Annotated in this window: 50 protein-coding genes and 3 pseudogenes (1 of these 53 cut by a window edge); 25 read left to right on the forward strand and 28 right to left on the reverse strand. The window is 66.4% G+C overall.

Annotated elements, in window-relative coordinates; translation table 11 throughout:
- From U4Y91_RS34770 to U4Y91_RS36855, 3 genes and pseudogenes are all read right to left on the reverse strand, one after another.
- On the reverse strand, window positions 1-1,032 hold a 1,032-nt coding region (locus U4Y91_RS34770; protein ID WP_321808877.1), incomplete at its 3' end, for a methyl-accepting chemotaxis protein.
- Window positions 1,033-1,569: 537 nt separating this feature from the next.
- Window positions 1,570-1,851 (reverse strand): annotated as a pseudogene (locus U4Y91_RS34775) (IS6 family transposase); the annotation flags it as partial.
- 138 nt (window positions 1,852-1,989) lie between these two features.
- A pseudogene (locus U4Y91_RS36855) lies at window positions 1,990-2,250 on the reverse strand (hypothetical protein); the annotation flags it as partial.
- Between the two features lie 496 nt (window positions 2,251-2,746).
- Between U4Y91_RS36855 and U4Y91_RS34785 the strand changes: the two are divergent.
- Together U4Y91_RS34785 and U4Y91_RS34790 are read left to right on the forward strand one after the other, a co-directional pair.
- Window positions 2,747-3,364, forward strand: coding sequence for a LysE family translocator (locus U4Y91_RS34785; RefSeq protein WP_044847535.1), 618 nt, complete (start codon window positions 2,747-2,749; stop codon window positions 3,362-3,364).
- Between the two features lie 108 nt (window positions 3,365-3,472).
- Window positions 3,473-3,721, forward strand: coding sequence for a hypothetical protein (locus tag U4Y91_RS34790; RefSeq protein WP_044847536.1), 249 nt, complete (start codon window positions 3,473-3,475; stop codon window positions 3,719-3,721).
- 132 nt (window positions 3,722-3,853) lie between these two features.
- On the opposite strand, the gene U4Y91_RS34795 is transcribed toward U4Y91_RS34790, so the two are convergent.
- The 7 genes from U4Y91_RS34795 to pobA form a co-directional block, all read right to left on the reverse strand.
- A complete protein-coding gene (locus tag U4Y91_RS34795; protein WP_321808878.1) occupies window positions 3,854-5,212 on the reverse strand; it encodes an MFS transporter in 1,359 nt (452 codons plus the stop codon).
- 163 nt (window positions 5,213-5,375) lie between these two features.
- Entirely contained in the window at window positions 5,376-5,762 is a 387-nt protein-coding gene (pcaC, locus tag U4Y91_RS34800) for a 4-carboxymuconolactone decarboxylase (protein WP_006749282.1), read from the reverse strand.
- Window positions 5,763-5,772: 10 nt separating this feature from the next.
- A complete protein-coding gene (gene pcaD / locus U4Y91_RS34805) occupies window positions 5,773-6,558 on the reverse strand; it encodes a 3-oxoadipate enol-lactonase (RefSeq protein ID WP_124489020.1) in 786 nt (261 codons plus the stop codon).
- On the reverse strand, window positions 6,558-7,931 hold the full coding sequence (locus U4Y91_RS34810) for a 3-carboxy-cis,cis-muconate cycloisomerase (protein ID WP_321808879.1): 1,374 nt from the start codon (window positions 7,929-7,931) through the stop codon (window positions 6,558-6,560). The genes pcaD and U4Y91_RS34810 overlap by 1 nt, the downstream gene beginning before the upstream one ends.
- Before the next feature lie 88 nt (window positions 7,932-8,019).
- A complete protein-coding gene (locus U4Y91_RS34815) occupies window positions 8,020-8,676 on the reverse strand; it encodes a CoA transferase subunit B (protein WP_012365076.1) in 657 nt (218 codons plus the stop codon).
- Between the two features lie 68 nt (window positions 8,677-8,744).
- Window positions 8,745-9,458: a 3-oxoacid CoA-transferase subunit A gene (locus U4Y91_RS34820; protein ID WP_321808880.1), complete on the reverse strand. Its 714-nt coding sequence runs from the start codon at window positions 9,456-9,458 to the stop codon at window positions 8,745-8,747.
- A 145-nt stretch (window positions 9,459-9,603) separates the two neighbouring features.
- Entirely contained in the window at window positions 9,604-10,836 is a 1,233-nt protein-coding gene (pobA, locus tag U4Y91_RS34825) for a 4-hydroxybenzoate 3-monooxygenase (RefSeq protein WP_321808881.1), read from the reverse strand.
- Between the two features lie 166 nt (window positions 10,837-11,002).
- Between pobA and U4Y91_RS34830 the strand changes: the two genes are divergently transcribed.
- From U4Y91_RS34830 to U4Y91_RS34840, 3 genes are all read left to right on the forward strand, one after another.
- Complete coding sequence (locus U4Y91_RS34830; protein WP_321808882.1) at window positions 11,003-11,929, forward strand: LysR family transcriptional regulator; 927 nt, start codon at window positions 11,003-11,005, stop codon at window positions 11,927-11,929.
- A gap of 145 nt (window positions 11,930-12,074) precedes the next feature.
- Window positions 12,075-12,704 (forward strand): GTP cyclohydrolase I FolE, encoded by a 630-nt coding sequence (folE, locus tag U4Y91_RS34835; protein WP_257775495.1) that lies wholly within the window; start codon window positions 12,075-12,077, stop codon window positions 12,702-12,704.
- Window positions 12,704-13,507, forward strand: a complete 804-nt coding sequence (locus tag U4Y91_RS34840; protein WP_321808883.1) for an SDR family oxidoreductase — start codon at window positions 12,704-12,706, stop codon at window positions 13,505-13,507. Before folE ends, U4Y91_RS34840 begins: the two co-directional genes overlap by 1 nt.
- 133 nt (window positions 13,508-13,640) lie before the next feature.
- Here the strand turns inward: U4Y91_RS34840 and epsC are convergent, their stop codons facing one another.
- Window positions 13,641-14,561 carry a serine O-acetyltransferase EpsC gene (epsC, locus tag U4Y91_RS34845; RefSeq protein ID WP_321808884.1) on the reverse strand — a complete coding sequence of 307 codons (921 nt, stop codon included), beginning with the start codon at window positions 14,559-14,561 and terminating at the stop codon, window positions 13,641-13,643.
- Window positions 14,562-14,698: 137 nt separating this feature from the next.
- Window positions 14,699-14,932, reverse strand: a complete 234-nt coding sequence (locus tag U4Y91_RS34850) for a hypothetical protein (protein WP_044846464.1) — start codon at window positions 14,930-14,932, stop codon at window positions 14,699-14,701.
- Window positions 14,933-15,211: 279 nt separating this feature from the next.
- Between U4Y91_RS34850 and U4Y91_RS34855 the strand changes: the two genes are divergently transcribed.
- The 3 genes from U4Y91_RS34855 to fnr all read left to right on the forward strand — a co-directional run bounded on the left by U4Y91_RS34855 (window position 15,212) and on the right by fnr (window position 17,380).
- Window positions 15,212-15,622 carry a DUF3005 domain-containing protein gene (locus U4Y91_RS34855; protein ID WP_321808885.1) on the forward strand — a complete coding sequence of 137 codons (411 nt, stop codon included), beginning with the start codon at window positions 15,212-15,214 and terminating at the stop codon, window positions 15,620-15,622.
- 368 nt (window positions 15,623-15,990) lie between these two features.
- A complete protein-coding gene (locus U4Y91_RS34860) occupies window positions 15,991-16,458 on the forward strand; it encodes a universal stress protein (protein WP_124489012.1) in 468 nt (155 codons plus the stop codon).
- Window positions 16,459-16,633: 175 nt separating this feature from the next.
- Window positions 16,634-17,380 carry a fumarate/nitrate reduction transcriptional regulator Fnr gene (gene fnr / locus U4Y91_RS34865; RefSeq protein ID WP_321808886.1) on the forward strand — a complete coding sequence of 249 codons (747 nt, stop codon included), beginning with the start codon at window positions 16,634-16,636 and terminating at the stop codon, window positions 17,378-17,380.
- Window positions 17,381-17,440: 60 nt separating this feature from the next.
- Here the strand turns inward: fnr and U4Y91_RS34870 are convergent, their stop codons facing one another.
- Window positions 17,441-18,334, reverse strand: a complete 894-nt coding sequence (locus tag U4Y91_RS34870) for a LysR family transcriptional regulator ArgP (protein ID WP_124617455.1) — start codon at window positions 18,332-18,334, stop codon at window positions 17,441-17,443.
- Between the two features lie 106 nt (window positions 18,335-18,440).
- Here U4Y91_RS34870 and U4Y91_RS34875 point away from each other — a divergent pair, with 106 nt between their 5' ends.
- The 4 genes and pseudogenes from U4Y91_RS34875 to U4Y91_RS34890 all read left to right on the forward strand — a co-directional run bounded on the left by U4Y91_RS34875 (window position 18,441) and on the right by U4Y91_RS34890 (window position 23,697).
- Entirely contained in the window at window positions 18,441-19,061 is a 621-nt protein-coding gene (locus U4Y91_RS34875; protein ID WP_321808887.1) for a LysE/ArgO family amino acid transporter, read from the forward strand.
- A 359-nt stretch (window positions 19,062-19,420) separates the two neighbouring features.
- Window positions 19,421-20,368 carry an aldo/keto reductase gene (locus U4Y91_RS34880; protein ID WP_321808888.1) on the forward strand — a complete coding sequence of 316 codons (948 nt, stop codon included), beginning with the start codon at window positions 19,421-19,423 and terminating at the stop codon, window positions 20,366-20,368.
- Window positions 20,369-20,950: 582 nt separating this feature from the next.
- Window positions 20,951-21,919 carry a helix-turn-helix domain-containing protein gene (locus U4Y91_RS34885; RefSeq protein ID WP_321808889.1) on the forward strand — a complete coding sequence of 323 codons (969 nt, stop codon included), beginning with the start codon at window positions 20,951-20,953 and terminating at the stop codon, window positions 21,917-21,919.
- A gap of 187 nt (window positions 21,920-22,106) precedes the next feature.
- A pseudogene (locus tag U4Y91_RS34890) lies at window positions 22,107-23,697 on the forward strand (GMC family oxidoreductase).
- Between the two features lie 92 nt (window positions 23,698-23,789).
- Here the strand turns inward: U4Y91_RS34890 and U4Y91_RS34895 are convergent.
- The gene (locus tag U4Y91_RS34895; protein WP_321808890.1) at window positions 23,790-24,752 is read right to left on the reverse strand and encodes a helix-turn-helix domain-containing protein; all 963 of its coding nucleotides are present in this window, start codon (window positions 24,750-24,752) and stop codon (window positions 23,790-23,792) included.
- A gap of 190 nt (window positions 24,753-24,942) precedes the next feature.
- On the opposite strand from U4Y91_RS34895, the gene U4Y91_RS34900 reads away from it, so the two are divergent.
- From U4Y91_RS34900 to U4Y91_RS34920, 5 genes are all read left to right on the forward strand, one after another.
- Entirely contained in the window at window positions 24,943-25,476 is a 534-nt protein-coding gene (locus U4Y91_RS34900; protein WP_044846474.1) for a 2,4'-dihydroxyacetophenone dioxygenase family protein, read from the forward strand.
- A gap of 18 nt (window positions 25,477-25,494) precedes the next feature.
- The gene (locus U4Y91_RS34905) at window positions 25,495-26,805 is read left to right on the forward strand and encodes an MFS transporter (RefSeq protein WP_321808891.1); all 1,311 of its coding nucleotides are present in this window, start codon (window positions 25,495-25,497) and stop codon (window positions 26,803-26,805) included.
- 1 nt (window position 26,806) lies between these two features.
- A complete protein-coding gene (locus U4Y91_RS34910) occupies window positions 26,807-27,928 on the forward strand; it encodes a 2,3-butanediol dehydrogenase (protein WP_321808892.1) in 1,122 nt (373 codons plus the stop codon).
- A complete protein-coding gene (locus U4Y91_RS34915; protein ID WP_321808893.1) occupies window positions 27,906-28,628 on the forward strand; it encodes an SDR family NAD(P)-dependent oxidoreductase in 723 nt (240 codons plus the stop codon). Before U4Y91_RS34910 ends, U4Y91_RS34915 begins: the two co-directional genes overlap by 23 nt.
- Before the next feature lie 208 nt (window positions 28,629-28,836).
- Entirely contained in the window at window positions 28,837-29,928 is a 1,092-nt protein-coding gene (locus U4Y91_RS34920) for a porin (RefSeq protein ID WP_321803696.1), read from the forward strand.
- Between the two features lie 71 nt (window positions 29,929-29,999).
- Here U4Y91_RS34920 and U4Y91_RS34925 read toward each other — a convergent pair whose 3' ends face one another.
- Window positions 30,000-31,487 carry an NAD-dependent phenylacetaldehyde dehydrogenase gene (locus tag U4Y91_RS34925; RefSeq protein ID WP_321808894.1) on the reverse strand — a complete coding sequence of 496 codons (1,488 nt, stop codon included), beginning with the start codon at window positions 31,485-31,487 and terminating at the stop codon, window positions 30,000-30,002.
- Window positions 31,488-31,751: 264 nt separating this feature from the next.
- Between U4Y91_RS34925 and U4Y91_RS34930 the strand changes: the two genes are divergently transcribed.
- Entirely contained in the window at window positions 31,752-32,702 is a 951-nt protein-coding gene (locus tag U4Y91_RS34930) for a helix-turn-helix domain-containing protein (RefSeq protein WP_321808895.1), read from the forward strand.
- 501 nt (window positions 32,703-33,203) lie between these two features.
- Window positions 33,204-35,135 carry an ATP-binding protein gene (locus U4Y91_RS34935; RefSeq protein ID WP_321808896.1) on the forward strand — a complete coding sequence of 644 codons (1,932 nt, stop codon included), beginning with the start codon at window positions 33,204-33,206 and terminating at the stop codon, window positions 35,133-35,135.
- A gap of 126 nt (window positions 35,136-35,261) precedes the next feature.
- On the opposite strand, the gene U4Y91_RS34940 is transcribed toward U4Y91_RS34935, so the two are convergent.
- Window positions 35,262-36,173 (reverse strand): LysR family transcriptional regulator, encoded by a 912-nt coding sequence (locus tag U4Y91_RS34940; protein ID WP_321808912.1) that lies wholly within the window; start codon window positions 36,171-36,173, stop codon window positions 35,262-35,264.
- Between the two features lie 101 nt (window positions 36,174-36,274).
- On the opposite strand from U4Y91_RS34940, the gene mdlC reads away from it, so the two are divergent.
- The 5 genes from mdlC (at window position 36,275) to U4Y91_RS34965 (ending at window position 43,032) form a co-directional block, all read left to right on the forward strand.
- Window positions 36,275-37,900, forward strand: a complete 1,626-nt coding sequence (gene mdlC, locus U4Y91_RS34945; protein WP_321808897.1) for a benzoylformate decarboxylase — start codon at window positions 36,275-36,277, stop codon at window positions 37,898-37,900.
- Between the two features lie 37 nt (window positions 37,901-37,937).
- Window positions 37,938-39,389 carry an aldehyde dehydrogenase gene (locus U4Y91_RS34950; RefSeq protein ID WP_321808898.1) on the forward strand — a complete coding sequence of 484 codons (1,452 nt, stop codon included), beginning with the start codon at window positions 37,938-37,940 and terminating at the stop codon, window positions 39,387-39,389.
- Between the two features lie 10 nt (window positions 39,390-39,399).
- Window positions 39,400-40,347 carry a 2-dehydropantoate 2-reductase gene (locus U4Y91_RS34955; protein WP_321808899.1) on the forward strand — a complete coding sequence of 316 codons (948 nt, stop codon included), beginning with the start codon at window positions 39,400-39,402 and terminating at the stop codon, window positions 40,345-40,347.
- Between the two features lie 140 nt (window positions 40,348-40,487).
- On the forward strand, window positions 40,488-41,888 hold the full coding sequence (locus tag U4Y91_RS34960) for an MFS transporter (protein ID WP_321808900.1): 1,401 nt from the start codon (window positions 40,488-40,490) through the stop codon (window positions 41,886-41,888).
- 139 nt (window positions 41,889-42,027) lie between these two features.
- Window positions 42,028-43,032, forward strand: coding sequence for a helix-turn-helix domain-containing protein (locus U4Y91_RS34965; RefSeq protein WP_321808901.1), 1,005 nt, complete (start codon window positions 42,028-42,030; stop codon window positions 43,030-43,032).
- Here the strand turns inward: U4Y91_RS34965 and U4Y91_RS34970 are convergent.
- The 12 genes from U4Y91_RS34970 to U4Y91_RS35030 form a co-directional block, all read right to left on the reverse strand.
- Complete coding sequence (locus U4Y91_RS34970; protein ID WP_321808902.1) at window positions 43,014-44,060, reverse strand: carbon-nitrogen hydrolase family protein; 1,047 nt, start codon at window positions 44,058-44,060, stop codon at window positions 43,014-43,016. The two genes, U4Y91_RS34965 and U4Y91_RS34970, sit on opposite strands and share 19 nt — an antisense overlap.
- 35 nt (window positions 44,061-44,095) lie before the next feature.
- The gene (locus U4Y91_RS34975; RefSeq protein WP_321808903.1) at window positions 44,096-45,154 is read right to left on the reverse strand and encodes a porin; all 1,059 of its coding nucleotides are present in this window, start codon (window positions 45,152-45,154) and stop codon (window positions 44,096-44,098) included.
- Window positions 45,155-45,174: 20 nt separating this feature from the next.
- Window positions 45,175-46,434, reverse strand: a complete 1,260-nt coding sequence (locus U4Y91_RS34980; RefSeq protein ID WP_321808904.1) for an MFS transporter — start codon at window positions 46,432-46,434, stop codon at window positions 45,175-45,177.
- Window positions 46,435-46,790: 356 nt separating this feature from the next.
- Window positions 46,791-48,899 carry a methylmalonyl-CoA mutase gene (gene scpA / locus U4Y91_RS34985; protein ID WP_321808905.1) on the reverse strand — a complete coding sequence of 703 codons (2,109 nt, stop codon included), beginning with the start codon at window positions 48,897-48,899 and terminating at the stop codon, window positions 46,791-46,793.
- Window positions 48,896-49,729 (reverse strand): Pnap_2097 family protein, encoded by an 834-nt coding sequence (locus U4Y91_RS34990; protein ID WP_321808906.1) that lies wholly within the window; start codon window positions 49,727-49,729, stop codon window positions 48,896-48,898. The genes scpA and U4Y91_RS34990 overlap by 4 nt, the downstream gene beginning before the upstream one ends.
- A gap of 5 nt (window positions 49,730-49,734) precedes the next feature.
- Window positions 49,735-51,036 carry an MSMEG_0569 family flavin-dependent oxidoreductase gene (locus U4Y91_RS34995; RefSeq protein WP_321808907.1) on the reverse strand — a complete coding sequence of 434 codons (1,302 nt, stop codon included), beginning with the start codon at window positions 51,034-51,036 and terminating at the stop codon, window positions 49,735-49,737.
- 56 nt (window positions 51,037-51,092) lie between these two features.
- Window positions 51,093-51,377, reverse strand: a complete 285-nt coding sequence (locus U4Y91_RS35000) for an MSMEG_0570 family nitrogen starvation response protein (RefSeq protein ID WP_321808908.1) — start codon at window positions 51,375-51,377, stop codon at window positions 51,093-51,095.
- A gap of 145 nt (window positions 51,378-51,522) precedes the next feature.
- Entirely contained in the window at window positions 51,523-52,506 is a 984-nt protein-coding gene (locus U4Y91_RS35010) for a sll0787 family AIR synthase-like protein (RefSeq protein ID WP_321808909.1), read from the reverse strand.
- A complete protein-coding gene (locus tag U4Y91_RS35015) occupies window positions 52,503-53,063 on the reverse strand; it encodes an MSMEG_0567/Sll0786 family nitrogen starvation N-acetyltransferase (protein WP_321808913.1) in 561 nt (186 codons plus the stop codon). The genes U4Y91_RS35010 and U4Y91_RS35015 overlap by 4 nt, the downstream gene beginning before the upstream one ends.
- Window positions 53,064-53,065: 2 nt before the next feature.
- A complete protein-coding gene (locus U4Y91_RS35020; RefSeq protein ID WP_321808914.1) occupies window positions 53,066-54,136 on the reverse strand; it encodes an MSMEG_0568 family radical SAM protein in 1,071 nt (356 codons plus the stop codon).
- Window positions 54,129-55,151 (reverse strand): Nit6803 family nitrilase, encoded by a 1,023-nt coding sequence (locus U4Y91_RS35025; protein WP_321808910.1) that lies wholly within the window; start codon window positions 55,149-55,151, stop codon window positions 54,129-54,131. Before U4Y91_RS35025 ends, U4Y91_RS35020 begins: the two co-directional genes overlap by 8 nt.
- A 19-nt stretch (window positions 55,152-55,170) precedes the next feature.
- Window positions 55,171-55,653: an MSMEG_0572/Sll0783 family nitrogen starvation response protein gene (locus tag U4Y91_RS35030; protein ID WP_006405208.1), complete on the reverse strand. Its 483-nt coding sequence runs from the start codon at window positions 55,651-55,653 to the stop codon at window positions 55,171-55,173.
- A 381-nt stretch (window positions 55,654-56,034) separates the two neighbouring features.
- Here U4Y91_RS35030 and U4Y91_RS35035 point away from each other — a divergent pair, with 381 nt between their 5' ends.
- Window positions 56,035-57,175, forward strand: the 5' portion of a protein-coding gene (locus U4Y91_RS35035; protein ID WP_321808915.1) for a PLP-dependent aminotransferase family protein. Its footprint extends 251 nt past the window's final position; 1,141 of the gene's 1,392 nt are visible here — the first part of the coding sequence; it begins with the start codon at window positions 56,035-56,037; its stop codon lies off the right edge, out of view.

Raw genomic sequence — 57,175 nt, forward strand, 5'->3', positions numbered from 1 at the left:
TGACTGCTCGGCCACGCCGTTCACCTCGTTCATCGTGCGCAGCAGGTCACGCGACGTCGCGAAAATTTCGCGCGACGTCGCGCCGATCTCGGTCGTCGTCGCCGCGGTTTCATTGGCGGTCGCCTGCTGCTCGCGCGATGTCGCCGCGATTTCGGCGACCGACGTCGTCACCTGCAGCGACGACTGCTGCGCCTGCGACACGAGGCTCGCGAGCTGTTCGGCCATCCGGTTGAAGCCGTCCTGCAGCGTGCCGAATTCGTCGCTGCGGCGCAGGTCGAGCCGCTGCGCGAGGTTGCCGGTGCGCATTGCGTCGTGCACCTCGACGAGCCGCGCCATCGGCCCCGTGATCGCGCGGAACAGCGCATAGCCGGCCGCGAGCGCGACCAGCAGCACGACGCTCAGCGCGGTCGCGAGCGTCGCTTCCGCCGTGTTGACCGACGTGCGGATCTGCCGTGCCGAATCGTCTGCCTGGCTGCGGTTTTCGTCGACCAGCGCGTCCGCGACACGGACTACGTTCTCCCACGCCGTCGTCACGTGCGCGAAGTTGGCCTGCGCAGCCGCGCGGTCGCTCGCCGCCGCATGCGCTGCGTCGTTCAACAGCGGCAGGTACTGGTCGTATGCGGCCCGGAGCGCGGCGAAGCGCGCCTTGTCGTCGTCGCGGAACAGCGTCGCCTCGTATTGCGTCGACGCCTGATCGAAACGCCGCAGCGCTTCCGGAATCCGGTCGAGATCGCGCTTCGTGCCGTCTGCATCGCCGTCGCTGAAGATCGCGCGTTCGACCACCGTATAGCTTTGATTGGTCGCGGCGCGCAGCGACGTCGACAGGTACAGGCCCGGCACCGAATCCCGCTGGAGGCTGTCGGCAGCGGCGTCGATCGCCGTCAATCGGGTGTATGAAATCGCGGCCATGACCAGCATCAGCACGAAGATCGCGCCGAAGCTGAGCACGATGCGCGTGCCGAGCGTGAAGCGTCCGCCGCGCAGCAGGGCTGGCAAAGGGGGCGTGCCGGCGCGGGGCGTCGCAGTGGCCATGTCTATCTCCCGTAGGGCTTGGGTCGTCTGGATTCGGCGGCGCGAAGTGCAGAGAAAACGATTCGGTCGCGGGTCGGCGCGATCAATCGAATCGTTCCGGATGGGTTCCGATTGCCGACGCCCCGCATGCTGTCATGCGGCGCGTCTGATCGCAATCGAATTTTTTACGCATTGAGCCATGCTTTTTTCATCCCATTAAAGATAGGTCAATACGCAGACGTTTGCGGAAATTTGAAAGAGAGCAGGGGTAGGTTGCTGCCGGTATTTCGGCTGGCCGGCCGACGACGAGGCATCGGCGGCCTGAAATGCGGAACAATGACCGATGATCGAATCGTCTGAAATCTAATTGAAATGTTTCCGATATGGGGATGTGAGCATGATTATCGATTTTCGTGCCGCCCAACTCGTGAAAGCCACGCAAAGACTCTGTAAGTTGGTGAAGAGGCGGCGGGAGAATGAAGCGATGAAGAAGACAAAATAGCTATATCAAGTTGATGAGTGCATGCCACGTGTCTTCCTCAAGAGTCGCTATCCTTATCAGATAACTTCGTTGGCTGTGGGAGAGTCAGTCGAACCATGCCATGTGGCGAGGCGTTCTTTGAGTATGGCGCGATGACATACCGCGTTCATCTGATGTCTCGGCAACGCGAAGTGCTGCTGGATCGGGCCGACGCATGAGAGAAATGCCAGTGTGCGTCGCGCATCGCGAAATCCGCACATCTGGCGTTCGCGCCTGCGGGTCGGCTGATGGCTATTCTCGGCCCGGTTGCTCATGCGTGCAGCCGCTTTGACGAAAACGTGCTTTACCTGAGCGACCTTGTCGGTCGCGCGAAACCGCGGAGCCGCCTGCCGTGCCGGTTGAAGCCGATTCAGCGCCTTCTCCTTCAGGGCGAGATCGGCTTCCATGTAGATGTGCGTCGTGTCGAGATGCTCATGGCCGAGCCAAAGCGCGATCACGCTCATGTCGCCACCCGACTGCAATAGATGCATGGCCGTCGTGTGCCGGATGACATGGGGCGAGACGTGTTTCGCGCACGACGAGGTGAGGCATTGCCCCGTCCAGATGCACATCCGAGACCTCGAGGCGCAGTGCTTCGCCGATGCGCAACCCGGCACTCGCCAGCGGGCCCAACACCGTGACATAGGCATTTGCACGCAACCCGCCGCGCGGCCGCGCGTTTGCCGCCGCCTCCAGAATCGATCGCAGTTGCTCCGCATTCCAAATGAAGGGAGGCGTTCGAATCGGGGATCGCAGGAGGTGGTCGTCGGGGACAGCAGTCGCAGGATCGGCGACCTGCACGAAGCGCAGAAATCCGCGTACCGTACTGAGAACAGCGAACTGTGTCTGCGGCGCGCGGGGAACCCGCATGATCCATGAGAGCACGTGATCGACCCGGACGGGCTCGCCAGGATGTTCGATGGCGTAATCCCGCGCGAATTGCGTCAGCACGCCGTGGTGGGTTTGCCGGTAGCGCAGCGACTCGCGATGATCAAGGTATTGGGCGAGCTGATTCTCCAGTTCCTCGGGCTTCATGCTTGCTCTCCCGGCCATGGCATGGCGATACGCGAGAGCGCCGGCAGGGAGGAGCAGATCACCATCCCCCGCCCCCAAACCCCGTACCGGCAACCACCAGGCAAACTGTACCGGTACTGTACAGAAAACCGTCGCTACACTGACTCCATCCCAGTCCCGAACACGAATGGAGAATCCGCGATGGACTTCCTCACCCTCAGCGCATTGCCCGCCGGCATGCTGTTCGCGCTCGTCACGTCGATCACGCCCGGCCCGAACAACACGATGCTGCTCGCGTCCGGCGTCAATTTCGGTTTCCGCCGCACGATGCCGCACCTGTTCGGCATCAGCATCGGCGTCGCGATCCTGATGCTGTGCGTCGGCTTCGGTCTCGGCGAAGCATTCCGCCGCGTGCCGGTCCTGTACACGATCCTCGAAGTCGCGAGCGTCGCGTACCTGCTGTACCTCGCCTGGCGCATCGGCACGTCCGGCGAAGTGAAGGCGCAAGGCGCCAAGCCGCGGCCGATGACGTTCCTCGAAGCCGCCGCGTTCCAGTGGGTCAATCCGAAGGCGTGGATGATGGTGCTGACCGCCGCGACGACGATCCGCCTGTCCGCCGACTACGGGATGAACGCCGCGTGGATGGCCGTCGTGTTCATCCTGATCGGCTTTCCGTGCATCAGCCTGTGGGCCGCGTTCGGCCAGGGCCTGCGCCGCTTCCTGTCGAACCGCCGCGCACTGCGCATCTTCAACGTGACGATGGCCGTGCTGCTGATCCTGTCGCTATATCCGCTCGTCGCGCATCTGCTGCCGCAGTAAGTGCTCACAAGCACACCCGTTGAGCTTCACGCCGTGCAGGCGTACCCTTTTGGTACGGGCGCGCGCAATCGCTACGGCGGTTGCGCCGCATCTGCATGGAGGTGGCCGATGAAGCCAATGCTGAAGACCGGCGAGCACATCGAGGGCATGCACTGGATCGCCGAGTACCACCCGCTCACGCACGAGATCCGCGTGCTGCGCGAAAACATCGAAGTGGGTACGTACTGCGCGCCGCCCACGCTGTTCGGCGACGAGGAAGCGCTGGGCGCTGCGAACCTTGCCGATCATCGCAGCCAGGAGGCCGCGCTGCGCGCGTATCTGCGCAACTTCGTCAAGGAACACGACGCGGAGGAGTAGCGGCGCGGCGGCCGGAAAGGCGACGGGCCGCCGAAGCGGCCCGGTCTGTCGTTGCGTGTGAGTTGTCTTACGACCCACCGCAGCATCCCGAACACACGCAGGGCCAGCGCATCGCTCCGGCCCCGAATCCGTTCAATGCCCGAGCGACTCGATCTTGCCGGACGGCTGCGTGACGCCGTGCGGCCGCGCCGCCTGCTTGATCAGCAACGCGAGGCACGCGAGCAAGCCCGCGACCGCGATCGTCGCGAACACGCCCGCGAACGAGAAGTGCCGGCGCGTCAGTTCGGCGACGAGGAACGACCCGGCGATCCCGCCAAAGCGGCCGACGCCCAGCATCCATGCCACGCCCGTACCGCGCCCTTCGGTCGGATAGAACGCAGCGGCAAGCGCCGGCATCGACGATTGCGCGGTGTTCATCAGCACGCCGGCGATGAACACGACCAGCACGAGCATCCCTACATTGCCTGCCGCCTGCCCGATCGCATACACGCTGATCGCGGTCAGCGCATAGCACACGGCAATCACGCGGTTCGCGTTGAAACGGTCCATCAGCACGCCGCACAGCACTGCGCCGACGCCGCCGAGCGGGAACAGCGCGGAGATCAGCGTCGCGCTCTTCGGCGTCAGACCGGCATCCTTCAGCAGGATCGGCATCCAGTTGATCGACGCGTAGAAGATCACGAGGCCCATGAAATACGCGATCCACAGCATCACCGAGCCGACGATGTACGAGCGCGACACCACGACGCCGATCCCCTTGCCGCCCGTCTGCGGCGCGGCTTCGGTCATCGCGAACGAGCCGGCGTTCAGCGCGTCGCGCGAGATCCGTGCGAGCGTCGCGCGGATCCGGTCGACGCCCTGACCTTGCGCGACCATGAAGCGCACCGATTCCGGCATCTTCAGCAGCAACAGCACGCCGAGCAGCAGCGGCGTCACGCCGCCGAGCATCAGCACGCTGCGCCAGCCGAAATGCGGGATCATCCACGCGGCGAGAAAGCCGCCGAACGCGGCGCCGAGCGGGAAGCCGCAGAACATCAGGTTGATCACGGTCGCGCGGCGCTTGTCCGGGCAGAACTCGCCCATCATCGTGACCGCGTTCGGCATCGCGGCGCCCAACCCGACGCCGGTAATGAAACGCAGGATCGTCAGGTGTCCGATGGTGTTCGAAAACGCGGACACGAAGCACGCGACGCCGAACAGGAACACCGAGCCGAGCAGCAGCGAGCGGCGCCCGAGGCGGTCGGACAGCGGGCCCGACACGAGTGCGCCGCACGCGAGGCCGAACAGCGCGGCGCTCAGCACGGGGGCGAGATCGGGTTTGGTGAGGTTCCATTCGCCCAGCAGCGAAGGTGCGATGAAGCCGATCGCGGCCGTATCGAAGCCGTCGAGCAGCACGATCACGAAACACATCAGGAACACGAGCCACTGGAAGCCGCCGAACGGCTGCTCGTTGATGAAGGTCTGGACATCGACCACGGGTGCGCGATTCATCGCGTGTCTCCTATGTAAGCAACGCGGCCTGATGGCCGCGCCTTTCCTGGTTCGCGCGCCGATTCGTCGCCGGCGCGTCATGCATCGTCGACACCGGCCGGCAGCGGCAGGTGTCGCGATCGGGTCACGTCCGGCGCGAGCCGGCCGTGTGATTCAGCTGCGCCTAGGCGGCCCCATCCTGTTCCTTGAAGATCTTGTCCGCGAGATGGAACGCGGAATTCGCGGCCGGCACGCCGCAGTAGATCGCGGTCTGCAGCAGCACTTCCTTGATCTCGTCGCGCGTCACGCCGTTGTTGCGCGCGGCGCGCAGGTGCAGCGCGAGTTCCTCGCCGCGGTTCAGCGCGACCATCATCGCGATGGTCAGCAGGCTGCGCGTATGGCGCGGCAGGCCGTCGCGCGTCCAGATTTCGCCCCACGCATAGCGCGTGATCAGGTTCTGGAATTCGTCGGTCACTTCGGTGCGGTTCTCGATCGAACGGTCGACGTGCGCGTCGCCGAGCACCGCGCGACGCACCTTCATCCCTGCTTCATAACGTTGCTGGTCGTCCATCGTCGGTGCCTCACGCGGTCAGGAAGTCGAGCAGCGCGCGGTTGAAGCCGTCGGTGCACTCGATGTTCGAAATGTGCGCGGCGTCGAATTCGACGTGACGCGCGCCCGGAATTGCAGCAGCCAGCGCACGGCCCTGGTCGGGCGGCGTCGACATGTCTTTCGCACCGGTCACGACGAGCACCGGCAGCGCGATGCCCTTCACTTCCTCGCGCAGGTCGGCCGCGTTCAGCGCGTCGCAGTTCGCCGCGTAACCGTCCTTGTCGGTATGCACGAAGGTGTCGCGGATCGCGTCGAACAGGCGCGGCTCGCGTTCGACGAACGCGTCGGTGAACCAGCGCGGCAGCACGGCGTCGGCCAGCGCGGCCATTCCTTCGGCACGCGCCTTCTGCGCACGCGGCGCCCATACTTCCGGCGAGCCGATCTTCGCGGCGGTGTTCGACAGCACGGCGCGCACGATGCGCGACGGGAAGCGCGCGGCGAGCGCGGCGCCGGTCAGGCCGCCCATCGAGATCCCGCAGAAGTGCGCGCGCTCGATGCCGACGTGGTCGAGCAGGCCGATCACGTCGCCCGCGAGCTGGTCGACCGTGTACGAGCCGGCCGGCGCTTCGGAATGGCCGTGGCCGCGCGTGTCGTAGCGCAGGATGTTGAAGTGCTGCGTGAGCGGGCGGATCTGCGGCGCCCACATCTGCAGGTCGGCGCCGAGCGAGTTCGAGAAGACGAGCCACGGCGCGTCGTCGCGCGCGGCACGGTCGATCCGGTAATGCAGTTTCACGCCGTTGACAGTGGCGAAAGGCATCAGTGTTCTCCTGGTTGTGTCGTGCCCGCGTGCAGCGCGAGCACGGCGTCGACGTAGGCCTGCGCCTCGCCGACGTAATGTGCGGGATCGAGCAGCCGCGCGAGCGCGTCGCGCGACAGATGGGCCGATACGGTCGCATCGGCGGCGAGCACGTCGAACAGCGTCGCGCCGGTGCGCACGGCTTGCTTCGATGCATGCTCGACGACATGATGCGCATCGAGCCGGCCGATCCGGTCGCCAAGTGCGAGCATCACGGCTTCGCCGAGGATCAGCCCGTGCGTCAGGTCGAGGTTCGCGGCAAGGCGCTCGGTATTCACGTCGAGGCCCGCGACGATCTGTGCGATCTGCGCGAGCGCGCCGCCGGTCAGGCGCGCGAGGTCGGGCAGCGCATCCCATTCGGCCTGCCAGCCGCCGAGCGCGCGCTCGTGCTCCTGGACCATCCCCGCGAACACGGTCGCGACGAGATTCGGCGCGCGCACCGCGGCGGTCAGCACGGCCGCGCAGCCGACCGGGTTGCGCTTGTGCGGCATCGTCGACGAGCCGCCCTTGCCGGCGGCCGCCGGTTCGCCGAGCTCGCCGACTTCGGTCTGCATCTGCAGCGACACGTCGCGCGCGATCTTGCCGAGCGTGCCGGTCAGCATCCCGAAGCACGACGCGGCTTCCGCGATACGGTCGCGCTGCGTATGCCACGGCACGGCCGGCAGCGCGAGCTGCAGGTCGGCCGCGAGCGCGGCGCTCACGCCGGCCGCGTGCTCGCGCAGGCTCGCCAGCGTGCCGGCGGCGCCGCCGAACTGCAGCACCAGTGCGCGCGCACGCAATTCGGCGAAGCGCGCGCGATGGCGCAGCAGCGCGTCGAGCCATTGCGCGAATTTCAGGCCGAGCGTGATCGGCAGCGCCTGCTGCAGCCACGTGCGGCCGATCATCGGGGTCGCGCGATGTGCGCGCGCGAGCGCCGCGAGCGACGCGCACGCTTCGTCGAGCAGCGGCTCGAGCACGTCGAGCGTGTCGCGCAGCTGCAGCACGGTTGCGGTGTCGATGATGTCCTGGCTCGTCGCGCCCCAGTGCACGAACTTCGCGGCCTCCGGGTCGTCGGCCTTCACTTGCGCTGTGAGCTGCTTGACGAGCGGGATCGCGAGATTGCCGCCGAGCGCCGCGCCGTGCGCGAGCGCGTCGGCGTCGAGCCGGCCGGCGTCACACGCGCGTTCGATCGGCGCGACCGCGGTGGCGGGAATCACCTGCTGCGCGGCGAGCGCGCGCGCGAGCGCGGCTTCGACGTCGAGCATCCGCTGGATCGTCGCGCGGGGCGACCAGATCCGGTTGAGCGGCTCGGTGCCGCAGATGAGGGAGGTCAGGCGGGCGCTGTCTTCGAGCATGGCATCAGAGTGGGGAAACGGCGTGCGCCTATTGTCTACCCAAGCGTGCCGGCGTGCGCGCGATCGCGCGCGCCGGCACGCTTGCCGTTCAGGCCGCGGCCTTGCGCGTCGCGTCGATCAGCGGCACGCCGGTCAGCTTCTGCAGTTCGTCGAACGACAGGTCGGTGAATATCTCGCTCACCGCGAGGCCGTCGGCCGTCACGTCGAGCACCGCGAGATCGGTGTAGATGCGGCTCACGCATTGCACGCCGGTGACCGGATACGAGCACTGCGCGACGATCTTGCTCTCGCCCTGCTTCGTCAGGTGTTCCATCATCACGAATACCTGCTTCGCGCCGATCGCGAGGTCCATCGCGCCGCCGACGGCCGGAATCGCATCGGGCGCGCCCGTATGCCAGTTCGCGAGGTCGCCGTTCGCCGACACCTGGAACGCGCCGAGCACGCAGTAGTCGAGGTGGCCGCCGCGCATCATCGCGAACGAATCCGAGTGGTGGAAATACGCGCCGCCGGTGAGCAGCGTCACGTGCTGCTTGCCGGCGTTGATCAGCTCGTCGTCTTCCTCGCCGGGCGCGGGCGCCGGGCCCATGCCGAGCAGGCCGTTCTCGCTGTGCAGGAAGATTTCCTTGCTCGGGTCGAGGTGGTTCGCCACCAGCGTCGGCACGCCGATGCCGAGGTTCACGTACGCGCCTTCGGGGATGTCCTGGGCGACGCGCTTGGCCATTTCATCGCGGGTCAATCGTTTCATTTCGGGTCTCCTGTCGACCGGAGTTGGCGCTTCAGCGCTTACTCCGGTCCCATACAAAGTTCGGGCGGTCAGGCGGCTTGCGATGCACGTTCGGCGGCCAGCTCGGCCGCATGCGCGGCCTGCGGCACTTCGACGACGCGCTGCACGAAAATGCCCGGCGTCACGATGTGTTCCGGGTTCAGTCCGCCGAGCGGCACGACTTCCGACACCTGCACGATCGCGACCTTCGCGGCGCTCGCCATGATCGGCCCGAAGTTGCGCGCGGTCTTGCGATAGACGAGGTTGCCCCAGCGATCGCCCTTGTACGCCTTCACCAGCGCGAAATCGGCGTGGATCGGCGTCTCGAACACGTACGACTTGCCGTCGATCACGCGCGTTTCCTTGCCTTCCGCGAGCTTCGTGCCGAAGCCGGTCGGCGTGAAGAAGCCGCCGATGCCGGCGCCCGCCGCGCGGATCCGCTCCGCGAGGTTGCCCTGCGGCACGAGCTCCAGCTCGAGCTCGCCCGCGCGGTACAGTGCGTCGAACACCTGCGAGTCGCTCTGGCGCGGGAACGAGCAGATGATCTTGCGCACCCGCTTCGCCTTGAGCAGCGCCGCGAGGCCGGTCTCGCCGTTGCCCGCGTTGTTGTTCACGATCGTCAGGCCGCGCGCGCCCTGCTCGATCAGCGCGTCGATCAGCTCGGACGGCATGCCTGCCGTGCCGAACCCGCCGATCATGATGGTCGCGCCGTCGTGGACGTCCGCGACCGCCGATTGAAGCGATTCGAAAATCTTGTTGACCATGTCTCTTCCTGATACGAACCCGCGGCACGATGCGCGGCCTGTCGAGGGGACACGCGCATGTCGCGTGCCGCGTCGAAGGCCGTCGTCGACCTTCGGCATTTGTTCGCTATTCGAACCTAGATTCGATTAGCGAACGATGGGCCGATCATAGAGTCGCGCACAGCGCGTTGTCAAGGCGGGATCCCTCGGGGGGTATCTGGTCGTCGAACGGCAGGCCGACGTAGTTTTCGGCGAGCGACTGCGCGGCGGCCCGCGAGCGCGTCACGTACTTCAGCTCGGCAAACTTCAGGCGATTGACGAACGGCGAGTCCTCCGGCGACGCATGCAGCATGTTCGTCATGAAGTACGAGAAGTGCTCGGCGCGCCACACGCGTTCGAGACAGGTCGCCGAGTAGCGCTCGAGCGGCGTCGCGTCGCTGTTGCGGTAGCGGGCGCCAAGCGCGCGGGACAGCGCGCGGACGTCGGCCACCGCGAGGTTCATCCCCTTCGCGCCGGTCGGCGGCACGATGTGCGCGGCGTCGCCGGCGAGGAACAGGCGGCCGTGCTGCATCGTCTCCGACACGAAGCTGCGCATCGGCGTCACGCTCTTCTGCGTGATCCGGCCCTCGGTCGGCGTCCAGCCGGTGTCGTTCGAGAAGCGCGTGTGCAGTTCGTCCCAGATCCGCGCGTCGGACCATTCGGCGAGGTCTTCGTCGGGCTTGCACTGCAGGTAGAGGCGCGTGACCGTCGGCGAGCGCATCGAAAACAGTGCGAAACCGTTGTCGTGATGCGCGTAGACGAGCTCGTCGAGCGACGGCGCCGCGTCGGCGAGGATGCCGAGCCACGCGAACGGATAGACGCGCTCGAACGTGTTCAGCCGCTCGGCCGGAATTGTCTGGCGCGCGATGCCGTGAAAGCCGTCGCAGCCGGCGATGTAGTCGCAGTCGATGCGGTCTTCGCGGCCGTCGGCATGCTTGAACGTGACGAACGGGTGCTCGCTCTCGATGTCGTGCAGCGCAACGTCGCTCACTTCGAAATGCATCGCGTGGCCGTGCTCGACGCCAGCCGCGATCAGGTCGCGCACCACTTCGTGCTGGCTGTAGACGGTGATCGCGCGCCCGCCGGTGAGCGCGCTCAGGTCGATGCGATGGCGCTGGCCAGAGAACAGCAGCTCGATGCCGTGGTGTTCGAGCCCTTCGCGGCGCATCCGGTCGCCGAGGCCGGCTTCGTTCAACGTGTCGACCGTGCCCTGCTCCAGCACGCCGGCGCGGATGCGGTTCTCGCAGTATTCGCGCGAACGCGCCTCGACGAGGATGGAATCCACGCCTTGCAGGCGCAGCAGATGGGAAAGCAAAAGGCCGGACGGACCGGCGCCGATGATGGCGACCTGGGTGCGCATTGTTCGTCTCCTGTCGACCGGAGTTAGCGCTTCAGCGCTTACTCCGGTCCCATGCTTTGCGGAACATTGGTTCGAGTAATGGAAACCATTTGAGCGCTTTCCCGACTATGCAGCAACGCGATTCAGGAGATATGTTGTATACGCTTTGAAGATACTGACTCCCGTGATGGACACGCTCGATCTGAACCTGATTCCGTACCTCGTCGCGCTGGACGACACGCGCAACGTCAGCCGCGCCGGCGACCTGCTCGGCGTGAGCCAGCCGCGCGTGAGCACCGCGCTCGGCCGCCTGCGCGAATATTTCGGCGATCCGCTGTTCGTGCGCACGTCGCGCGGGATGGAGCCGACGCCGCGCGCGCTCGCGTTGCTGCCGGCCGCGCGCGATGCACTCGCGCAGATCGAACGCGGCCTCGTCGCGCCGCACGACTTCGATCCGGCGGCGAGCACGCATACGTTCTCGATCGCGCTGTCGGACGTCGGCGAGATCGTGTTCCTGCCGAAGCTGCTGCAGGCGTTCGCGACGCGCGCGCCGCACGCGAACCTGCGCTCGGTCTCGCCCGCGCACGACGAAGTCGGCCGCGGCCTCGAAGCCGGCTCGATCGATCTCGCGGTCGGCTATTTCCCCGATCTCGACGGCAACAACTTCTTCCAGCAGCGTCTGTTCACGCACCGGTTCGTCTGCCTGATGCGGCGCGGCCATCCGCTCGAACAGGCGCGCCCGTTCACGGCCGAGCAGTTCCTCGCATGCGGGCATGCGGTGGTGCGCGCCGAGGGGCGCAGCCAGGAAGTTCTCGAGAAATACCTCGCGAAGCAGCGCATGCAGCGGCGTGCCGTGCTCGAGACGCCGCACTTCATGAGCCTGCCGTTCATCCTGAGCCGCACCGACCTGATCGCGACGGTGCCGCACGCGATCGGATATGCGTATGCGGCCGAGCATGCGTTCATCGTGCCGGTCGAGCCGCCGGTGCCGCTGCCGCGCTTCGACTTGAAGCAGCACTGGCATCGCAAGTTCCACAACGATCCGCGCACCGCGTGGCTGCGCGGCGTCGTCGCGTCGCTGTTCAACGACGAGCAGGACGAGTGGCCGAAGTGACCGGGGTGAGCGGCGGGTAAGCGGCGGAGGGAGCAGCGGGTAAGTGGCGGGTAAGCGGCAGGCCGCACGCACGACCCGTGAAAGCATGAAACAATGCCCGGATATCCGCGCCGCCACAGGCGGCCGCATTCGATGGAGCGACTAGATGGGTAAAAAGAACGCGCGGCCCGAGCCGGCCGCATCCCGGCCGAGCCGGAAAGAAGCCGAGGATGCCGTTCGCGTGCTGCTGCGCTGGGCCGGCGACGATCCCGCCCGCGAAGGCCTGCTCGACACGCCGGCGCGCGTCGTGCGCGCATACGAAGAGTTCTTCGCCGGCTATGCGCTGGAACCGCGCGACATCCTCGCGCGCACGTTCAGCGAAGTCGACGGCTACGATGAAATGATCGTGCTGAAGGACATCCGCTTCGAGAGCTACTGCGAGCACCACATGGTGCCGATCATCGGCCGCGCGCACGTCGCGTATCTGCCGAATCATCGCGTCGTCGGCATCTCGAAGCTCGCGCGTCTCGTCGACGCCTTCGCGAAGCGCCTGCAGATCCAGGAAAAGATGACCGTGCAGATCGCCGACACGCTGTTCGACGTGCTGCAGCCGAAGGGCGTCGGCGTGATCCTCGAAGCCGCGCACCAGTGCATCTCGACGCGCGGCATTCACAAGCCGGGCGTCGAAATGGTCACGTCGCGCATGCTCGGCACGTTCCGCACCGATCCGTCGACGCGGCGCGAATTCCTGTCGATCGTCGCGAATCCTTCTTCAGTCAACCTGACGAATACGTAATGCAGTCCACGAAGCAAGCGGCACACGCGCCTGTCGTGCTCGTGACCGGCGCCGCGCGCCGGGCCGGGCGCGCGTTCGCCGAGTATTTCGCCGCGCACGGCTATCGCACCGCGGTCCACTACGACCGCTCCGCCGATGCCGCGCAGGCGGCGGCCCGCACGATCGCCGAACGCGGGCCCGATTCGGTCGCGCTGCAGGCCGACCTGTCGGATGCCGCGCAGATCACCGCACTGATCGACCAGGTGTATGCGCGCTTCGGCCGCCTCGACGTGCTGGTCAACAACGCGTCGGTGTTCTGGCAGGACCATTTCCCGAGCTTCGACCTCGCGGCATTCGACCAGGCGTGGGCCGTCAACTGCCGCGCGCCGATCCTGCTCACGCGCGCGTTCTACGAACGGGCCCGCGCGGCCGGCACGCAGGGCGTCGTCGTCAACGTGGTCGACCAGAAGATCAAGGAAAACTTCCACCGCGACCATTTCAGCTACACGGTCGCGAAGGCCGCGCTCGGCAACCTCACGCAGATGCTCGCGCTGTCGTCGTCGCCGGTGCTGCGCGTGAATGCCGTGTTCCCCGGGTTGATGCTGCCGAGCGACGACCAGACGCAGGCCGACTTCGAACACGCGAGCCGCGCATCGACGCCGCTCGCGCGCATCGCCGGCCCCGACGATGTCGCGAGCGCGATCCTGCTGCTGACGGGCAGCGCGTACAACGGCGTGGATTTCGTCGTCGATGCGGGGCAGAACCTGATCCGCGTCGACCAGGACGTGCTCTACAAGCATCGCTCGCCGGCCGGCAAGCGCTGACGAACCGGGGGTGCGGCGGCCGCCGAGCGCCCTCTTGGCACACCGGTGTGCTGGTGCCGGTGCACGCCTGCGCCTGCGTCTGCGTCTGCGTCTGCGTCTGCGCAAACGACAGTTTCGCCGTTCGCGCGCCGCGTTACGGCTTCTCGCCGCTGCCGCCTTCGCGGACCTTGCCCTGCGCGACGCTCGTGCCGGGCGGCACGCTGTGCGTGAGCCACACGTTGCCGCCGATCACCGAGCCGCGCCCGATCGTCACGCGGCCGAGAATGGTCGCGCCCGCGTAGATCACCACGTCGTCCTCGACGATCGGATGCCGCGCATTGCCCTTCACCAGCGCGCCGTCACCATCGGCCGGGAAACTCTTCGCGCCGAGCGTGACGGCCTGGTACACGCGCACGCGCTCGCCGATGATCGCGGTTTCGCCGATCACGACACCAGTGCCATGATCGATGAAGAAGCTCGGGCCGATCTGCGCGCCCGGGTGAATGTCGATGCCGGTGGCCGAGTGCGCGATTTCATTGATGAAACGGGCGAGCAGCGGCACACCGAGTTGGTGCAGCGCATGCGCGAGCCGATGGTGCATCATCGCGAGCACGCCGGGATAGCACAGCAGGATCTCGGTGATGTGCTGCGCGGCCGGATCGCCCGCGTAGGCAGCCTGGATGTCGCTGACCAGCAGCGCGCGAACCGCCGGCAACTGCCGGCCGAACTCGCGCGCGATCTCGAACGCGCGTTCGTCGAGTTCCGCGAACGGCGTGTCCGCATGCTCGGGCAGGAACGGCAGCGCGCGGCGGATCTGTTCGGACAGGATCCGCAGCGTGCTTTCGAGCGTGTGGCCGACGTAGTAGTCGACGCTTTCGTCGGTCAGATCCGGCGCGCCGTAGTGCGTCGGAAACAGCGACGCGCGCAGGCCAGTGACGATCTTGCAGATCGCGTCGCGCGACGGCAGCTCGCGGATGCCGCGCGGATGACGCGTGCGGTGAAGTTCCTCGCGCGATTCGCGCAAGCCGGCAACGATTTCTTCGAGGCCCCACTGACGGGCGGGTGATGTCGACATATGCCAATGCAGGCAGCCGCGCACGATCGCACGGCCGCTAATAAAGTGACGGGTTCCACAAGATTACCGCGTTTTCGTCCGGCAGCGGCACGCCGGGGGATCGGCCGGACGGCCGACGCTGCCGCCGCGAGACGGCGTCAGATCGTGACGCTACTCGCGTCGATCCAGCGCACGGCCCAGTCGCGCGCATGCGCGATCGCGTCGCCTTCGTCGTTGAACTGGAGCTCGCTCGGGAAAAAACGGTTCGCGACGAGTTCCCCGTCACTCGATCGGGAGATCACGACGTAGGGCTTGAACGACCCGTCAGTGGCGCGCGCGGGCGCGCAATTCAACAGATAACCGCGGTGCGTGAAGGCAGTAGTCGCTTGCATGAATCCGCCACCTCTAGTCCCTTTGCTTGTTGTTCACTACCCGTCTCCAAGGGGGCTGCGGCGCCCGGTGCGGGCAGAGTCGGCGCGTACTGCATCCCCTGTCGCCGCTTCGCAGGAAAAGAATCATACTCTGTAGAAAACGGGTGTTCTAGCTGAAATAAATCATGACAAATCAGTGCGCGCCGCGCGACCGCGGCGATCGCCCGCGCACCAATTTCCCGTCTTGCCCGGAACGGGATTTGCTTCGATCCGGAGCGCTACGCCGCCAGGAGAGCCGTGATGGAAACGTCAGCTCAAGCGCACGCCGCGCATCCGCGCAGCATCGAACTCGACAACGACGACACGCACGACAGCACCGTCGACACCGACGGCAAGAATCGCGAGGCGGCGCGTCTCGCGAGCGGCGGCCCCTTCCCGCCCGACCAGATCACGGGCAGCAACGCGTCGCTCGTCAACGCGATGCCCGAGGCCGGCGACGGCCTCGCCGGCTTCGACAGCCGGCCGGGCGGCAATCATCCGGCGTTCGCGCTGCGGGCCGGCTACATGGTGGTCGAGAAGGGGTTCGACGCGCCGTCGCACGCTGGCGACGCGCCGTACGGCCCGATTCACCGGATGTACGGCAGCGCGTACTGGCCCGGCCACGGACGCCGGCCGGAACGGGTGATCGAAATCACCGCGGTGCCGCGGTAACGCACGCGGCGTTTGAATCGATCGTTCGTTCGGCGGGTTGAAGGGCGCCGACGGCCGATGGCGGCGGACCGGTGTGCGCGTTTGCGCGCCGGTCGGTCGTTCGGTGCGCAGGCAGTGCGATCTTCCGAATCGGCGCTGAAATCGATATCAGCGCCCGGTTCGGGTTCGGCACGCGGGATTTCACGACGTCGATGCATCGGCGTTGATCGAAGTCACGTTCTCGCGATACAGATGCGATTCAATGCCCATTCGCGACCACCGGCACGTCGCTGCAAAGTCCCTGCCGTTGGTTTACCCTGCCTCGCAGCGACGCACGGCCGGCCCGGCCGTTCGGCCGACTTCCGTTCAATCCGCCACTTGGAGACACTATGTACAAGCGCATTCTGGTTGCCATCGACGGCAGCGACACGGCACGCCACGCGTTCGATGCCGCCCTCGCGCTCGCAAAGGAGCACGGTGCCGAACTGCAGCCGTTCTACGTCGTCGAAAACGCCGCGATCTACTACAACGTGCCGGGCTACGACCCGTCCGTGCTGCGCGATCAGCTCATCGCGCAAGGCAATGCGCTCGCGGCGGATTTCAGGAAGCTGATGCAGGCGGCCGGCGTGAAGGGCGAGACGCTGACGAGCGAGGCGTCGTCGCTCAACGACGTGTCGACGCTGATCCTCGACGGTGCGAAAGCGTTCGGCGCCGACCTCCTCGTGCTCGGCACGCACGGCCGTCGCGGGTTCCGTCGCCTCGTGCTCGGCAGCATCGCCGAACAGTGCGTGCGGCATGCGACGCTGCCCGTGCTGCTGATCCCGGCCGCCGCGCATACGGACGATCAGGAAGGCTGAGCGGTGTCGGCATCGGCATCGGCATCGGCGCGCCACGCACGCGCAGCGGCATGCCTGCACGCAGGCCGCTGCGATGCCCGAAGCATGTGCGCGCGGTCGCGACGTTTTGTCGCCCGACAGCGGCAACTTGCGGTGGGACAATGATTCCGTCGATTCAATGCCGGAGTAAACGATCATGTTGACGCCCGTCGCCACACGCCCCGCCGTTCCGTCCCACGCAGGCACCTGGGCTCCCCGCCAGGCCCCGCACTGCTCGTCGTGCGCAATGCGGCACCTGTGCATGCCGCAGGGCCTCGCACCCGACGCACTCAGCCGCCTCGAATCGGTCATCTGCGCGGCGCGCCCGGTCAAGCGCGGCGAAGCGCTGTTCCGCGAAGGCGACACCTTCGACAACCTGTACGCCGTGCGCTCGGGTTCGCTGAAAACCGTCGCCACGCGCCACGACGGCCGCGAGCAGGTCACCGGCCTGCACCTGGCGGGCGAGGCGCTCGGCCTCGACGGTATCTGCGACGACACGCACCCGCGCACCGCGGTCGCGCTGGAAGACAGCTCGGTCTGCGTGATTCCGTACAGCGCGCTCAAGTCGCTGTGCTCGGAAGCCGGCACGATGCAGCTGCGCATGCACAAGCTGATGAGCGAGCAGATCGTGCGCGAAACGTCGCAGACCATGCTGCTCGGTTCGCTGAACGCCGAAGAGCGCGTCGCCGCATTCCTGCTCGACGTGTCGTCGCGCTACCTGAAGCGCGGTTACTCGCCGTCGGAATTCAACCTGCGGATGACGCGCGAAGACATCGGCAGCTACCTCGGCATGACGCTCGAAACGGTCAGCCGCACACTGTCGAAGTTCCAGAAGCGCGGCCTGATCGAAATGCACGGCCGCCTCGTGCAGATCGTCGACTTCGACGGCCTGCACCACGTCTGACCCCGCGCGGCGCGTCACCTGCGCGCCGCCGCCCGCCACCATCCGCCGCGCCCGCCTCGATCAGTCGAGAAACAGCGCGGCGCGCGCCTTCAGTGCCGCGCTGAAGTCGTCGAGCCAGCCGATCGACAGACGCCAGCTCTGCCAGTACAGCTCGATATCGACGGTCCGCCCGCGCGACATGTCGACCAGTTCGCCCGCCGCCAGTTGGCGATCGACCATCCGGTCCGGGCACATCCCCCATCCCAGCCCCGTTTCGCACGCGCGCAGGTAGCCCGCGACGTGCGGGATCCAGTGTTGCGGCGGATCGAGATCCGCGCGCGTCACGCGCCGGATGAAGCGCGCCTGCAAGCCGTCCTTCGAATTGAACATCACGCACGGCGCGCGACGCAGCGCATCGCGCGTGATGCCCGCACCAAAATAGCGCGCGTAAAACGCCGGCGAACACACCGCGCGATAGCGGATACGCCCGAGCCGCGTCGACCGGCATCCCTGGATCGGCTCGGCCTGCGCGGTCACCGCGCCCTGCACGCTGCCGTCGCGAATACGCGCGGCCGTATGGTCCTGGTCGTCGATCACGAGGTCGAGCAAAGTCTCGCGCTCGGTGCAGAACGGCCCGACCGCATCGATGAACCAGGTCGCGACGCTGTCGTCGTTGACGGCCACGCGCAACGTCGGCCATGCGCTCGCGATCTGGCCCGGCAAGGCGGGCATCCGGCCGCCCAGTTCGGCCTCGAGCAATTGCACGCGCTCGGTATGCCGGCACAGCAGCGCACCCGACGTCGTCGCGACGCACGGCTGCCCGCGCTTGACGAGCACGCTGCCGACGCGCTCCTCCAGCAGTTTCACGCGCTGCGATACCGCCGACGGTGTGACGTTCAGCTCCTTGGCCGCCCGCTCGAACGAACCGTGCCGGATCACCGCCGCGAGGGCATCGAGCAATGCGTAGTCGAGCATTAGATTTCCTTAATCGGCATTAGGTGAATTAGCTTCTCTTATGTTCCAGCTGACCGCAGACTAGCGCCAACCGATTCACCCGTCTACTGCGTCATCGCTCCCCATCATGAACTGGATCGCTTTTTCCCACGGCGCCGCCCTGTGCGGGTCGCTCATCGTCACCATCGGCGCGCAGAACGCATTCGTGCTCCGGCAAGGCATCATGCGCTCGCATGTCGGCAAGATCGTGCTGCTGTGCGCGCTGTCCGACATGATCCTGATCGGCGCGGGCGTCGGCGGCGCGTCGGTCCTCGTCGAACGCTATCCGACCTTCGTCCACGCGGTGCTGTACGTCGGTCTCGCGTATCTCGCATGGTTCGGCTTCAACGCGCTGCGTCGCGCGTTCAAGCCGGGACACGCAACGCTCGACGTGCGCGGCGACGCCGTCGCGCCGCCGCCGCAGAGCGCGGCCGCGATCGTGCTGATGACGCTCGCGTTCACGTGGCTCAACCCGCACGTGTATCTCGATACGTTCCTGCTGATCGGCACGGCCGGTGCGCGGGAGCCGGAGGGCACGCGGCTGGCGTTCGCGATCGGCGCGATGTCGGTCAGCGTCGTGTGGTTCCTCGGGCTCGGATACGGTGCGCGACTGCTCGCGCCGTGGTTCCGCAAGGCCGTCGCGTGGCGCGTGCTGGACGGCGCGATCGGCAGCATGGTGCTGTTCCTGGCGGCCGTGCAGTTGCGATAACGGCCTGGGTTGACGATCGATCGCGGGCGGCAACTTGCCGCCCGTTTTTCGTTCCGCTCCGGCGAAGTGGCCCGTAACGCCCGTCTCTCCCGTTGCCGCGCCAAGCCGTAACAAAATTCGGTTCCCGATCGAACGCTGCGGCACGAATGACCCACGCAGCAGACGGTGCGTCCGCCGTCCGCTGCAATTCCTCCGTCTTCACGGCCGCGCGCCCGCTGCACGAATCCGGTCGATCGGCGAGAATGTTCCAGCGTCCCGCGACAACGGCGAACGTGCTTCACCCGACCGCCGTCCCGTCGCATGCATCCCGGCCAGTCCCGTCGTTCCAACCCGTCACCCGTCAGATTCCGGAGAGCAACATGGCACTACGCACCCTCGGCACCTCGGACATCCAGGTTTCCCCGCTCGCCTTCGGCGGCAACGTCTTCGGCTGGACCGTCGACGAAAACGCATCGTTTGCGCTGCTCGACGCGCTCGCCGACACCGGCATCAACTTCATCGACACGGCCGACGTCTATTCGGCCTGGGCGCCCGGCAACCGCGGCGGCGAATCGGAAACGATCATCGGCAAGTGGCTGAAGCGTTCCGGCAAGCGCGACCAGGTCGTGATCGCGACCAAGGTCGGCCTGCTCGAGGCGCGCGCGGGCCTCACGAAAGACAACATCCTGAAGGCCGCCGACGATTCGCTGCGCCGCCTGCAGACCGACTACATCGACCTGTATTTTTCGCACCGCGACCTGGCCGACACGGCCCCGCTCGAAGCAACGCTCGCCGCGTACCAGGCGCTGATCGACGCGGGCAAGGTGCGCATCATCGGCGCGTCGAACTACAGCGGCGCGCGCCTGCGCGAAGCCGCCGACATCAGCAAGCGTGACGGCCTGCCCGCGTACCAGGTGATCCAGCCGGAATACAACCTGATCAACCGCGCCGACTACGAGCGCGATCTCGAGCCGGTCGTGCGCGACCTGAAGCTCGGCGTCGTCAACTACTACGCGCTCGCGAGCGGCTTCCTGTCGGGCAAGTACCGCAGCGAGGCCGACCTGAAGAAGAGCGTGCGCGGCGATCGCGTCGCCCGCTATCTCGATGCGCGCGGCCTGCGCATTCTCGCGGCGCTCGACGACGTGTCGGCGAAGCACGGCACGCAGCCGGCCGCGATCGCGCTCGCGTGGCAGATCGCGCGGCCGACGATCACCGCGCCGATCGCGAGCGCGACGTCGCTCGAACAGCTCGCGCTCCTCGGCGAAGCGATCCGTGTGCGCCTCGACGATGAGGACATTCGGAAGATCGACGCGGCCAGCGCGGTCTGATGTCGCGTACAACCCGGTGACGGCTTGAATCGCGACGTTTTGCGGTTCAAGCCGCCGGTGCGAGGCGCGGGTGACGCGAACAGGGATGTCGGCATCGCTCACGCCGCGCGCGCGGGAAGAGCGCCGCGAATCACTCGACCCGCGCGCGGTTTCGGCAAGACGATCCGACAACACGCGCTTCTGCTCCAACACAACGAAAAAATCCACGACACACCGCTGCCCCGGGTCTTCGGCGGCACGCAAACATGCATACCGCCATCGCTTCGCCAGCGCGCGAGATGCGAGCTCGATGCATCACTCGACCACCGCGCAGCTTCAACGAGACGATCCGGCAGCACGCGACTTTTATTCCGCATAACGAAGCAGCTGCGCGTCTCACCGTTCGATCCGAACCGAACAACATACCCCGAACACGCCTGCACGTTTTGCCTTTCCCGGCCATATTCGTTGACTCACACGGACATCCGGCCGCAACCCGCCGCTGCAAGCGCATCGCGGGCCCGCCCCGGGTCTTTCACCGATTGACCGCGCCCGCCCGCGTATCCGAGACTGCGCCGCTCGGGCGGTCATTGGGAGAACGTCATGCCGGACATCAGCACGGGAATCGTGTCGATCTCGACGCGCGCCGTACGCGGCGACGAACGCATCGACTTCTGGGTCGACCAGGTCGCCCGCTCGCTCGTGCGCATCGAATGCAGCGGTAAATCGTCCGAAGGCATCGACGCGTCGCTGCGCAAGCGCGACCTCGGGCTGCTAGGCGTGTGCGACATCGTCGCGAACCGGCACGCGGTCGTGCGCACGCCGCACAACATCCACGCGGACCCGCGCGACGCCGTGTTCGTGTGCCTGATGCACGAAGGGCAGGGCTATACGTTCCAGGACGTCGAGTGCATCCAGCATGCGCCCGGCGACATCGTGCTGTACGACACGTCGATGCCGTACGGTCACGGCTTTCCCGCGAACATGGCGATGACCGTGCTCGACGTGCCGCGCGACGTGTTCGAAGCGCACGTCGGCCCGTGGCGCTATCGCAGCGTCGTCAAGATCGACCGCGGCGACGGCGTCACGTCGTGGGCCGCGCGGCAGCTCTACGCGCTGCTCGCCGAACCGCATGAATCGATGCCGGACGCGCGCGAACGACGCGCCGCCGCGATGCTCGACCTGATGCAGTCGATGCTGCGGCTGCGCGACGGCGACGCGTCGCCGACCAAGTCGACCGTCCACACGCTGTCGCGCGCGAAGGCATTCATCGACAGCCATCTCGCCGACGACGATCTCGACACCCGGTCGGTCAGCCGCGCGATCAACCTGTCGCCGCGCCAGCTCGCGCGCATTTTCGAAATCGAAGGGATGCCGCTCACGCGCTACATCCTCGCGCGGCGTCTCGAACGCTGCCGCACCGACCTGCGCGACCGGTCGCTGAAGCACCTGATGGTCAGCGAAATCGCGTTCCGCTGGGGCTTCAACAACAGCGCGCACTTCAGCCGCAGCTATCGCGCGCGCTTCGGCGAGACGCCGAGCGACACGCGCGCGCCGGGCAACCCGCGCTAGCCGCTCGTCGCCGGGTTCTCCCGCTGCGCAATCCACGGCCAACGGTCAGCGCAACGAGATAGCTGCATGAGCCGCCGCGGCGCCCCGCCGTGTCCGCGCGAAGCAAGCCCGGCGTCCGCCCCGGTCAAACGGGGACACGCGCGCGTCGCTAAGCTGGCTTCCTGCGCGGCGGTGCTCGTTCCGCCGCCTGACAGCGAGGAGACAAAGCGGGATGGAGACGTACGACCATATCGTCGTCGGCGGCGGTTCGGCCGGCTGCACGGTGGCACATCGACTGGTAAAGGCCGGCAGGCGCGTGCTGCTGCTCGAGGACGGCCCGAAGGACGACAGCCTGTTCATCCGGATTCCGGCGACGTTCATCCGCGTGCTCGGCACGCAGCGCACGGTCACGTTCGAAAGCGAGCCGCAGGCCGGCGCGGCGGGACGCAGGACCTACGTGCCGCAGGGCCGCACGCTCGGCGGCGGCAGTTCGGTCAACGCGATGCTGTATGTGCGCGGCACGCGCGCCGACTACGACGAATGGGCCGCGCTCGGCTGCACGGGCTGGCGCTGGAGCGACGTGCTGCCGGTGTTCAAGCGCGCCGAGTCGCACCTGCGGCTGTCCGAGCCGTTCCACGGCACCGACGGGCCGCTGAAGGTCGGCGACACGCGCTTCCGGCATCCGCTGATGCCTCGCGTTCGTGAAGGCCGCGCAGGAAACCGGCATCGCGTACAACGACGATTTCAACGGCGCCGCGCAGCACGGCGCCGGCTTCTACCACACGACGATTTTCGACGGGCAGCGCGGCAGCACCGCGGCGACCTATCTCGCCGACGCGCTCGGCCACCCGAACCTGCGCGTGCTGACCGGCTGCCGCGTGACCCGCGTGCGCTTCGACGGCCGGCGCGCGACCGGCGTCGAATGGCGGATGGAGAATGGCGCGACCGGGTCGGCCACCGCGCGCGCCGGCGTCGTGCTGGCCGCCGGCGCGCTCAGTACGCCGAAGCTGCTGATGCTGTCGGGCATCGGGCCCGGCGCACACCTGCGCGCGCACGGCATCGACGTGCTGCACGACAGCCCGGAAGTCGGCGCGAATTACCAGGACCATCTCGAAGTCTCGATCTACGGCCATAGCCACGCGCCGATCAGCCTGTTCGGCGAGGATCGCGGGCTGAAGGCGCTGCGGCACGGGCTGCAATGGATGCTGACCCGCACGGGCCTGCTGACGTCGAACGTCGTCGAATCCGGCGCGTTCGTCGATACGACCGGCGGCGGCCGCCCGGACATCCAGTTCCACGTGCTGCCGACGCTCGTCGGCGACGTCGATCGCGAACCGCTGCCGGGCCACGGCCTGTCGATCAATCCGTGCCTGCTGCGGCCGCGTTCGCGCGGCTCGGTGCAACTGCGCGGCAACGATCCGGCCGTGCCGATCCGGTTCGACAGCGGTGCACTGTCGGATCCGGCGGACGTCGACGGCCTCGTGCGCGGCGTCGCGCTCGCGCGGAAGATCATCCGCGCGCCGTCGCTCGCCCGCATCGTCCGCGAAGCCGAAGCGCTGACCGACGACGCGCTGGCCGACTACGTGCGGCGCCGCGCGAAAACCGTCTATCACCCGGCCGGCACCTGCCGGATGGGGAGCGACGAAACCGCAGTCGTGACGCCGCGTCTCGCGGTGCAAGGGATCGACGGATTGCGGATCTGCGACGCGTCGGTGATGCCGCGCATCGTATCGGGCAACACGAACGCGCCGACGATCATGATCGCGGAACGCTGTGCCGAGTTCATGCTCGCGGAGTGACGCGGCGACTCACGCCGCGACCGGCATGCAATGAAAATGAACGCGGCGCGTGAGCCACGCGCCGCACCGGCATCGGTTTCGCTGCTTCAGCGTCAAGCGCTGCGCAGCGCCATCGGCGACGCCCCGTAGCGCTCGCGAATCGCACGGCTGAAGTGCGCCTGGCTCGAGAACCCCCACCGAAACGCGATCTCGCCGATGCTCGTCTTGCGCAGGCGCGCGTCGGTCAGCTCGCGATGCGCATGCGTCAGCCGCTCGGACCAGATGTGCTGCGTGATCGACTCGCCTTCGGCCGCGAAGAGCCGGCCCAGGTGCCGCAACGACAGCCCGACCGCATCGGCCACCGCCTGCGGCCCGAGCTCCGGATCGCCGAGATGGGTCGCGATGTACTGCTTCGCGGTCAGCAGGTACGACAGCGACGCGCGCGATGCGCCTGCGCCGTTCACTTCGGCGTCGATGAGTTCCGCGACCAGCATGCGAGTGTGTTCGACGAAGCGCGCGGCGTCGCCTTCGACCGGCGCCTTCATGAAGCGCTCGACGCTCGCGCGCAGTGTCGCGCCGAGCATCGCGCCCGCGCCCGGTTTCGGCGCGATCCGCAACGGCAGCGCCGCCAGCTCCGCGTCGAATCGATCGTCGAACGTGGCAATCGGGATATCGATCAGCAATTGCCGCATCGGCGTCAGGAATCCGAACAGATAGGGCACGCGCGTGTCGTACACGACGACGTCGCCGGCATCCGCGAGCAGGCAGCGCTCGCGCTGGATGAAATACGCGCGCCCGCTCAGGATCTGGCACGCAAACAGCGACTCCTTCGGCAACTGGCGCACCAGCGCGGGACTGCGCTCGATCACGTGATCGCGGCCGCTGATGTCGGCCACGCCGAGCCCCGGCAGCGCGAGATCGGTCTTCTCGACCTCGAGCCCCGCCGGCGACAGCGACGAGCAGCGCAGGCCGACCAGCGTCGCGGCGTTGAACGCATCCCAGTAGTCCATCCGGTCGCGCACCGGCACGTCGGCCGTCGAGCCGCGCGTGCATGAAAGAACGGTCGAATTCGTCACGTCGCCTCCTGCGGGCGCCTGTCGTGCGGAGCGGCACGGATTGGGGGATGGTGCGTCTGGTTGTTGTTGCGGTGCGATGTCCGGCAACGATGTCCGGCCCGATCAAGCAATTCGTCCAGCCCAGTCAAGAGCGGCGCGCACCGGCTGGCTAAAGTCGACCCCACGACACCTAACCACAAGGAGACAAACCGTGGTCGACCAAGCCGTATCCGAATTCTGGCAAAACATCGCGCCGATTGCCAATCCGTTCAAGCCCGATGCGTTGCCGGAAGCGTACATCCCGAACGCGGCCACCGAGGACGCGCGCTATTACGTTCCGTTCACCGAAACGGTTTCGTCGCGGCCGCTGTGGATCTCGCCGTCGCAGAACAAATGGTGCGACATCCTGATGGCGAAGGAAGCCGGGCTCGTGAACCGGCACTACCACCCGCACGAGGTGTTCGCGTACACGCTGTCCGGCAAGTGGGGCTACCTGGAGCACGAATGGACCGCGACGCGCGGCGATTTCGTGTATGAAACGCCCGGCGAAGGCCACACGCTCGTCGCGTTCGATCATCCGGAACCGATGCGCGCGTTCTTCATCGTCAAGGGCCCGCTGATCTGGCTCGACGACGAAGGCAACCCCGACGGCTACTTCGACGTGCATTCGTACATCGCGATGTGCAAGGCGCATTACGAGAAGGTCGGCCTCGGCGCGCACGCGATCGAGAAGCTGTTCCGCTGACGCGCGACGAGGCCGCCCATGACATCCCACCCTTCCCCCAAACTCGCATGGACGTACGAGAACAGGCTGCTGCTGATCCTGTTCATGACGTTCGGCTTCGTGTTCTTCGACCGCCTCGCGCTGTCGTTCCTGTTCCCGTTCATGTCGGCCGAACTGCACCTGTCGAACACGCAGCTCGGCATGGTGTCGTCCGCGCTCGCGCTCACATGGGCGCTGTCGGGCGCCGCGACCGGCGCGTGGTCCGATGCGCGCGGCACGCGCAAGCCGCTGTTGATCGCGGCCGTGCTCGGCTTCTCCGTATGCTCGGCGCTGTCGGGGCTCGTCGGCGGCTTCGCGAGCCTGATCGCGTTCCGCGCGCTGATGGGCATCGCCGAAGGCCCCGTGCTGCCGCTGTCGCAATCGCTGATGGTCGAGAGCTCGACGCCGAGCCGCCGCGGGCTGAACATGGGCCTGCTGCAGGGCTCGGCCGCCGGCCTGCTCGGCGCGATGATCGGCCCGCCCGTCGTAATCGGCATCGCGACCGCCTACGGCTGGCGCGAGGCGTTCTACGTGTCGTGCCTGCCCGGCTTCCTGATCGCGTTCTGCATCTGGCGCTGGGTGCGCGAGGTGCCGCCCGGCGGCGTACGGCACGCCCAGGCCGAAGGCGCGGCCACGCACGGTACGCAGACGGCCGGCGGCACCGCGATCGACCGCTGGGCGCTGCTGAAGGAACGCAACATCCTGCTCTGCGTGCTGATCAGCTGCTTCTTCCTCACGTGGTTCATCGTGATCATCTCGTTCGCGCCGGTCTTCCTCGTCGAGAGCCGCCACCTGTCCCCGGCCGACATGGGCGTCGTGATGACGTGCCTCGGCGCCGCGTGGGTGTTCTGGGGCTTCGCGGTGCCGGCGATCTCCGACCGGATCGGCCGCAAGCCGACGATGATCGCGTTCGCGCTGATCGCCGCCGCCTGCCCGATCGTGATGATCCACGTCGATTCGCTCTGGGCGCTCGGCGCGCTCGTGTTCGTCACGTACACCGGCCTCGGCTGCTTCACGCTGTTCATGGCGACGATCCCGGCCGAAACCGTGCCGCCCCGCGCGATCGCCAGCGCGCTCGGCCTGATCATGGGCGCGGGCGAACTGATCGGCGGCTTCGTCGCGCCGACCGTCGCGGGCTTCGCGGCCGACAAGTACGGCCTGCAGTTCGCGATGTGGACGTCGGCCGCCGGCGCGATCCTCGCGTGCGTGCTGTCGTTCGGCCTCGTCGAAACCGCGCCCGCGGTGCTGCGCAAGCGCGCGCTCGCCGATGCCGCGCCCCGTCTCGATACGCAAAACCTCGGAGGACGCTGACATGCGCGCACTTCAATGGCACGGCCCGCGCGACATCCGCCTGGTCGATCTCGACACGCCGCGCGCCGGGCCCGGCGAGGTTCGCATCGCGGTCGCGTATTGCGGCATCTGCGGCAGCGACCTGCACGAATACGCGGACGGCCCGCACGCGATTCCCGTCGACGCGCCGCATCCGCTGTCCGGCCGCACCGCGCCGCTGACGCTCGGTCATGAGTTCTGCGGCACCGTCGTCGAAGTCGGCGCGGGCGTCACGACGCTGGTCCCCGGCGACCGCGTGGCGGTCGAGCCCGAGTATCACTGCCACCAGTGCGCGTATTGCCGCGCGGGGTCGTACAACCTGTGCTTGTCGATGGGCTTCGCCGGCCTGATGGGCGACGGCGGGATGGCCGATTTCGCGGTCGTGCCGGCCTACATGCTGCACCGCCTGCCCGACGACGTCAGTCTCGAACAGGCCGCGGTGATGGAACCGGCGGCCGTCGCGCTGCACGCGCTGCGGCGCGGCGAGCTGCGGCTCGGCGACACCTGCGCGGTGTTCGGGCTCGGGCCGATCGGCCTGCTGCTGATCATGCTCGCGAAACTGCAGGGCGCGACGACCATCGTCGCGGTCGACGTGTCGCCCGAGCGGCTCGCGGCGGCCGCGCGCTTCGGCGCGACGCACGCGTTCGATGCGCGCTCACTCGACGCCCCGGTGCTGCGCGACGCGATCCGCGAAGCGGCGGGCGGGCTCGGCGTCGACGTGAGCTTCGAGGCGGCCGGCCTGCCGGCCACGTTCGAGGCCGCGATGCAGGGGCTGCGCAAGGGCGGCCGCCTCGTGATGGTCGGCCTGATGCCGCACGCGGGCTTCGATGCGTTCCGCGCGGTCAACGACGAGCTGACCTTCACGGCGAGCGTCGGCTACCGGCACGTGTACGAAGATCTGCTGCGGCTGATCGGGTCGGGCGCGCTCGATCTCACGTCGATCGTCACGCGCACCGTCTCGCTCGAGGACGCCGTCGCCGACGGCTTCGACGCGCTGCTCGCCGATCGCGCGCAGATCAAGATCCTGGTTGCGCCATCGCGCCGTCACGCGCGCCCTGTTCACACCGTCGGGAGCATCGAACATGAGCCGCCCCTCGTCGTTTGACGGCAAGACCGTCGTTGTCACGGGCGGCACGTCGGGCATCGGCGCGCGCACCGCGTGGCGTTTCGCGGAAGCGGGCGCGTCGGTCGTCGCGCTCGGGCTCGACGCCGCCGGCCCGCATGCGCCGGTGCATCCCGGCATCCGCTGCGTGGCGCTCGACGTGACCGACAACGCAGCATTGACACGGCAGATCCGCTCGCTGCCGCGCGTCGACGTGCTCGTCAACGGCGTCGGCATCAGCCGGCACGCGGACGAATACCGGATGGACCAGTTCGAACTCGTGCTGAACGTGAACCTGACGTCGGTGATGCGGGCGTCCGACGCCACGCTGCCGGCACTCTCGGCGAACGGCGGCAGCATCGTCAACGTCGCGTCGATGTACACGTACTTCGGCAGCAAGGACCGCCCGGCGTACAGCGCGAGCAAGGGCGGCATCGCGCAACTGACGCGCTCGCTCGCGCAGGCGTGGGCCGAGCGCGGCATCCGCGTGAACGCGGTGGCGCCCGGCTGGATCGACACGCCGCTCAGCAGCGGGCTGATGGCCGATACGCAGGCGTCGCGGCGGATTCTCGATCGCACGCCGCTCGCGCGCTGGGGCACGGCCGACGAGGTCGCGAACGTGATCCTGTTCCTGTGCTCGCCCGGCGCATCGTTCGTTACCGGTGCGATCGTGCCGGTGGATGGCGGGTATTCGACGGTCTAGCGCCGGGCGCGCGCGGGCATCGGCGCAGGAGGTGTGCGTCAGTGTCCGCGTGTCGGAATGCCGGCGTGCCGTTTCCGGCTCCTGCTTTCCGGCTCCTGTTTCCGGGCGCGACCCGATCGACCGTTGCACGTTTCACTATCTTCATATCAATCAGTAGTCCCATCAAAAATATTCCGGCATGACCGGACATGTGAGGAGCACTTTGGAGATGACGAAAAAGACTTTGCTGGCCCTCGCGGCCTGCACGATTCCGGCCGCATCGTTCGCGCAGAGCAGCGTGACGATGTTCGGGCTGCTGGACGCCGGCCTCAGCTATGTGAGCAACGAAGGCGGCCACGGCAACGCGAAATTCGACGACAACATCTTCTTCCCGAACCTGCTCGGTTTCGAGGGCAAGGAGGACCTCGGCGCCGGCACGCGCGCGATCTTCCGGCTCGTCAATCAGTTCTCGCTCGCGAACGGATCGATGATCGGCGGCGGCCTGTTCGCGCGCACGGCCTATGTCGGGCTGCAGAACGACCGCTACGGCACGCTGACGCTCGGCAACCAGTACGAGTTCATGGTCGACGCGCTGGCCGCGAGCGGCAACGAGATCGCGCAGGATCTCGTCGGGCTGTACGGCTTTCGCAACGGCCCGTTCGACAAGCTCGCGCTGCCGAACAACCCGACCGGCGCGTTCGACTGGGATCGCGTCGCGGGCAGCAACCGCGTCGCGAATTCCGTGAAGTACACGAGCGCGTCGATCTCGGGCCTGACCTTCGGCGCGCTGTACGGCTTCGGCAACGTCGCGGGATCGGTCGGCGCGAACAATACGGTCAGCGTCGGCGCGAGCTACGACAACGGCCCGTTCGGCGCGGGCGCGGCCTATACGAACCAGAAGTACGGCGCGGCGGGTGGGCTGCCCGCCACCACCGTGCGCAACTGGGGCGCGGGTGCCCACTACACGCTCGGCACGGTCACGGCGAAGGCGCTCTTCACAACCGTGCACAACGCGTGGAACGGCGCGGGCGCGTGGTCGGCGGAAGCCGGCGCCGCGTGGCATCCGTCGCCGGTCTGGGTGATCGGGGCGAGCTACACGTACATGAAGGGCAACGACACGCTCGACAACGCGCATGCGCACCAGTTCCTGGCCGCCGTCCAGTACTGGCTGTCGAAACGCACGATGGTGTATGTCGCGGGCGTGCATCAGCGTGCAAGCCACGGCAGCAACGCGCAGATCAACGGCGTGATGGACGCGAACGGCGCGTCGAGCGGCGCGCTGCAGTCGGTCGCGCGGATCGGGTTCAGTACGCGGTTCTGATTGACCTCGGCCTTGAACGGAAACGCCCGCCCGGTCGATGCCGGGCGGGTTTCCGTTGGCGGGTTATGTCGTCAGAAGCGAATGGTCACCGATTTCGGCTCGGTATAAGCGTCGATGAACGACGAGCCATACTCGCGTCCGATACCGGAGCCCTTCGCGCCGCCGAACGGCACGGCCGGGTCGACCAGCGTGTGCATGTTCACCCACACGGTGCCGGCTTCGATCCGCGGCACATAGCGCAGCGCCTTCGACAGGTCGTTCGTCCACAGGCTCGCGGTCAGCCCGAACGGCGTGTCGTTCATCATCGCGATCAGTTCTTCCTCGTCGTCGAACGGCACGAACGCGCCGACCGGCCCGAAGATCTCCTTGCGATACGAAGCCGATTCCAGCGAGCGCGGCAGCACGATCGTCGGCTTCACGTAGAAGCCGTCACGCGCATACGCGCCGCCGCCGGTGACGATCGTGTCGCCTTCCGTGCGCGCGAGCTCGAACGCGTCGAGACACTTGCGAAACTGCGGTTCGTTGCAGACGGGGCCGATCATCCCGGCGTCGTCCATCGGGTCGGCCGGCTGGAAGCTGTCCAGGCGCGCCTTCATCTTCTCGACCACCTCGTCGAACTTCGCGCGATGCACGAAGAAGCGTTCCGCCGACGCGCACACCTGCCCGCTATGCAGGAACCCGGCTTCGACGATGCCGTCGAGGATCTTGTCGACCGGCGTATCCGGCAGGAACGCCGCCGCATTCTTGCCGCCCAGTTCGAGCGTGAAGCGCGTGAAGTTCGCGTTGACGGCCTCCTCGCCGATGATGCGGCCGGTCGGCACCGACCCCGTGAACGACACCTTCGCCACGCGCGGATCGCGGATCACCTTCGCGCCGACCTTGCCCGTGCCGTTGATCACGTTGAGCGTGCCGGGCGGCAGGCCGGCTTCGGTCGCCAGTTCGGCGATGCGCAGCATCGTGAGCGGCGTGAACTCCGACGACTTGATGAGCACCGTGTTGCCGGTCGCGAGCGCCGCGCCGAATTTCCACACCGGGATCATCACCGGGAAATTCCACGGAATGATCCCGAACACGACGCCCAGCGGTTCGCGCAGCGTGAACGACGTGTAGCGCTCGCCGTTCATGCTCGGGAACGACGGGGCGAGCGTTTCGCCCGCGATCTTCGTGGCCCAGCCCGCGTAATAGCGCAGCCAGCGGGCCGACCAGCCGACTTCGATCACGCGCGACAGCCCGATCAGCTTGCCCGACTGCGCGGTTTCGATCTGCGCGATCTCTTCGCCGTGTGCGTCGATCAGGTCGGCGAAACGCAGCAGGACGCGCTCGCGATCGGCCGGCGTCAGGTTGGCCCACTCGCCGCGAAACGCACGATGCGACGACGCGACCGCGGCCTCGACGTCGTCGTCGGTCGCCTGCGCGACGGAGCCGATCACCGCGCGCGTCGACGGATCGCGCACGTCGATCCGCTCGCCGCGGCCGGCTACCGCCTGACCGTCGATGTAGTGACCGTGTTCGCGCGCGAGAAACGCGCTGACTTCGTCCAGCATCCGTACCCGTGCCATCTGTGTCCCTCCGGAATTCGAATTGAGTGAAAGGCCCGACTTGCCGGCCGCTCTTCGATTCTAGGGACGCGTCGCGCACGCGGATCGGCGTTGCGTGCACACTTTTGGCTTCAGCGTGCAGATCGGTGCGACGCAGCGGTTTCCCTGTGGAAACCACCATTGACGCTGAAGGCCGCCGCTGCCGACAATGATTGCGTTGCACCCCGCGTCCGCGCCGAATGCATTAAGCTCGACGCATTCCCCGGCCCTCTCCCTCTTCCGGCAATGGCACACGAACTCGTCGTCGACGCCAGCAACAGCAACGCGAATCTGCGCGACCTGATCGCGGACAGCTTCCTGCCGCTGGTCTTTCACGACACCGGCCCGCAGTTCCGGATGTCGGTGCGGGTTGCCACGGTCGGCGGCCTGCGGATGGCGGAGGTCGACACCACCGCGATCCGCGTCGATCGCGACCGCTCGCTCGCGTCGCGCGCCGACAGCGACTGCTACAAGATCCTGTTCCAGATCGCCGGACAAAGCCGCGTCACGCAGCGCAACGCGACGTCGACGGTCCATCCCGGCGAGTGGGTGATCTACGATGCGACGCAGCCGTACATGATCGAATCGGCGAACGCGTCGCGCTTCGTCGCGGCGTTGACGCCGCCGAGAAGCGGCACGATGTGGCGCTGGTTCGTGGAGCGCGCGGGCGTGCAGGTCCGTCGAACCGTCGGCAATGCGCAATTGGCGCTTCAATCGATCCATTACCTGATGGACGGGCAGGTGCCGAACGATCCGGAAAGCCTGTTCGGCTTCGAGCAGTCGACGCTGATGCTGCTCGATTCGGTGATCCGCCGCGAGGCGAGCGATTCGCTGACCGGCGCCGATGCGCGCAGCGCGACGCTGCGGATGAATGCGGAAATCTATCTGTCGCACCACTACAGCGATCCCGATCTGTCGCCGGACAAGCTCGCGAGTGCGCTGAACGTGTCGCGGCGCACGTTGTACAGCGCACTGGCCGCGACCGAGCGGACGCCGCAGAGCCTGATCCAGGAATACCGGCTGCAGGCGAGCAAGCGCGCGCTGGAGGATCCGGCGGATCCCAACCGCAACCTGCTGGAGCTGGCGATCGCGTGCGGCTTCTCGGACATCACGCATTTCGGGCGCGCGTTCAAGGCACGGTTCGGATGCAGCCCGGGCGCGTATCGCGTCGCGTGTCGCGGTATTTCGGAGGCGTGAAGCGGGATCACCGCGAACTGCGGCGGTTTCGATGAACGATCTCGGGGTCGACGCGCGCGTGCTCCGGGGAAATATGCATCAGCAGCAGCCTGGCATCGCCGCCCGGTGTCGACCACACGTGCACTCGTGTCATCTCGGCACCATTCGACGACGTCGGCCAACGCACATGCGATCGTCCACTTGCGATTCCGGCGTGTCGGCCCGACGGTCCGCGCCTGCGAAAAATCGGCGGCACCACGCGTATCGCCCCGTCCGGCTTCCGCACATGTCATTCAACATGATCAGCATTCAATGCGACGCTTGAAGCCGACACTATGTGCAGCATGAGATTCAATCAGGCCCAACTTTCACTCGGCGATCTCCGCACCTTCACCTGATATCGCCACTCGAAAATAATATGCACTACTACGGTGCCAATCCATAGTGCTGTCTACCCATTGATGCTTCATTTGATGTCTGACATTCTGGAAGCGTGTCAGCGATGCATGGAATGTAACAAAAATGAATGGATTTCGTCTTGAAAATGAAATTTCTTGCGCGTGCAACGTAGACGGCCCGGACCTTGCACCCCCCACACGTTCGAAGACGGAATCTCCTGTTGTTTCGCCCGACGAAACACCCCCCGCACGCCGCGACTGTCTCAGGATTGCCCGCCTGATCGATGTCCTTCGGACACCGGCATGCCATTTCGACGAGAACGGGCGAGTCGTCAGCATCAACGATGCATGGCTTGCCTACGCGGATCGCTCCGCCGAGACCACGTATCGACTCCAATGGACGGAGTTGATCCATCCGGAGCACCGATGCACCGCCCAGTCGACACTTCACGCGGCGCAACCCGGCTCGGTGCACGAAACGCTGGAGTGCCGGCTGGCGGGTTCCCACGGCATCGACCAGTGGTTCACCGTCGACCTTCATCGCGTTGACGACGGATGGCTCTGCACTTGCACGAATATCCATGACCTGAAGGCCAAGGAAATCGAACTGAAGAGTCACACGTCGATACAGACGGACATGCTGAATATCAGCATCGACTGCATCAAACTGATTTCGCCGACAGGCAACGTGCTGCATATGAACCGCGCCGGCTGCCAGGCGCTGGGCGTCGACGAAGACTCGGGATTCGGTATGCCGTGGCTGCCGCTCCTGCCCGAAGACGTCTGGCCCGAGGGAAATGTCGCGCTCGAATCCGCCAGGAACGGTGTGTTCGGCAGGTTTCCCGGGCGCAGCGAGCGTCCGGGGCGCGACATTCAATACTGGGACAACATGCTGACGCCGATATTGGACGCCGATGGAAAAACGACCGCCATTCTGTGTGTTTCGAGAGACGTGACGCGCGAGCGCGGGGCGCTCGATCTGCTTCGACGCAGCGAAGAAAGGCTGGCTATCGCGGCCCGCGTCGGCGGACTGGGAATCTGGGACTACGACATCGCATCGGACACACTGCACTGCGACGAGAACTGGCATCGAATCATGGGCCACGCTCCCGGGCGGGCGATTACCTCGATCGACCAGTTTCGCGCGTTGATTCACCCGGACGACGTCGACAAGGCCATGAAGGTCACCCGGACCGCGGAGGAATTCAATTCGTTCGGCAGGGATTATCGCGTCGAGTATCGCGTCATTCAGCCCGACGGCGAGATTCGATGGGTGCAGTCCACCGCCTATCCGCAGCATGAAGACGGCGTGACCCAACGAACGATCGGGTTCGTGCTCGACGTGACGAAGATTCGTCTGGCGGAGCGGCGCCGGGAGGCATGGCTGCACTTCATTTCCCACGACATGCGCTCGCCTCAGGCATCGATTCTCGCGTTGATCGATCTTCAGCGAGCCGCTGAACCGGCCCCGCCCGCCAAGGACCTGCTCGATCGAATTGCCGCGTACGCGCGCCGTACGCTGGCACTGGCCGACGACTTCGTTCTGCTGGCGCGCGCCGAAGCACCGACCTGGTCACTGGTGGAAACGGATATCGGCAGCGTGGTACTCGATGCGATCGACGAACTGTGGGCACTCGCTCAAGCGCGCGGCATCCGGCTCGACGTGAACGTCGGGGACGAGGTCTGCATCGCCCGCGTGGAACCCTTCCTGCTGATGCGCGCGGTCGTCAATCTCGTGAGCAATGCCATCAAGTTCAGTCCTGGCAACGCCACGGTAACCGTGCGCCTGTCCGCAGTCGAACACGGCTACGCCATTTCCGTTGCCGACCACGGGCCCGGCATATCAGCCGAAGCCCGGCAACGTCTGTTCGAGCCATTTCAACGCCTGCAAGTCGAACCGCCTCGTTACCCATCGGGCGCCGGTCTCGGGCTGGCTTTCGTGAAGACGATCGCGAAGCGATATGGCGGCAACATCGATTTGCATACCCGCCCGGGCGAAGGCTGCACGTTCATCCTGACGTTGCCGGGCGTCTCGTCGACACATGTTGCCACCTGATGCACGGCCACCACGAAACCTTGCCTCTCGAGAAGCGTAGCAGATGGAAAATCAGGTTTGCTAAATTGGCAGTTCACGGTCGGCGCCGACCGTTTTCTCTCGAAGCGCACCGAAGAACCGCCGCATTCACTCGCGCGGTTCAGCCGTCAGTTGCCGCAACTGTTCGAGCAGCTTGACGGCAGGACTCGGCAACAAACCGTGCCGACGCCGAAATGCGGTCAACGTGCGCCGCCCGACCACCCCCGGCAATTCGAGCGTATCGAACACCCCCGCCTTGCTTTCCGTCACGTACATCGGTTCAGCCATCCAGCTCAGAAAACCGGATCGGGCGACGAGACTCTTCAGCACGGTGATCGATCGGGTTTCGACCACGACGTTCGGCAAGCCGAGCCCGTTTGCGACGAACACCTGCTGCATGTGCTCGAATGGCGCGGTGCCGCGCGGCGGGATCGCCCACTGCTGATCCAGCGTATCGGCCAGCGTGATCCCCTGCTTTCCGCGCAGCGGGTGATCGAGCGCCGCCACCACGTAGCTGTTGTCCTCCCAGCGACAGTCCTCGATCGCGACGATCTCTTCGGTGTCGGGCATCACCATGCTGAGTGCGAGATCGATTTCGCGCTGCACCAGCGCCTCGGCAAGACGATCCCAGACGCCTTCGATGACGTGAACGCGCAAATTGGGCCACTTCTGCAACACGCCGCTCACGGCGAGCGGCAGCACGAGGCTCGCGATGCTGCCGACCGCACCGCAGCGAATCGTCCCGCGTGCGAGCCCGCGCATCGCGTCGATCTCTTCGCGCGCCTGCTCCGCCTCGCGCTGCAACAGAATCGCGTGCGGCAGCAGCGCCTCCCCCACCGCCGTCAGGTGCATGCCGCGCGTATGGCGCTCGAATAAAGGGGCACCAACCTCCTCTTCGAGCCGGCGGATCGCCCGGCTCAAGGCCGGTTGGGTGACGTGCAAGGTCTCGGCCGCGCGCCCGAGACTACCGGCCGAGGCGATCGTGACGAATGCGTGAAGCTGCTGGAGATTGAAAGTCATGCCTGAAGGTAATGCCTTTTTGCGAAATCGGCAATTTCGGAGAGTCCCCGATGTTTCGATAATGCGTACTCCAAGACCGTACTGAACGACAGGAGACTTCAATGGAGCACAGCCTCCCGCCGCAAGGCCGTCAAGCCGCCAATGCACCGGGCATGACGGTACGCGATGCGGTGATCGACTTCGCGCGCCGCGTCGGCATGACGTCCGTGTTTGCCAACCCGGGCTCGACGGAACTGCCGATGTTCCGCGACTTCCCCGCCGATTTCCGCTATGTACTCGGGCTGCAGGAAGCCGTCGTCGTCGGCATGGCGGACGGCTACGCCCAGGCCAGCGGGCGGGCCGCCCTCGTGAACCTGCATTCGGCAGCCGGCGTCGGCAACGCGATGGGCAACATCTTCACCGCCTTCCGCAACCGGACGCCGCTGGTGATCACAGCGGGACAACAGGCGCGCGCGATCCTGCCGTTCGATCCGTTTCTTTCGGCCACGAGTGCCACGGAACTCCCCAAACCCTATGTGAAGTGGAGCATCGAGCCGGCGCGAGCCGAAGACGTGCCGCTCGCCATCGCACGCGCCTGGGCGATCGCGATGCAGGAGCCGCGCGGGCCCGTATTCGTGTCCATTCCGGTCGACGATTGGGACCAATCGGCCGAACGGCTGCCCGAGCGCGTCGTTTCGCATGTGACACGCCCCGCCGCGGACGCGCTCGCGCACATTGGAGACCTGCTCGATCAGTGCGAGCGCCCCGCCTTCGTCGTGGGCGGCGCCGTGGACCGCGCCGGCGCCGTCGACGACCTCGTTCGGCTGGCGGAACGTCATTGCGCACGCGTATATGTCGCACCCATGACCGGGCGCTGCAGTTTTCCGGAGTCGCATCGGCTGTTCGCCGGTTTCCTGCCCGCGATGCGCGAGCGCATCGTCGAACTGCTCGATGGCCACGACGTGATATTCGCCGTCGGTGCACCGGCCTTCAGCTATCACGTCGAAGGGCACGGCCCGCACGTTCCCGCAGGCGCGACGCTGTGTCAGTTGATCGATGATCCGGGTACGGCGGCATGGACGCCGGAGGGTCTGGCCGTCGTCGGGAACGTGCGGCTCGGCATCCAGGATCTGCTCGAGCGCGGTGCGCCGCGCGGGCGCGCGTTGCCTGCGCCCCGGCAGTTGCCGCCGCGTGCGCTGCCGCCCGGCCCGGGTGAGCGCATGTCGGTCGCCTTCGCGCTGCAAACGCTGAGCGAAGTCCGTCGCGCCGAGGACATCGTCGTCGAAGAAGCGCCGAGCGCGCGCCCCGTGATGCAGGCGTACCTGCCCATCCAGCGGGCAGGCGGATTCCTGACCATGGACAGCGGCGGCCTGGGCTTCGGCATGCCGGCAGCGGTCGGCGTGGCGTTGGCCCGTCACGGCGAGCGCGTGATTGCGGTGATCGGAGACGGTTCGAGCATGTACTCGATCCAGGCGATCTGGTCGGCGGTACATCTGCGCTTGCCCATCACGTTCGTGATTCTGAACAACACGCGCTATGCGGCGTTGCAGGACTTCGCGCCGGTGTTCGGCTTCGGTCCGGAAGACCCCGTGCAGGGCACCGACCTGCCCGGTCTCGATTTCGTGAAGATCGCCGCCGGCATGGGCTGCCCGGGCGTGCACCTGACCGACGCCGACGGCCTGCGCGACGCGCTGCGAAGCGCGCTCTCGGCGAACGGTCCGTCACTCGTCGAAATCGAGGTCGCGTAAGCCGCCCTCGACCCTCGAACCATCCAGGAGACAAACGATGAAGACAGTGTCGATGCTCATCGACGGCGAGCAAGTCATGGCACGCAACGGCGCGATGTTCGAGCGCCGTAATCCGCTCGACGGTGAGGTGGCGTCGCGCGCGCCCGCCGCCAGCGTCGAGGATGCCGAGGCAGCGGTGGATGCCGCGGCCCGCGCATTCCCGATCTGGTCGGAATTCGGCCCGCTCAAGCGGCGCGAGCTGCTTACCGCTGCGGCCCGGGCGCTCGAGGCGAAGTCCGACGCCTTTGCGGCGGCGATGGCATCCAAGACCGGCGCATCCGGCTTGTGGGCCGGCTTCAACGTCCACCTTGCAGCACAGGGCCTGCTCGAAGCCGCCGCGATGACGACGCAGATCGGCGGCGAACTGATCCCGTCGGACGTGCCCGGCAGCCTCGCGATGGGCATGCGCCAACCGGCGGGCGTCGTCCTTGGCATCGCGCCATGGAATGCGCCCGTGATTCTGGGTGTGCGCGCCATCGCACTGCCGCTCGCATGCGGCAACACCGTCGTGTTGAAGGGCTCGGAGATGTGTCCGGCCACCCATGGCCTCATCATCGAGGCGATGCAGGAGGCCGGATTGCCGCCCGGCACGGTGAATTTCGTCACGAATGCCCCGGCGGATGCAGCCCGCATCGTCGACGCGCTGGTCGCCCATCCCAAGGTCCGGCGGGTCAACTTCACGGGTTCGACGCGCGTGGGGCGCCTGATCGCGGAACAATGTGCCCGTCATCTGAAACCGGCCGTGCTCGAACTCGGCGGCAAGGCACCGTTCATCGTCCTCGATGACGCGGACGTCGACGCAGCGGTCGACGCGGCCATCTTCGGTGCCTTCGCCAATTCGGGGCAGATCTGCATGTCGACCGAGCGCATCATCGTCGACGAACGGATCGCGGATGCGTTCGTCGAGCGGCTCGCCACGCGTGCGCGCGCGCTACCGCTCGGCGATCCTCGAAACGGCCCGGTGGTCCTCGGGTCGGTCGTCGACATGAGTACGGTCGAGCGCTGCAATGCATTGATCGACGACGCACTCGCGCACGGCGCAACGCTCGCGAGCGGCGGCAAGGCCGACACGACGCTCATGCCCGCCACGTTGCTCGATCACGTCACGCCGGCGATGCGCATCTACCATGACGAATCATTCGGCCCGGTGAAGCCGATCGTGCGCGTGCGCGGCGAGGAAGCGGCGATCGCTTGCGCAAACGACAACCCCTATGGCCTCGCGGCGGCCGTGTTCAGCCGAGACAGCGCACGCGCGATGAACGTCGCCCGGCGCGTCGAATCGGGTATCTGCCATATCAATGGACCGACGGTACACGACGAGGCGCACATGCCGTTCGGCGGCGTCAAGGACAGCGGCTTCGGGCACTTCGGCGGCCGCGCGGGTATCGCGGAATTCACCGACTTGCGGTGGATCACGCTGCAGACCACGCCGCGCCACTATCCGTTCTGAGGAGCATGCGATGCAGATCGCCATTCTGGGTGCCGGTGCGATGGGTTCGTTCTTTGGCGGCCGCCTCGCGCTGGCGGGTCATTCGGTCAGCCTGCTCGATATCGACGACGCTCATCTCGCATCGATTCGCAGCCACGGCCTGCGACTTTCGACCGATTCCGGCGAGCAAATCGTGCGCGATCTCGTCGCACTGCGGCCGGAGGAGGCCAGCAAGCCCGTCGACCTCGTCATCGTCTTCACCAAGACGATGCATACGACCGCCGCACTCGCTGCCGCAAGCGCCGTACTCGGCCCTGACACCGTCATCCTGTCCTTGCAGAACGGCCTGGGGAACGCCGAACGGCTCGCCCGTTCCGTATCGCCCGACCGGGTCATGGTCGGCGTGACCACGTGGCCGGCCGACAAGTCGGAACCTGGCGCCGTCAGCTCGCATGGCCAGGGCACGATCCGGCTGATGAACGCGAACGGCACGCATACGAGCGCGCTCGAACAGACCGTGCATGCGTTGAATGACGCCGGCCTCTCGTGCCATGTCGATCCCGACGTCTGGGCCGCGATTTGGGAGAAGGTTGCATTCAACGCCGCCCTCAACAGTCTGTGTGCCGTGACGCAATGCATGGTCGGCGAGTTGACGAATACCGCTGACGGCGAAGAACTGGCGCTGAAGATCGTTTCAGAGGTGATGGCCGTCGCGCGTGCACTCGGCATTTCGGCAAGTGAAGCGCACGTGGCGTCGAATGTGCGCGATGCGCTCGCCCATCATCGTACGCATCGGCCATCGATGCTGCAGGACGTGCTGGCCGGCCGGCGTACCGAGATCGAAGCGATCAATGGCGCGGTAGTCGAGGCTGCTCACAAGGCCGGTGTCGCGGTGCCGTATACGCACAGCCTGGCCTGCCTCGTCAGGCTCGTCGATGCGCGTACACGTCAGTCGGACGGTGCGACGGCTCGACACTGAAGCGCGTGGCGGTTGCCGCCGGGCGCGTCGTTGAAGCGTCCGTCGACACATCCACGCAGCCGGCCGCGGTGCGGAGCCTCACGCAACCTGCCGCGGCCATTTCAAAACACAAGGGCGCGCTGCGCGCACCAGGAGACAAAATGAACCCGTCCATTTCCGCGTCGTCCGACGCGCGAACCCCATCAGGCGATCTCGGCCTGCACGGCGGCGGATCGCTCGATATCGGGCACACGCTCGATCACGGCCCGTACGCGCTCGTACAGCGAATCGCCGTCGTCCTGGCTGCGCTTTCCATTATCGTGGACGGCTTCGACAGCCAGCTCATCGGCTTCGCGATCCCGGTCCTGATCAAGGAATGGGGCGTGACACGCGGGGCCTTCGCGCCCGTCGTCGCGGCCGGCCTGATCGGCATGGGAATCGGCAGCGCAATGGCCGGCCTGTTCGCCGATCGATTCGGACGTCGCTGGGCCGTGATCGCGAGCGTGCTGGTGTTCGGCACGGCGACCTGCGCGATCGGGTTCGCACCGAACATCGCCGTCATTGCCGCGTTGCGCTTCGTGGCGGGTCTGGGCATCGGTGGTGCGCTGCCCACGTCGACGACGATCACGGCCGAATTCACGCCGGCCCGGTATCGGACGCTCGCGGTCACCGCAACCATCGTTTGCGTACCGCTCGGCGGGATGCTCGCCGGCTTGTTCGCGGGGCAGGTGTTGCCGTCGTACGGATGGCGCGGCCTGTTCTTCGCAGGCGGCATCCTGCCGCTCATCCTGGGCATCGTGTTGCTCGCCATGCTGCCCGAATCGCCCCGCTATCTCGCGCGTCGCCGGCACCGCTGGCCCGACCTCGTGCGTCTGCTCGCCCGCATGGGGCATCAACTCGGCGCCGACACCCTGTTCACCGATGCGCGCGAGCAGCAAACCGAACGGCAGACGGGATTCCTGTCCCTGTTCCGCGAGGGCCGCGCGCGCGATACGGTTTCAATCTGGAGCGCATTCTTTGCATGTCTGCTGGCTGTCTATGCGGCGTTCAGCTGGCTGCCCGCCATGCTCACCAGCGAGGGATTGTCGGTCGCGATCGCCGGTTACGGCTTGACGGCCTACAATCTCGGCGGCGTGCTCGGCGCACTCGCGTGTGCGATGGCGATCGCCCGCTACGGTTCGCGCGGCCCGCTGCTTCTGTGCTGCATCGGGGGCGCCGTCAGTGCATGGCTGATCCTCGGCGTGGACTTGAAGCATCAGACTGCACTCCTGATCATCGGACTCGGGCTGCACGGCCTGTTCGTCAACGCAGTCCAGTCGACGATGTATGCGCTCTGCGCGTACGTCTATTCGACCGGCGTGCGGGCAACCGGCACGGCGTCCGCGCTTGCTTTCGGCCGGCTCGGCGCAATCCTCAGCGCATTTGCCGGTGCGGCCGTCATTACCGCGACCGGGGGGACCGGCTACCTGCTGATGCTCGGTTCGGCGATGGTGGTCGTGTTCGTCGCCCTTGCAGTCGTCCGTCAGCATATTCCCGCAGCCGCACATTCGAGCCGAGGTTAGGCATACGCAATTCCGGTGGTCGTCGCATCGGCGACGATCACCCATTCCGCGCGAACGGACACATTGAAAAGCACACGGCACGCAGGAAGCCGCCGATTGACGCCCGAATTTTGCGGAACCATATTTGTCGAGATGACTCATGTGGCCCAGCCGCCTGCCGTGGGAAGATCGAAGAATGGGATCGCCGGACAACCTGAATGCGAATTGCCGTGCCAGCGAATCGCTCGCCCAATGGGAGCAGGCGGCGGCGCAATGCTGCGTTCCGCTTGCCATATCGCACGAGCGGGATGCGCACTTCTCGGGAAGCATACAAAGCGCGACGATCGCCGACGTCTGCATCTCGCGGATTTCTGCCGGAAGGCATGTCGCCGTGCATGATGTCCAGTCGGTCTCCAACACGGACGGAGACTATATTCTTGCCAGTCTTCAGTTGCAGGGGGCAGGCAAGCTGATTCAGGACGGACGCTGCGCGTCGGTCGAGCATCACGACCTCGTTTTATTCGATTCGCGCAGACCGTTTCGCTGGGAGCTCGCCGAGCCGTTCGACCAAATCTGCATCCGGTTCCCGATGTCGCTGGTCACGTACCGGATCCCGCTTCGGGACACCTTCGTCGCGCATACGATCTCCGGCACCGAGGGCCTGGGCATGCTCGTGGCGCAGCACCTCATCACGCTGTGCGCCGAACGCGAGCAGCTCGCCCGTTCCCCGAGCGCGCCGCAAATTTCCACGTCAGCCGCGGATCTGGTCGGCGGACTGCTGGCGGAGTGGCTGCAAGTCCGCCCGGGCCCCCGCACCAATCTTCATGCAATGCACTTGCAACAGTTGCGTCAGTTCATTTCGAACAATCTTCGGAATCCCGATCTGAATGCCGAGATGGCAGCAGCCGCACTGGGCGTGTCGGCGCGCTATCTTCATCGCCTCGTTCAGCACGACGACACCACCATCGGCCGCATGATTCTCGTCGCACGACTGGAGCACTGTGCGCAGTGGCTCTCGCTGAAATGCCACGCACATCGCTCGATCGAGCAGATCGCCGGAACCTGGGGATTTGCAAGCGCGGCGCATTTCAGCCGGGCGTTTCGTGCCCATTACATGAAAACGCCGCGCGAATACCGGCTAATCCATCAGTCGACGCCTTCCTGACCGTCGTCGGGTTCGCTCGAGGCCGCATCCCGCGCCGGCGATTGCGACCTTCGCAATGCATCGCTTTCCCCGGCATGCTCGACGCACCGCCGCGGCCGCTTGTCGAACCATAGTTTCAGGACGTCGGGGCGCGCGTAGTGCCCGACCGGATCCGCCGCGGCCTTCGCGAGCGAGATGCGCCCGAGATCGATGTCGACGTACAGCAACCCTTCCGTCGTCTCCGGCAGTTTCTCCACGAGCGCTTGCCCGTCCGGCCCGTACGCCGTGGCATGCCCGCCGCCGGCGCGGATCATCGCACGCTTGTCTTCCGTATCGCACAGCATGTCGACCATGTGCTCGCTGATCATCGCGCACGGCGCGAGCACGAAGCACGAGCCCTCGACGGCATATACCCGGCTGACCGCGTTGTTCACCTCATGGCCGAGCGCGGGTGCGAATTCATACATGGAGAAGCTCGGCCACGCCGCGACGTGCACCTGTTCGTGCTGCGCATACATCGCGTACTTGGTCAGCGGCTGAATGTGCTCCCAGCAACACAGGGCACCGAGGCGGCCGATGGCGAGATCGTGCACGGCCAGATCGCTGCCGTCGCCGTCGCCGAACACGGTGCGCTCGACATGAGTCGGCCGCAGCTTGCGGCGCGTGGCGACAGTCGCGCCGTCCGGGCCGATGATCCACTGCGCGATATAAAGGCTGCCGCCGCAGCGCTCCGACAAGCCCAATACCACCGTCATCTCGTTGCGTGCCGCCGCCTCCCGCAGGGCCGCGGCGTGCGGACTGTCGTACGTCATCGAGTTGTCGAAATAGCGCTGGACGAAACCGGCCCCGAGCGCCCATGCGGGCGGCCCGAGCCACACATGGAACGGATAGCCGGGCAGCCAGGTTTCCGGAAATGCAATCAGTGAGGCGCCGTTGTGCCCGGCTTCGTCGATCAGTGCGATCGTTTTTTCGATTCCCCTGTCGAGATTCAGGAATTCGGGCACGGCCTGCACGACGGCCGCGATGTACTTCGGATGTTCCAGTGTCATTTGAGTACCCGTGATTGAACTGATCACCGCTTCGACTAGAACCGGTGTTGAATGCCGACCGACGCTGCCAGCGTATTGCCGTCCGGGATGCGGGTGAGGTCGCCGTTGGCGGCGACGCCCGTTCCGATGCCGCCGTGATTGTTGACGAGCGCGACCTGTGCATAAAGCGACGTCCTCACCGACAACGAGTACATCGCCCCCGCCGAATACATCAGCGAATGACTGCCGCTCGCCGATCTGTCCTTCGAGTAATACACCCCGCAGTCCAGGAGAATCGGAGCAGACGGTTTCCACGACAACCCGCCACCATAGGTCATGTAGTTCGGGCTGCCGGGCGCCTCGTTGTTGCGCAGACGAATGGCGAGCGCGTAACCCGTCACCGATTCGAACGAATATGACGCACCGAGCGTGGCGCCGTCGATGGCGGTCTGGCCCGTCGCCGTGTCTTTCGCCTGGTAGTACGCCGCGTCGGCGGAGAACGGTCCGGCCGCATAGGTCAGCGACCCGGAGAGCCGGCGCCCCTTGACGCCGCTGCCCGCGATTCCGCCCGGTGCGTACTGGATGCTGCCGGTGAAACCGCCGAATGTCGGCGACGTATACACGAGCGAGTTCGAATCGAAAATCCCGTTGATGCCGACCTTGCCCAGATATTCCGTGAACGCGCTCGCGAAATTGGACATGGCGCGCGGGTCGCGACCGCCGATCGCCAGAAAGAACGGCGAAAATTGCAGGCCTGCCTTGATGTCGCCGAAACCGCCGGTTGCCTGGACGTATGCATGGCGGCCGAAAATACCGCCGTTCGAATTGCCGAATTGCCCTGTCGTCGTCGAGAACCCGTTCTCGAGCGCGAACCCGATCTTGGTCCCGCCGCCGATATCCTCCTGTCCTTTCAGACCCCAGATCGACGGCGCCCACCCGCCATCGAGTGCGCCTTTCAAAGCGCCGGCGTTGCCGGAGGACTTGGTCTGGTAGACGAGGCCGGTATCGACGATGCCGTACAACGTGACATTCGATTGCCCAAGTGCGTGTGTCGATACGCCGCCAAGGGTTGCCATCGCCAGCAACGCGGCTGACGGTCGATGAAGCAGTTTCATTTGACGATCTCCGATGAAATTTAGTTTTTCTGTGCGCTCAGGCTTTCATGCGTCGTGGCGCGGCCGCGCTTTCCCGGTGCCGTTTCCCGCAGCAGAAAGGCGAGCAGAAAGCCGGCACCGAGCGCGGCGGAGGCAAACAGGATCGTCAATTGAAGGCCCATATGCTGGGCAATGAAGCCGGCAATGGCCGGGGCGACACCGCCGCCGAAGATCTCGCCGGCGCCGACGACAGCGCCCACCGCGGACGAGGTCAGGGACGAAGGCACGGCCTCGGCCGCAACCGGCCCCGCCATCAGCGAGATCGCGCCGCAGCAGAAGAAGGCGATCGCAAACAGGAGTACGAACAACACCGCCGGAATCGTCGGTGCATAAGCGAACGCGAGCAGCGACGCACAGCCGGCGAGAAAGGTGATCTTCGCGGCGTTCCTGCGCCCGATGGAATCGGATATGCCGCACACGAAGATCTGGCCGGCAAATCCGCCAAATCCGAGGCCCGACATCACGAAACCCATCTGTGCCGTCGACATGTGACGGAAGTCGGTCAGATACACGGGGGTGATGGCCGCGAGAACGAACAGTCCGGCCATTGCGCAGAAAATGGCGCCCATGCCGACGCGCACGTTGCCGTACCGAAGCACCGAACCCCAGCTCTCCCGATGCGGCGCGCGATCGGGCGACGCCGTCGAGGCGATGTGAATCGGCTCACGGATCGTTCGGTACATCAGGAATGCGAGCAGCAACCCCGGTGCGGCGACGATCGCGAACACGATACGCCACGACGGCACGACCGACAGCAGTTGCGTGGCGATGATCGGCCCGAGGCCGAGCCCGAACAGTGCGAAGCAGCCCTGAATGATGCCGAGGTTCAGGCCGCGTCGTACGGGAGGTGACGCGTCGTCCCCCGCCGCGAAGCTGGCGGGACAGTACGCGCCCTCCGTGACGCCCATCAGTACACGCGTGAACATGAGCACGCCGACACCGCCGACGAGGCCGGTCGACCCGGACAGCAGCGAAAACAGGATGATCGCGGGGATCAGGATCTTGCGTCTGCCGACCGTGTCGGACAGCCGTCCCATCAGGATGGCGGACACGCCCCACGCAAGGCCCAGCACGGCCGTGACGTTCCCGAGATCCTGATAGGTGAGGCCAAGGTCCCGCATCATTTGCGGAAACAGCGGTGTAATGAGCCAGCGGTCGAGACCGACCAGCCCGAAGCCAAGCGCGAGCAACGCAATCGCCCGCCGTTCATATGTCGAATTTGATCTGATGTTTGTATTCATGGTGCACCCCCCTTGCGTCTCCCGCAGTCAGTCATCAGCACGTACGTCAACCCGTTGACCCGTTCCGGCACGTGTCGCGTGTCGGTGCGGCGTCAGGGCAATCGTCCGGCGCGGAAATTTTCAGAAGTTGACTGGGAGCGAACTGCTTCTTGACGTGCAGCGCCTCATGCCGCGGTTATCGGCAACGACACCGGCGGGCGCGGCAGGATCGGATCCACTGGGGGGCAAATGGAGTGGCGTCGGGGGCGTGAGCGGCGTGCGGTTCCGGGCAGCCCGAACAGAGATCCAGCATGCGTTTCACGCGTTCCTGACGGGCGCCTCGTTCTGACCGCACCCTGAACTTCTCGAGGAACGACTCATGCGTTGATACATGCGCACAGCGCTTGCGCGATCGCATCGAGCGGTGTGCCGGGCCCGAACGTCGCCGCGACGCCCTTCGCCTTCAGATGGCGAATATCCGCGGCCGAAAAGATGCCGCCCAACACCACCGGAATCCGGGCGCGATGCAATGCCAGTTCGTCGAGCAGCCCTTCGACGAGCTCGAGGTGGGCGCCCGACAACGACGAAATGCCCACGATATCGGCACCATGCGCCTGCGCGGCTGCCGCCACGGATGCGGGTTGCTGAAACAGTGGCAGGCGCAGGACGTCGAATCCGGCGTCCTCGAGCGCGGCTGCGACGACGGCCGCACCGCGGTCGTGTCCGTCCTGGCCGAGCTTGGCGATCACGATGCGCGGCCTGCGTCCCGCGCGTGTCGCCAGCCGGTCGACGCAGCCCTTCGCCGCCCGCCATGCGGCGTCGTCTCGCCGATGTTCGCCGTAGACGCCCTCGCCGTCCGCTTCCACCGCCGCAGCATGTCGCGGCCATACCGATTCCAGCGCGCGCGTACACTCCCCGACGGTCGCACGTGCCCGCATGCAGTCGATCGCCAGTGCGAGCAGGTTTGCGGTGCCGTCACGCGCCGCGTCGGCCAGCCGCTGCAACGCCGCCGCAACCCGCGCCGGATCGCGCGCGGCCTTGACGGCTGCGATTCGCCGCGTCTGCCCGGCACGCACATGACGGCCGTCCATCTCACGCACCATGAATTCGCCAGTCGGTTCGTCCGCGACGAACCGGTTCACGCCGACCACGGTCCGGCACCCGGAATCGACCTGCGCCTGCGTCGCGGCCGCGGCACGCAGCAAGCGCCGCTTGACCCAGCCGGACTCGATCGCGGCGATCACGCCGCCCTGCGCGGCGATGGCGGCCAGTTCGGCGCGCACGCGTGTCGCGATGCCGTCCGTCAGCGACTCCATCATGTACGAGCCGGCCCACGGATCGACCGTGTCGCACAGTCCCGTTTCATGCTGCAAAATCAGCTGCGTATTGCGCGCGAGGCGCGCCGCCGCCGCGGAAGGCAGCGCAAGCGCTTCGTCGTACGCATTCGTGTGCAGCGACTGCGTGCCGCCGAACGCCGCGGCCATCGCCTGCGCCGTCACGCGAACGATGTTGTTTTCCGGCTCCTGTGCCGTCAATGACCAGCCCGACGTCTGGCAATGCATGCGCAGTGCGCACGCCCGGGGCGAATGCGCGCCGCACGCGTGTGCGATCTCCGCCCACAGCAGACGCGCCGCGCGCAGCTTGGCGATTTCCGTATAGAAATCGCTGCCGACGCCGAAGAAAAAGCTCAGACGGGAGCAGGCTTCATCCACCGGCATGCCGCGTGCGGCCATCGTGTCGACGTACGCGCGCGCGTTCGACAGCGTCAGCGCGAGTTCGAGCACGGCATCGGCGCCGGCTTCCTGGAAGTGATATCCCGACACCGACAGCGCATTGAAGCGCGGCGCATGCCGAGCCAGCCACAACGCGACGTCGGCGACGATCCGCATCGACGGTTCCGGCCCGAAGATCCACGTATTGCGGACCATGTACTCCTTCAGGATGTCGTTCTGAATCGTCCCGCCGATCCGCTCGGGCGGCACGCCCTGCTCCTCGGCGGCCACGACGAACGCCGCCATGATCGGCAGGACCGCGCCATTCATCGTCATCGACACGGTCGTGGCGTCGAGCGCAATGCCGTCGAACAACCGCACCATGTCCTCGACCGTATCGATCGCGACGCCGGCCACGCCGACATCGGCCTGCGCGTCGGCGCAGTCCGAGTCGTAGCCCCGCTGCGTCGCCAGGTCGAATGCCACGGACAGCCCTTGCGCCCCCTGCGCGAGCGCCGTGCGAAACGCGAGATTGGAATCTGCCGCGTCGGCATGCCCCGTGTATTGCCGGATCGTCCATGGGCGATCGGTATACATCGACGCGTACGGCCCGCGCACGTAGGGCCACGCTCCGGGCATGCCGTCGAGATGCGCGACGGCGTCGAGATCGCTCCGCGTGTAGAGTTTCCGCAGCGGCACCGCGCGCGCGCCTCGATCGTTCCGCGCGACGTTCTCCACGTCGGCGCCCGGCTCCATGCACGCCGCTTCTTTCATGCCCGACTCCAGCGCTTTTGCGTGATCACATCGGCAATCTTCGTCCCGTCGCCGTCGCGCACGATTTCGCTCCAGTGCAACAGGCCATCCGCATCGGATCGAGCACGCGCGAAACGCACGGTCAACGAATCGCCGAGGTCGAGATTTCCATGAAAGTACAGTTGACGCGCCGCCAGCACGGGTGCCTGCTCGAAGCGGTAATGCTGCCATTCCGCACGGTCGACGAATGCCTGGAAGCTGGCGAAGTAAAGCAGGTCCGCGCCATTGAAATCCATGTTCGGGCACGGCAGGAACGAGACGCTTGCGCCGTCGCCCTCCGCGAGACCGGCGAGCGCCGGCACGATCGACGCATCCCGCACCCGCAACTTCTTCGCACGTTCCGCCATCGCCAGCGCATCGGCCGGAACCGGTCCGGTGCTGCCGTCGATGCCGGTCATGCGCGCCTTCGCCACCGAGCGGTTGCTGCCGGCGTGTTCACGCGTCACGAACGTCGACATCATCCGCACGATACCGGCTTCGTCGTCGCCGTGCCGGATCCGCTGCTCGCTGAAATGGCGAATCGGGCCGACCCTGCGAAGCGCGACATGAAGCGCGAACGTGTCGTTCTCGCGAATCGCGTGACGGCGGTTCATGTCGACGTGCACCGCAACGAACGACGCATAGGCACGCCGCCCGTCGTCGTCGAAGAACTCGGGGACGTCGCGGCCGCCATGCGCGGCCAGCGCGTCCCAGTGACGCTGCCCGCACTCCTTGAGCAGCCAGTTTTCCGCGAGCCCCGTGTGCGCGAGTTGCGGCATGCCGGCCCGATAGCGATGGATGGCGGTATGCATCGGCGTCAGGCGGCCAGGCTTTCGGCCGAGCGCCGTGCGGCCGTCATCTCGGCCCGGATCTGGTCGACGATATGGGCGGCATCGCGCGCAACCCCGGAGAATCGCCCCGAACCCCACGTATATAGCCAGGGCAGCCCGACGAAGTAGAGCCCCGGAACCGGCGTCACGCCGCGCCGGTGCGCGGGATAGCCGCGGCCGTTGAATACCGGCGCATCCAGCCAGCTGAAATCCGGGGTGAAGCCGATGCTCCAGATGACCGATGCGATGCCGCTGGCCGCGAGATCGAGCGCCGTGCGCTCGCCGGCCGGACGCCACACGGGTTCGTAGCGCGTCGCAGGCGGCGCCGCGATCCCGTTCTTCTCGATATGGGCATCGATGCCGGCATTGATCCGGTTGTACGTATCGTCGGCGCTGTCGAGCTGCGCCGACAGATCCGTGGAGAAGCGCAACTGCCCGCCTGCGAAATCCTCCAGCCGGCCGTACAGTTCCATCCCTTCGGCGGCAAAGCGGCGCAGATCGATATCGCGCCCGCCATCGCGGCCGGTCACATAGTGGTTGGTGTTGTCGCGCACGCCTTCGCGCAGCGGATGCGCATCGACCGGCATGTCGTAGTACTGCATGTCGGCCAGCCAGTCGACGACGTCCCTGCCCCGGTAGAAACGGGCACAGCGCGGTGCATCGCCCACCGCGAGGAACACCTTTCGCCCGGCGAGATGGAGGTCTTCCGCGATCTGCGCGCCCGACTGTCCCGATCCGACCACGAGAACCGGTCCGTCCGGCAATGCGGCCGGATTCCGGTATTCCGACGACTGGATCTGCACGATCGTTGCCGGAAACCGCTCGGCCATCCGCGGCACGATCGGCCGATGGTAGCCGCCCGATGCCACGACGACCTGATCCGCCGTGTACGCGCCGCGCGACGTCGCGATGCGATAGCGTCCGTCCGCGTCGCGCGTCACACGCTCGACGGCGGTATGTTCCAGCACCGGTGCATCGACGCTGCGGATGAATCCGTCGAGATACGCGACGATCTCGTCCTTCGTCATGAAGCCGTGCGGATCGGCACCGCGATACGGATAGCCCGGCAGCGCACACTGCCAGTTCGGCGTCACGAGACAGAACGCGTCCCAGCGCTGCCTGCGCCACGTGTGCGTCACGGTCTCCTTTTCGAATACGAGATGATCGATACCTGCCTGCTTCAGGTAGTAGCTGATCGACAACCCCGCCTGCCCGCCGCCGATGACGGCTACGCCAAGATGGGAATCGGAATCCGGGAGGCCGGATGAAACAACGGGTTCGCTTGACATGATGCAGTCCTGAATGTGTGTTGAATAAGACGGTGGATTCCTGCGTTCCGGACGCCTCAAACGAGTTCGATGACAGTCACGGTCGCGTCGCCCTGCGGCGCAAATCGTTCCGCGTGCGCTTCGATGCGTGCCAGCTCGTCCATCGCGGCCGAGCACGCGAACCCGTATTTCTCGCGCACGCGATCGGACGCGATACCCAGTGCGCGCCGGGCGCGCTCGACGAAGTCGTCGAGCGCGTATCGCGTGTCGGGCGTGAAGAATTCCGACACGACGGTCGAAGGCGAATAGCAATTGGTTTCCGACTGATCGGGCCAACGAACCCGAAAATGCATGACCGGCATGATGCCTCCTCATTCAGTGGACACGACGTGCGCACGCTGCGCCAGCCTGGCCCGGTAGATTTCCAGATGCCTGCGCGCACTCGCTTCCCATGTGAAGCGGTCCAGCAGTGCGGGGACGGCATGGGCGAAATCGGGGGCACGCCACTCATCGGTCACCTCCGCCGCCGGTAATGAACGGTTCGATCCGGAAATCCCACAGCACCGCCGTTTCGCCCGCCTCTTCGACGACGACCTCGCGCGTTGCGTCGATTTCGCCGATCACGGCGCACGCGAGTCCGCGCGCCGCGAAGCGTTCCACGATCGCGTCGGCATGCGCGGGCCGCACCGACATCAGGAACCCGTAGCTCGGAAAGGCCGTCAGCCAGCGATCGAAGTCGACGCCGGGAGGACGCGGGATCGCGTCGAGTTCGATGCGCGCACCGACGCGCGAGCATTCGACGAGCATCAGCGCCGTACCGAGCACGCCCGCCATCGAGATATCCTTCGTGGCATCGCACAGCCCGGCTTCGGCCAACGCCGGCAGAATCTCGAGATCGCCGCGCAGCCGGGCCGGCGGTGCGCCGACCGACGCATTCCAGAACGGATACGGATCCTCGAATGCGCCACGCAGGTCGACCGCCATCATCAGGCGATCGCCCGGCCGCGCGCTGAAGCTCGACAACAGCGCGCGCGCCCGGCCCAGGATCGATACGGCCAGTTGCCCCTGCGCGCTGCGCGTGTTGCTGTGGCCGCCGACGACCGGCACGCCATACGCCGACGCAGCCGCGGCCATCCCGGCGAGCACCGGCCGCGCGGCGTCGATTCCGTCGCTCCACAATGCATCGACGACGGCGATCGGCCGCCCGCCCATCGCATAGATGTCGCTCACGTTCGCCATCACGCCGCTGTACCCGGCGAACCACGGCATCGACTCGACGAAATCGCCGACCATGCCTTCGATCGCGAACAACAGGTAGCCGTCCGCGTCGGGAATCGCCGCGCAGTCGTCGCCGAGTGCAACCGCCTGCGCGAGATCCCGCTCGCCGTTCGGCAACGTCGCCGCGAGCGACGCGACCACGCCGGAGATGTCGCGCTTGTGCTGGAAGCCGCGGCTTGCGCGCAGCGTTGCGATTCGATCCTTGACACTCATTGCCGCACCTCCGAGCGCAGAACGAAACCCTCGAACGGCGTGCCGCACGGCGGATAGTGCGCAAGCCGGGCCTGCATCAGTTGATGAGGACGCCCGAACAACGTTTCTTCGCCGAGTGCATCCCAGTGAAGCCGACGAAACAGCGGCACGTTCTGCGATTGCACGTGTGCGACGAAGGTCCGGCAACCTTCGGCATGCGCGCTGCTGACGGCCAGTGCGATCAGCATCGAGCCGATCCTGCCCTGCCTGCGAAACGCCGGATGCACCGCCAGCCGCGAGCCCATCCAGGTTCCGGGCACGGTTTCATGAATCCGCACCGTGCCGACCACCTGCTCGGGCAGCCCCGCGCAGCAGCTGACCGCGACCAGCAGTTGCGCGTGGCGATCGATATCGTCGCGATCGTCGCCGGCGAAGATCCCCTGCTCGATGCAGAACACCGCCCGGCGCAGCTTGTACGCTTCGTCGATTTCCCAGGGAAGCGCCGCCCATTTGATCCGGTATTCGGCGGGCCGGTAGGTGTCGCGGCTGTCGGCCAGTCCCATCTCTGCGCAGTACATGCTCACCCCTCGTAGGTCGAAAGCGACGAGCAGGCGCCGCACTTTCCGCAGCCTGCCTTGATGTCGGCGGAGCGCATGCCGGCGTCGCGCAGCATGGCGCCCAGCGGTTCGAGCACCGCCCGCATGAAGTCCGGCGACGGCGCAGGATGACTCTCCAGCGGCGTGCCGCTGATCGGCACGAACGGCACGACGAACGGATACACGCCCAACCCGATTAGTTCGCGCGACATGTCGAGAATCGCGGCCGCGCTGTCGCCGAGCCCGGCGAGGATGTAGGTGCTGACCTGGCCGCGGCCGAACACGCCGACGGCCGCGCGAAATGCCGCCATGTATCGGGACAGCGGCACGCTCGCCTTGCCCGGCATGATCCGTTCGCGCACCGCCGGCGTCACGGCTTCCAGATGCATGCCCAGCGTATCGATCCCGCTTGCCTTCATCCGGTCGAACCAGCCGTCGTCGTCGGGCGGCTCGCATTGCGCCTGGATCGGGAGATCGACGGCCGCCCTGATTGCGAACGCGCTTTCGCACAGCACGCGCGCACCGCGATCCGGCGTCGGCGGTGTGCCGGTCGTCAACACCATGTGCTTGACGCCGTCGAGCAGAACCGCCGCGCGCGCAACCTCGGCGAGTTGTTCAGGCGTCTTGCGGGCGATCGTCCGGCCGGCTGCAAGCGACTGGCCGATCGAGCAGAACTGGCAGGTCTTGCGCCGGCTCTCGTAGCGAATGCAGGTCTGCAACACCGTGGTCGCCAGCACATCCGCACCATGCAGCGTCGCGATGTGCGAATACGGCACGCCCTCCAGTGTCTGCAACGCGTAGAAGCGCGGGCTCGACGGAAAGCTGATGCTCGCGATCGGGATGGTGCCGCGCGAGAGCAGGCTGACGCCCGCCGCGTCGGGCTCCGCCGCGACGAACGGCGAATCCCACGCGGTGCTCGTGTGCACCGGCACCATGATGGTCACGCCGTCGACCGTCACGGCCTTGTGATCGGACGGCCCCGCGCCGCCGCGCCGGCTCGCGGCGCCAACCCGCGGATCCGCGAGGCGCAGCCCGACCGACTGCAGTTCAGTCATCAATTGCCGGCTCTGCGCCGACGGTTTCGCGTTCGCGCTCATGACGATCTCCCTCGAAGTCGCGTGCGGCCGACCCGCTGATCCCCATCGGGGTCACCGTCGTCGCCGGCCGATCGTTGATGGCAAGGCTCAGCAGTTCCGGCCGTGCATAGTGGCCGACCGAATCCATCATTCGCTTGCGCTTGGTGATCAGCGACATGTCCAGGTCGGCGATCACCATCCCTTCGCCGGCGCGCAACGGCTCGGCCAGATGCTGCCCCTCCGGGGACACGATCGCGGTATTGCAGCCGCCGCGCAGGGCTTTCTGCAGATTCGGATCGCCCGTGATCGACTCGATCTGGGCGTCCGTCAGCCAGCCGGTCGCATTGACGACAAAGCAGCCGGACTCCAGCGCGTGGTGACGGATCGTGACCTCGATCTGGTCCGCGAAGATCGGGCCGACCAGCGAACCGGGGAACTGACTGCAATGAATTTCCTCGTGCTGCGTCATCAGCGCATAGCGGGCGAGCGGGTTGTAGTGCTCCCAGCACGCGAGCGCACCGACCCGTCCGACCCCGGTTCGCGCAACCTTGAGTCCGGCCGCGTCGCCCTGCCCCCAGATCATCCGCTCGTGAAACGTCGGCGTGATCTTGCGGCGCTTCACAGCGAGGCGTCCGTCGACGTCGAAGATCAGCTGCGTGTTGTACAGGCTGCCGTGGTCGCGCTCGTTCACGCCGAGCACGACCACCATCCCGTGCAGGCGCGCGCGCTCCGCCACCGCATGTGTCACGGGCCCCGGCACCGCCACGGCCTGCTCGTAGAGCCGCATGTGATCGGCACCGGACGCGACCGGCGTCCGTACGAACGAGAAGTACGGGTAGTACGGCACGAATGTCTCGGGAAAGACGATCAGCTGGACACCCTTGCCGGCGGCCTCGTCGATCGCCGCGCAGACCTTGTCGAGCGTGCCGCCGGCGCGTTCCAGATCGGGGGCGATCTGGACGGCGGCGGCCCGAACGATGCGTTTGTCGGACATGATGGCACCCGTCATTCGGTCAAACGGTCCAGGTATGGATGACCAGCGCGTTCTCCTTGCGGTGAAGCAGCTGGATATCCAGCACGTCGAGCGGATTGATCGGTCGAATGCCCTCGATCAGCGACGCTTCGCCGTGCCCGTAAAGCGCCTGCAGCGCGAAGCGGCACGCGTAGACTTTCCCGCCTTCTTCCATGAACTTGACGAGCTGCTTGTTGAAGTTCAGGTGACCGGGAAACGCCTCGTCGCCCAGCGTCGGAAACCCGCGTTGCAGGCCGAGCGTCACGCCGGGGCCGTAGAGCAGCACCGACGTCTCGAACCCCTTGCGTTGCAGGCGCGTCGCCTGCAGCAGGTTCACGAAGCCGATCGATCCTTCGAACGCAACCGTATGGAACGTCACGAGCGCCTTTTCGCCCGGTTCCGCCTTGACGTCTTCGAATACCTTTTCCTCGTAGTCGACGAGGAAATCTCCCTTCTTGTGCAGAGGCTGATTGACTGCAGGCATGGCACGCTCCGTCTGAAAATGAGTTGAACGAGGTTCCCGAACGCTTTTGAATCCGGGCGACCTCATTAACGCAACGCATATGCCAACCAGGCGCAGGCTGATGCAATCACTCTCCAATCATTCAATCGATAAATGCCGCTGCAGTCGGTTCGATCCTTGCATGCCCCGATCCGGAGCCGGCCGGAATCGGCCCGATCGGGCCGGTCGGCGCACCTGACTGATGCAGCGGGAGCGAGCCGATGCGCATCCGGCGTGCATCGATGCATCAATCCGATACACGATGCGATCAATGCAATCATCCGGCCTCGACGTGGCGATATATATATTTTTCGATTAATGCGTCGTGCTAACGTTTTGTTGAATCGTCAAATGGAAACAGGTATGGATTACGCAATCCATCATTGGTCGAAGCGACTATTGGAAAGCAGGAAACCGGCCTATCTGCTGATCCCCGACCTCATCGAGGAAGATCTCGCGGCGGGCCGGCTGAAACCGCGCGACCGCCTGCCCGGGCTGCGCGATCTCGCCGGTGCGCTGAACCTGAACTACACGACGGTGGCCCGCGCTTATGCGGAAGCCCGCCGACGCGGCTTGCTCGATACGCGGGCAGGCAGCGGAACATTCGTGCGCGGGCCGACGCGAACGATCCAGCTGTCGGGCGGGAGCAGCATCGAGATGTCGATGAACATGCCCCCCGAACCGGCCGAGATGGCCGGCCGGCTGCAGCAATCGGCAGCGGCATTGTTCGCCTCGGCGGATCCTTACCAACTGATGCGATACCAGGATTTCGGCGGCACGCCGGCGGATCGCGCCGCCGGCCGCGCGTGGCTGGCCAATCGCCTGCCCGGCTGCAGTAGCGATACCGTGCTCGTTTGCCCGGGGATCCACAGCGCCCTCGTCGCGCTCGTCTCCAGGCTTGCGCGCCGCGGCGACGCGATTTGCCTCGATTCGCTCGCTTACCCCGGCATCAAGGCAATCGCATCGCAATTGGGCGTGCAGTTGCAGCCGCTGCCACGAGACGACGACGGGCCGTTGCCGCACGCCTTCGAATCGCTCTGCCGAAGCGGACCGCCCGCCGCGCTGTACTGCAATCCGACCCTGCAGAATCCGAGCACGCTCACGATACCGTTCAGGCGCCGCGAAGCGCTGGCCGATATCGCGATGCGCTACAGCGTGCCCATCATCGAGGACGACGCCTATGCGATGCTGCCGCAGAACGCACCGCCACCCCTGGCGTTGCTGGCGCCCGAACTGACCTATTACGTGACCGGCATGTCGAAGAACCTCGGCGCCGGGCTGCGAATCGCTTACCTGCTGGCGCCGACGGTGCGCGAAGCGCAGCGTATCGCCGGTGCGTTGCGCGCCACGACCGTGATGCCGAGCCCGTTCACGATGCTGCTGTCGACCCAATGGATCAACGACGGCACGGCGAGCGAGATGCTGGCCGCGATTCGAGCGGAGGCGCGTGCACGGCAGGCGATCGCAGGCCGGATTCTCGGCGCATGGCCTTTCGATGCCCACC

It is taken from the genome of Burkholderia sp. BCC1993, from assembly GCF_905339865.1.
Classification (GTDB): Bacteria; Pseudomonadota; Gammaproteobacteria; order Burkholderiales; family Burkholderiaceae; genus Burkholderia.

Bases quoted from the DNA above. Each gene is read 5' to 3' on its own strand.
- U4Y91_RS34950 (WP_321808898.1), top strand. From the start codon at position 37,938: ATGAAGACAGTGTCGATGCTCATCGACGGCGAGCAAGTCATGGCACGC.
- U4Y91_RS34885 (WP_321808889.1), top strand. From the start codon at position 20,951: ATGCCGGACATCAGCACGGGAATCGTGTCGATCTCGACGCGCGCCGTA.
- U4Y91_RS34870 (WP_124617455.1), bottom strand. From the start codon at position 18,334: ATGCTCGACTACGCATTGCTCGATGCCCTCGCGGCGGTGATCCGGCAC.
- U4Y91_RS34930 (WP_321808895.1), top strand. From the start codon at position 31,752: ATGGCACACGAACTCGTCGTCGACGCCAGCAACAGCAACGCGAATCTG.
- U4Y91_RS34790 (WP_044847536.1), top strand. From the start codon at position 3,473: ATGAAGCCAATGCTGAAGACCGGCGAGCACATCGAGGGCATGCACTGG.
- U4Y91_RS34880 (WP_321808888.1), top strand. From the start codon at position 19,421: ATGGCACTACGCACCCTCGGCACCTCGGACATCCAGGTTTCCCCGCTC.
- U4Y91_RS34920 (WP_321803696.1), top strand. From the start codon at position 28,837: ATGACGAAAAAGACTTTGCTGGCCCTCGCGGCCTGCACGATTCCGGCC.
- U4Y91_RS34810 (WP_321808879.1), bottom strand. From the start codon at position 7,931: ATGCTCGAAGACAGCGCCCGCCTGACCTCCCTCATCTGCGGCACCGAG.
- U4Y91_RS35000 (WP_321808908.1), bottom strand. From the start codon at position 51,377: ATGCCGGTCATGCATTTTCGGGTTCGTTGGCCCGATCAGTCGGAAACC.
- U4Y91_RS34960 (WP_321808900.1), top strand. From the start codon at position 40,488: ATGAACCCGTCCATTTCCGCGTCGTCCGACGCGCGAACCCCATCAGGC.
- pobA (WP_321808881.1), bottom strand. From the start codon at position 10,836: ATGCGCACCCAGGTCGCCATCATCGGCGCCGGTCCGTCCGGCCTTTTG.
- U4Y91_RS34995 (WP_321808907.1), bottom strand. From the start codon at position 51,036: ATGTCAAGCGAACCCGTTGTTTCATCCGGCCTCCCGGATTCCGATTCC.
- U4Y91_RS35020 (WP_321808914.1), bottom strand. From the start codon at position 54,136: ATGACTGAACTGCAGTCGGTCGGGCTGCGCCTCGCGGATCCGCGGGTT.
- U4Y91_RS34875 (WP_321808887.1), top strand. From the start codon at position 18,441: ATGAACTGGATCGCTTTTTCCCACGGCGCCGCCCTGTGCGGGTCGCTC.
- U4Y91_RS34975 (WP_321808903.1), bottom strand. From the start codon at position 45,154: ATGAAACTGCTTCATCGACCGTCAGCCGCGTTGCTGGCGATGGCAACC.
- U4Y91_RS34785 (WP_044847535.1), top strand. From the start codon at position 2,747: ATGGACTTCCTCACCCTCAGCGCATTGCCCGCCGGCATGCTGTTCGCG.
- U4Y91_RS34820 (WP_321808880.1), bottom strand. From the start codon at position 9,458: ATGGTCAACAAGATTTTCGAATCGCTTCAATCGGCGGTCGCGGACGTC.
- U4Y91_RS34935 (WP_321808896.1), top strand. From the start codon at position 33,204: ATGAATGGATTTCGTCTTGAAAATGAAATTTCTTGCGCGTGCAACGTA.
- U4Y91_RS34980 (WP_321808904.1), bottom strand. From the start codon at position 46,434: ATGAATACAAACATCAGATCAAATTCGACATATGAACGGCGGGCGATT.
- epsC (WP_321808884.1), bottom strand. From the start codon at position 14,561: ATGTCGACATCACCCGCCCGTCAGTGGGGCCTCGAAGAAATCGTTGCC.
- mdlC (WP_321808897.1), top strand. From the start codon at position 36,275: ATGGAGCACAGCCTCCCGCCGCAAGGCCGTCAAGCCGCCAATGCACCG.
- fnr (WP_321808886.1), top strand. From the start codon at position 16,634: ATGTTGACGCCCGTCGCCACACGCCCCGCCGTTCCGTCCCACGCAGGC.
- U4Y91_RS35030 (WP_006405208.1), bottom strand. From the start codon at position 55,653: ATGCCTGCAGTCAATCAGCCTCTGCACAAGAAGGGAGATTTCCTCGTC.
- pcaD (WP_124489020.1), bottom strand. From the start codon at position 6,558: ATGCCTTTCGCCACTGTCAACGGCGTGAAACTGCATTACCGGATCGAC.
- U4Y91_RS35015 (WP_321808913.1), bottom strand. From the start codon at position 53,063: ATGTACTGCGCAGAGATGGGACTGGCCGACAGCCGCGACACCTACCGG.
- U4Y91_RS34940 (WP_321808912.1), bottom strand. From the start codon at position 36,173: ATGACTTTCAATCTCCAGCAGCTTCACGCATTCGTCACGATCGCCTCG.
- U4Y91_RS34915 (WP_321808893.1), top strand. From the start codon at position 27,906: ATGAGCCGCCCCTCGTCGTTTGACGGCAAGACCGTCGTTGTCACGGGC.
- pcaC (WP_006749282.1), bottom strand. From the start codon at position 5,762: ATGGACGACCAGCAACGTTATGAAGCAGGGATGAAGGTGCGTCGCGCG.
- U4Y91_RS34795 (WP_321808878.1), bottom strand. From the start codon at position 5,212: ATGAATCGCGCACCCGTGGTCGATGTCCAGACCTTCATCAACGAGCAG.
- U4Y91_RS34850 (WP_044846464.1), bottom strand. From the start codon at position 14,932: ATGCAAGCGACTACTGCCTTCACGCACCGCGGTTATCTGTTGAATTGC.
- U4Y91_RS34965 (WP_321808901.1), top strand. From the start codon at position 42,028: ATGTGGCCCAGCCGCCTGCCGTGGGAAGATCGAAGAATGGGATCGCCG.
- U4Y91_RS35010 (WP_321808909.1), bottom strand. From the start codon at position 52,506: ATGAGTGTCAAGGATCGAATCGCAACGCTGCGCGCAAGCCGCGGCTTC.
- U4Y91_RS34855 (WP_321808885.1), top strand. From the start codon at position 15,212: ATGGAAACGTCAGCTCAAGCGCACGCCGCGCATCCGCGCAGCATCGAA.
- U4Y91_RS34905 (WP_321808891.1), top strand. From the start codon at position 25,495: ATGACATCCCACCCTTCCCCCAAACTCGCATGGACGTACGAGAACAGG.
- scpA (WP_321808905.1), bottom strand. From the start codon at position 48,899: ATGAAAGAAGCGGCGTGCATGGAGCCGGGCGCCGACGTGGAGAACGTC.
- U4Y91_RS34860 (WP_124489012.1), top strand. From the start codon at position 15,991: ATGTACAAGCGCATTCTGGTTGCCATCGACGGCAGCGACACGGCACGC.
- U4Y91_RS34840 (WP_321808883.1), top strand. From the start codon at position 12,704: ATGCAGTCCACGAAGCAAGCGGCACACGCGCCTGTCGTGCTCGTGACC.
- U4Y91_RS35025 (WP_321808910.1), bottom strand. From the start codon at position 55,151: ATGTCCGACAAACGCATCGTTCGGGCCGCCGCCGTCCAGATCGCCCCC.
- U4Y91_RS34955 (WP_321808899.1), top strand. From the start codon at position 39,400: ATGCAGATCGCCATTCTGGGTGCCGGTGCGATGGGTTCGTTCTTTGGC.
- U4Y91_RS34925 (WP_321808894.1), bottom strand. From the start codon at position 31,487: ATGGCACGGGTACGGATGCTGGACGAAGTCAGCGCGTTTCTCGCGCGC.
- U4Y91_RS34815 (WP_012365076.1), bottom strand. From the start codon at position 8,676: ATGAAACGATTGACCCGCGATGAAATGGCCAAGCGCGTCGCCCAGGAC.
- U4Y91_RS34910 (WP_321808892.1), top strand. From the start codon at position 26,807: ATGCGCGCACTTCAATGGCACGGCCCGCGCGACATCCGCCTGGTCGAT.
- U4Y91_RS34970 (WP_321808902.1), bottom strand. From the start codon at position 44,060: ATGACACTGGAACATCCGAAGTACATCGCGGCCGTCGTGCAGGCCGTG.
- U4Y91_RS34990 (WP_321808906.1), bottom strand. From the start codon at position 49,729: ATGCATACCGCCATCCATCGCTATCGGGCCGGCATGCCGCAACTCGCG.
- U4Y91_RS34830 (WP_321808882.1), top strand. From the start codon at position 11,003: ATGGACACGCTCGATCTGAACCTGATTCCGTACCTCGTCGCGCTGGAC.
- folE (WP_257775495.1), top strand. From the start codon at position 12,075: ATGGGTAAAAAGAACGCGCGGCCCGAGCCGGCCGCATCCCGGCCGAGC.